The 55,387-nt window shown below is 65.0% G+C and carries 55 protein-coding genes and 1 pseudogene (1 of these 56 cut by a window edge); 34 read left to right on the top strand and 22 right to left on the bottom strand.

The genetic code is table 11. The features are described 5' to 3' along the window. From AC07VS_RS15850 to AC07VS_RS15825, 6 genes and pseudogenes are all read left to right on the top strand, one after another. Positions 1-514, top strand: a pseudogene (locus tag AC07VS_RS15850) (MCP four helix bundle domain-containing protein); its annotated part reaches 206 nt to the left of the window's first position; the annotation flags it as partial. Positions 515-707: 193 nt separating this feature from the next. After that, positions 708-1,544, top strand: coding sequence for a methyl-accepting chemotaxis protein (locus AC07VS_RS15845; protein ID WP_494751431.1), 837 nt, complete (start codon positions 708-710; stop codon positions 1,542-1,544). A gap of 65 nt (positions 1,545-1,609) precedes the next feature. After that, the gene (locus AC07VS_RS15840) at positions 1,610-2,647 is read left to right on the top strand and encodes a LacI family DNA-binding transcriptional regulator (protein WP_494751430.1); all 1,038 of its coding nucleotides are present in this window, start codon (positions 1,610-1,612) and stop codon (positions 2,645-2,647) included. A 142-nt stretch (positions 2,648-2,789) separates the two neighbouring features. Further along, entirely contained in the window at positions 2,790-4,124 is a 1,335-nt protein-coding gene (gene gudD / locus AC07VS_RS15835) for a glucarate dehydratase (protein ID WP_494657594.1), read from the top strand. Between the two features lie 122 nt (positions 4,125-4,246). Further along, positions 4,247-4,696 (top strand): CHRD domain-containing protein, encoded by a 450-nt coding sequence (locus AC07VS_RS15830; RefSeq protein WP_492345713.1) that lies wholly within the window; start codon positions 4,247-4,249, stop codon positions 4,694-4,696. A gap of 80 nt (positions 4,697-4,776) precedes the next feature. Next, positions 4,777-5,190 (top strand): phage holin family protein, encoded by a 414-nt coding sequence (locus tag AC07VS_RS15825; protein WP_492345712.1) that lies wholly within the window; start codon positions 4,777-4,779, stop codon positions 5,188-5,190. A 21-nt stretch (positions 5,191-5,211) separates the two neighbouring features. Here AC07VS_RS15825 and AC07VS_RS15820 read toward each other — a convergent pair whose 3' ends face one another. Together AC07VS_RS15820 and AC07VS_RS15815 are read right to left on the bottom strand one after the other, a co-directional pair. Continuing rightward, a complete protein-coding gene (locus AC07VS_RS15820; RefSeq protein ID WP_494657593.1) occupies positions 5,212-6,606 on the bottom strand; it encodes a DUF1501 domain-containing protein in 1,395 nt (464 codons plus the stop codon). 12 nt (positions 6,607-6,618) lie between these two features. Continuing rightward, positions 6,619-8,376, bottom strand: a complete 1,758-nt coding sequence (locus AC07VS_RS15815; protein ID WP_494751429.1) for a DUF1800 domain-containing protein — start codon at positions 8,374-8,376, stop codon at positions 6,619-6,621. A 266-nt stretch (positions 8,377-8,642) separates the two neighbouring features. Here AC07VS_RS15815 and AC07VS_RS15810 point away from each other — a divergent pair, with 266 nt between their 5' ends. The 5 genes from AC07VS_RS15810 (at position 8,643) to AC07VS_RS15790 (ending at position 13,665) form a co-directional block, all read left to right on the top strand. Beyond that, on the top strand, positions 8,643-9,593 hold the full coding sequence (locus AC07VS_RS15810) for a delta(1)-pyrroline-2-carboxylate reductase family protein (RefSeq protein WP_494751428.1): 951 nt from the start codon (positions 8,643-8,645) through the stop codon (positions 9,591-9,593). A gap of 214 nt (positions 9,594-9,807) precedes the next feature. Further along, a complete protein-coding gene (locus AC07VS_RS15805) occupies positions 9,808-10,155 on the top strand; it encodes a RidA family protein (protein ID WP_492345708.1) in 348 nt (115 codons plus the stop codon). Between the two features lie 166 nt (positions 10,156-10,321). Then, positions 10,322-11,257, top strand: a complete 936-nt coding sequence (locus tag AC07VS_RS15800) for a LysR family transcriptional regulator (RefSeq protein ID WP_492345707.1) — start codon at positions 10,322-10,324, stop codon at positions 11,255-11,257. Between the two features lie 114 nt (positions 11,258-11,371). After that, on the top strand, positions 11,372-12,547 hold the full coding sequence (locus AC07VS_RS15795; protein WP_494751427.1) for a porin: 1,176 nt from the start codon (positions 11,372-11,374) through the stop codon (positions 12,545-12,547). 116 nt (positions 12,548-12,663) lie between these two features. After that, positions 12,664-13,665, top strand: coding sequence for a Bug family tripartite tricarboxylate transporter substrate binding protein (locus AC07VS_RS15790; RefSeq protein WP_494751426.1), 1,002 nt, complete (start codon positions 12,664-12,666; stop codon positions 13,663-13,665). A 70-nt stretch (positions 13,666-13,735) separates the two neighbouring features. On the opposite strand, the gene AC07VS_RS15785 is transcribed toward AC07VS_RS15790, so the two are convergent. From AC07VS_RS15785 to AC07VS_RS15775, 3 genes are all read right to left on the bottom strand, one after another. Beyond that, positions 13,736-14,257, bottom strand: coding sequence for an RNA polymerase sigma factor (locus AC07VS_RS15785; RefSeq protein WP_492345704.1), 522 nt, complete (start codon positions 14,255-14,257; stop codon positions 13,736-13,738). Positions 14,258-14,259: 2 nt separating this feature from the next. Beyond that, positions 14,260-14,466, bottom strand: a complete 207-nt coding sequence (locus tag AC07VS_RS15780) for a YgaP family membrane protein (RefSeq protein ID WP_492345703.1) — start codon at positions 14,464-14,466, stop codon at positions 14,260-14,262. Positions 14,467-14,660: 194 nt separating this feature from the next. After that, positions 14,661-15,764, bottom strand: a complete 1,104-nt coding sequence (locus AC07VS_RS15775) for a site-specific integrase (protein ID WP_494657587.1) — start codon at positions 15,762-15,764, stop codon at positions 14,661-14,663. 108 nt (positions 15,765-15,872) lie between these two features. Between AC07VS_RS15775 and AC07VS_RS15770 the strand changes: the two genes are divergently transcribed. From AC07VS_RS15770 to AC07VS_RS15745, 6 genes are all read left to right on the top strand, one after another. Beyond that, positions 15,873-16,892 (top strand): DNA-binding protein, encoded by a 1,020-nt coding sequence (locus tag AC07VS_RS15770; RefSeq protein ID WP_494751425.1) that lies wholly within the window; start codon positions 15,873-15,875, stop codon positions 16,890-16,892. Positions 16,893-16,989: 97 nt separating this feature from the next. Then, on the top strand, positions 16,990-18,354 hold the full coding sequence (gene yjjJ, locus AC07VS_RS15765; protein ID WP_494751424.1) for a type II toxin-antitoxin system HipA family toxin YjjJ: 1,365 nt from the start codon (positions 16,990-16,992) through the stop codon (positions 18,352-18,354). 99 nt (positions 18,355-18,453) lie between these two features. Then, positions 18,454-19,359 (top strand): helix-turn-helix domain-containing protein, encoded by a 906-nt coding sequence (locus AC07VS_RS15760; protein WP_494657584.1) that lies wholly within the window; start codon positions 18,454-18,456, stop codon positions 19,357-19,359. Positions 19,360-19,515: 156 nt separating this feature from the next. Beyond that, positions 19,516-20,514, top strand: a complete 999-nt coding sequence (locus AC07VS_RS15755) for a Bug family tripartite tricarboxylate transporter substrate binding protein (RefSeq protein ID WP_494751423.1) — start codon at positions 19,516-19,518, stop codon at positions 20,512-20,514. Positions 20,515-20,533: 19 nt separating this feature from the next. After that, positions 20,534-21,313, top strand: a complete 780-nt coding sequence (locus AC07VS_RS15750) for an SDR family NAD(P)-dependent oxidoreductase (RefSeq protein ID WP_494751422.1) — start codon at positions 20,534-20,536, stop codon at positions 21,311-21,313. Positions 21,314-21,353: 40 nt separating this feature from the next. Beyond that, positions 21,354-22,421: a fumarylacetoacetate hydrolase family protein gene (locus AC07VS_RS15745; protein ID WP_494751421.1), complete on the top strand. Its 1,068-nt coding sequence runs from the start codon at positions 21,354-21,356 to the stop codon at positions 22,419-22,421. Here AC07VS_RS15745 and AC07VS_RS15740 read toward each other — a convergent pair. Beyond that, positions 22,411-22,665 carry a hypothetical protein gene (locus AC07VS_RS15740; protein WP_494751420.1) on the bottom strand — a complete coding sequence of 85 codons (255 nt, stop codon included), beginning with the start codon at positions 22,663-22,665 and terminating at the stop codon, positions 22,411-22,413. The two genes, AC07VS_RS15745 and AC07VS_RS15740, sit on opposite strands and share 11 nt — an antisense overlap. A 126-nt stretch (positions 22,666-22,791) precedes the next feature. Continuing rightward, positions 22,792-23,166 (bottom strand): methyl-accepting chemotaxis protein, encoded by a 375-nt coding sequence (locus AC07VS_RS15735; RefSeq protein ID WP_494751419.1) that lies wholly within the window; start codon positions 23,164-23,166, stop codon positions 22,792-22,794. A 240-nt stretch (positions 23,167-23,406) separates the two neighbouring features. Here AC07VS_RS15735 and AC07VS_RS15730 point away from each other — a divergent pair, with 240 nt between their 5' ends. Continuing rightward, the gene (locus tag AC07VS_RS15730; protein ID WP_494751418.1) at positions 23,407-24,495 is read left to right on the top strand and encodes a radical SAM/SPASM domain-containing protein; all 1,089 of its coding nucleotides are present in this window, start codon (positions 23,407-23,409) and stop codon (positions 24,493-24,495) included. Between the two features lie 248 nt (positions 24,496-24,743). Beyond that, positions 24,744-25,067, top strand: a complete 324-nt coding sequence (locus AC07VS_RS15725) for a hypothetical protein (RefSeq protein ID WP_494751417.1) — start codon at positions 24,744-24,746, stop codon at positions 25,065-25,067. 533 nt (positions 25,068-25,600) lie between these two features. Here AC07VS_RS15725 and xseB read toward each other — a convergent pair. Continuing rightward, entirely contained in the window at positions 25,601-25,870 is a 270-nt protein-coding gene (xseB, locus tag AC07VS_RS15720; RefSeq protein WP_492345691.1) for an exodeoxyribonuclease VII small subunit, read from the bottom strand. Further along, positions 25,867-27,618 (bottom strand): exodeoxyribonuclease VII large subunit, encoded by a 1,752-nt coding sequence (gene xseA / locus AC07VS_RS15715; protein WP_494751416.1) that lies wholly within the window; start codon positions 27,616-27,618, stop codon positions 25,867-25,869. Before xseA ends, xseB begins: the two co-directional genes overlap by 4 nt. A gap of 167 nt (positions 27,619-27,785) precedes the next feature. Between xseA and AC07VS_RS15710 the strand changes: the two genes are divergently transcribed. The 5 genes from AC07VS_RS15710 (at position 27,786) to AC07VS_RS15690 (ending at position 31,257) form a co-directional block, all read left to right on the top strand. Then, on the top strand, positions 27,786-28,178 hold the full coding sequence (locus AC07VS_RS15710) for a VOC family protein (protein WP_494751415.1): 393 nt from the start codon (positions 27,786-27,788) through the stop codon (positions 28,176-28,178). Between the two features lie 49 nt (positions 28,179-28,227). Next, positions 28,228-29,205, top strand: a complete 978-nt coding sequence (locus AC07VS_RS15705) for a phospholipase D family protein (RefSeq protein ID WP_494751414.1) — start codon at positions 28,228-28,230, stop codon at positions 29,203-29,205. Positions 29,206-29,483: 278 nt separating this feature from the next. After that, complete coding sequence (locus AC07VS_RS15700) at positions 29,484-30,506, top strand: Bug family tripartite tricarboxylate transporter substrate binding protein (protein WP_494751413.1); 1,023 nt, start codon at positions 29,484-29,486, stop codon at positions 30,504-30,506. A gap of 80 nt (positions 30,507-30,586) precedes the next feature. Further along, a complete protein-coding gene (locus tag AC07VS_RS15695; RefSeq protein WP_492345685.1) occupies positions 30,587-30,949 on the top strand; it encodes an H-NS histone family protein in 363 nt (120 codons plus the stop codon). 110 nt (positions 30,950-31,059) lie between these two features. Then, positions 31,060-31,257 (top strand): hypothetical protein, encoded by a 198-nt coding sequence (locus AC07VS_RS15690; protein WP_494751412.1) that lies wholly within the window; start codon positions 31,060-31,062, stop codon positions 31,255-31,257. Here the strand turns inward: AC07VS_RS15690 and AC07VS_RS15685 are convergent. From AC07VS_RS15685 to AC07VS_RS15665, 5 genes are all read right to left on the bottom strand, one after another. Continuing rightward, entirely contained in the window at positions 31,248-32,864 is a 1,617-nt protein-coding gene (locus AC07VS_RS15685) for a sensor domain-containing phosphodiesterase (RefSeq protein ID WP_494751411.1), read from the bottom strand. The genes AC07VS_RS15690 and AC07VS_RS15685 overlap by 10 nt on opposite strands. A gap of 170 nt (positions 32,865-33,034) precedes the next feature. Continuing rightward, positions 33,035-33,811 carry a DeoR/GlpR family DNA-binding transcription regulator gene (locus AC07VS_RS15680; protein WP_492345682.1) on the bottom strand — a complete coding sequence of 259 codons (777 nt, stop codon included), beginning with the start codon at positions 33,809-33,811 and terminating at the stop codon, positions 33,035-33,037. Between the two features lie 65 nt (positions 33,812-33,876). Then, positions 33,877-36,072, bottom strand: a complete 2,196-nt coding sequence (locus AC07VS_RS15675) for a phosphocholine-specific phospholipase C (RefSeq protein WP_494751410.1) — start codon at positions 36,070-36,072, stop codon at positions 33,877-33,879. A 55-nt stretch (positions 36,073-36,127) separates the two neighbouring features. After that, positions 36,128-36,328 carry a hypothetical protein gene (locus AC07VS_RS15670; RefSeq protein WP_492345680.1) on the bottom strand — a complete coding sequence of 67 codons (201 nt, stop codon included), beginning with the start codon at positions 36,326-36,328 and terminating at the stop codon, positions 36,128-36,130. Positions 36,329-36,866: 538 nt separating this feature from the next. Further along, on the bottom strand, positions 36,867-37,847 hold the full coding sequence (locus AC07VS_RS15665) for a tripartite tricarboxylate transporter substrate-binding protein (RefSeq protein ID WP_494751409.1): 981 nt from the start codon (positions 37,845-37,847) through the stop codon (positions 36,867-36,869). Between the two features lie 136 nt (positions 37,848-37,983). Between AC07VS_RS15665 and AC07VS_RS15660 the strand changes: the two genes are divergently transcribed. The 4 genes from AC07VS_RS15660 to fahA all read left to right on the top strand — a co-directional run bounded on the left by AC07VS_RS15660 (position 37,984) and on the right by fahA (position 42,199). Beyond that, positions 37,984-38,697, top strand: a complete 714-nt coding sequence (locus AC07VS_RS15660; protein ID WP_494751408.1) for a TetR/AcrR family transcriptional regulator — start codon at positions 37,984-37,986, stop codon at positions 38,695-38,697. Positions 38,698-38,714: 17 nt separating this feature from the next. Further along, positions 38,715-39,530 (top strand): cyclase family protein, encoded by an 816-nt coding sequence (locus AC07VS_RS15655; RefSeq protein ID WP_494751407.1) that lies wholly within the window; start codon positions 38,715-38,717, stop codon positions 39,528-39,530. A gap of 123 nt (positions 39,531-39,653) precedes the next feature. Continuing rightward, positions 39,654-40,814 carry a porin gene (locus AC07VS_RS15650; RefSeq protein ID WP_494751406.1) on the top strand — a complete coding sequence of 387 codons (1,161 nt, stop codon included), beginning with the start codon at positions 39,654-39,656 and terminating at the stop codon, positions 40,812-40,814. 38 nt (positions 40,815-40,852) lie between these two features. Further along, the gene (gene fahA, locus AC07VS_RS15645) at positions 40,853-42,199 is read left to right on the top strand and encodes a fumarylacetoacetase (RefSeq protein ID WP_494751405.1); all 1,347 of its coding nucleotides are present in this window, start codon (positions 40,853-40,855) and stop codon (positions 42,197-42,199) included. Here fahA and AC07VS_RS15640 read toward each other — a convergent pair. The 8 genes from AC07VS_RS15640 to AC07VS_RS15605 form a co-directional block, all read right to left on the bottom strand. Then, a complete protein-coding gene (locus AC07VS_RS15640) occupies positions 42,186-43,322 on the bottom strand; it encodes a zinc-binding dehydrogenase (protein ID WP_492345674.1) in 1,137 nt (378 codons plus the stop codon). The genes fahA and AC07VS_RS15640 overlap by 14 nt on opposite strands. Positions 43,323-43,394: 72 nt before the next feature. Continuing rightward, positions 43,395-43,967, bottom strand: coding sequence for an aspartate carbamoyltransferase (locus AC07VS_RS15635; protein ID WP_494751404.1), 573 nt, complete (start codon positions 43,965-43,967; stop codon positions 43,395-43,397). Positions 43,968-44,057: 90 nt separating this feature from the next. Next, positions 44,058-45,509 carry an aldehyde dehydrogenase family protein gene (locus tag AC07VS_RS15630; protein WP_494751403.1) on the bottom strand — a complete coding sequence of 484 codons (1,452 nt, stop codon included), beginning with the start codon at positions 45,507-45,509 and terminating at the stop codon, positions 44,058-44,060. A 173-nt stretch (positions 45,510-45,682) separates the two neighbouring features. Further along, on the bottom strand, positions 45,683-46,705 hold the full coding sequence (locus tag AC07VS_RS15625; protein ID WP_494751402.1) for a Bug family tripartite tricarboxylate transporter substrate binding protein: 1,023 nt from the start codon (positions 46,703-46,705) through the stop codon (positions 45,683-45,685). Positions 46,706-46,719: 14 nt separating this feature from the next. Next, a complete protein-coding gene (locus AC07VS_RS15620; RefSeq protein ID WP_494751401.1) occupies positions 46,720-47,169 on the bottom strand; it encodes a nuclear transport factor 2 family protein in 450 nt (149 codons plus the stop codon). A gap of 47 nt (positions 47,170-47,216) precedes the next feature. Further along, a complete protein-coding gene (gene kdgD / locus AC07VS_RS15615; RefSeq protein ID WP_494751400.1) occupies positions 47,217-48,134 on the bottom strand; it encodes a 5-dehydro-4-deoxyglucarate dehydratase in 918 nt (305 codons plus the stop codon). A gap of 65 nt (positions 48,135-48,199) precedes the next feature. Next, a complete protein-coding gene (locus AC07VS_RS15610; protein ID WP_492345668.1) occupies positions 48,200-49,174 on the bottom strand; it encodes a Bug family tripartite tricarboxylate transporter substrate binding protein in 975 nt (324 codons plus the stop codon). 163 nt (positions 49,175-49,337) lie between these two features. Then, positions 49,338-50,156, bottom strand: a complete 819-nt coding sequence (locus AC07VS_RS15605) for a FadR/GntR family transcriptional regulator (RefSeq protein WP_492345667.1) — start codon at positions 50,154-50,156, stop codon at positions 49,338-49,340. Positions 50,157-50,229: 73 nt separating this feature from the next. Between AC07VS_RS15605 and AC07VS_RS15600 the strand changes: the two genes are divergently transcribed. The 6 genes from AC07VS_RS15600 to AC07VS_RS15575 all read left to right on the top strand — a co-directional run. After that, positions 50,230-51,063: an NAD-dependent epimerase/dehydratase family protein gene (locus tag AC07VS_RS15600; protein WP_494751399.1), complete on the top strand. Its 834-nt coding sequence runs from the start codon at positions 50,230-50,232 to the stop codon at positions 51,061-51,063. Beyond that, positions 51,060-51,956, top strand: a complete 897-nt coding sequence (locus tag AC07VS_RS15595; RefSeq protein WP_494751398.1) for an SMP-30/gluconolactonase/LRE family protein — start codon at positions 51,060-51,062, stop codon at positions 51,954-51,956. The genes AC07VS_RS15600 and AC07VS_RS15595 overlap by 4 nt, the downstream gene beginning before the upstream one ends. A 63-nt stretch (positions 51,957-52,019) precedes the next feature. Next, entirely contained in the window at positions 52,020-52,991 is a 972-nt protein-coding gene (locus AC07VS_RS15590) for a TRAP transporter substrate-binding protein (RefSeq protein ID WP_492345664.1), read from the top strand. Between the two features lie 92 nt (positions 52,992-53,083). Continuing rightward, complete coding sequence (locus AC07VS_RS15585) at positions 53,084-53,572, top strand: TRAP transporter small permease (protein ID WP_492345663.1); 489 nt, start codon at positions 53,084-53,086, stop codon at positions 53,570-53,572. Between the two features lie 5 nt (positions 53,573-53,577). Beyond that, the gene (locus AC07VS_RS15580) at positions 53,578-54,864 is read left to right on the top strand and encodes a TRAP transporter large permease (protein WP_494751397.1); all 1,287 of its coding nucleotides are present in this window, start codon (positions 53,578-53,580) and stop codon (positions 54,862-54,864) included. 22 nt (positions 54,865-54,886) lie between these two features. Beyond that, positions 54,887-55,387 (top strand): UxaA family hydrolase (locus tag AC07VS_RS15575; protein ID WP_494751396.1); only part of this gene is annotated, 501 nt, incomplete at its 3' end.

Raw genomic sequence — 55,387 nt, 5'->3', positions numbered from 1 at the left:
GGTGGCGGCCGTGCTGTCCACGGACGAGCAAAGCTCGCAACGTCTCACCAATGACGGCAAGACCCTGGTCGAACGCAACACCAAGATGCTCAAGACCATGGCGGACCTCATCACCCGATCCGACGAGAAGACGGCACTCGACAACCTGAGCAACGAGCGCAAGCCCGTGCTGGCGGCCCTGGGCAAGGCCAACGAACTCAAGAAAGCAGGCGACCTGGCAGGCGCCCGGGATGCCGCTGAAAAAGAACTGGTGCCCCTGACCACGGCCTATCTGCAACACCAACGTGAGTTCGTGCAGATGCTGGAGAAAAACCGCGATGCCACCGTCCAGGACGCCCAGGACGCTCGCCGTCAAAATGCCATCACCAACACGGTCACCGGCCTGATCGTTGCTTTCGGTGTGCTGGTCATTGCCGCACAACTGGTTCGCTCGATCGCGCAGCCGCTGGCTCAAGCCGTGGACCTGGCCCAGAGCATTGCCAAGGGCGACCTCACCCACGACACCCGCACCGAACGCCAGGACGAATTCGGCGTGCTGCTCAATGCGATGTCGGGCATGTCCACCCAGTTGCGCTCGGTGGTGGGCGAGGTACGCACCGGCGTCGACGCGCTGACCGTCGCCTCGGTGGAGATTGCCAAACGGCAACCAGGACCTGTCTTCACGCACCGAGCAGACCGCCAGCAACCTGCAACAAACGGCAGCCAGCATGGAGCAGCTGACCAGCACCGTGAACCAGTCGGCCGACACGGCCCGCCAGGCCAACCAGTTGGCTGGCACGGCAGCCCACGCGGCCTCCCGGGGTGGCGAGGTGGTTGCCCAGGTGGTGAGCAGCATGCAGCAGATCACCGACAGCTCACGCAAGATCAGCGACATCATCGGTGTGATCGATGGCATTGCCTTCCAAACCAACATCCTGGCTTTGAATGCAGCGGTGGAAGCCGCACGCGCCGGGGAACAAGGCCGCGGCTTTGCCGTGGTGGCAGGTGAGGTGCGCAGCCTCGCCGGCCGCAGCGCCGAAGCCGCCAAAGAAATCAAGACGCTGATCAACGCCTCGGTCGAAAACGTCGAGTCCGGCTCACAGCAGGTTGCCGACGCCGGCTCTGCCATGGCCGAGATCGTCAGCAGCGTGCGCCGTGTCACTGATCTGATCGGCGAAATCACGGCGTCGTCCGACGAGCAGCGCTCGGGCATCTCGCAAGTGAACGCGGCCGTCGGCCAACTCGACCAGATGACCCAGCAAAACGCCGCTCTGGTGGAAGAAAGTGCAGCCGCAGCGGCCTCATTGCGCGATCAGGCCCAGCGCCTGACCGAGGTGGTGGCCGTGTTCAATCTGGGCCAGGGCCATGCCCCAGCCGCCCGTCCAATGGCCCAGGCACCCCGCGCCGCTGCCGCGCCAGCTTCTGCGGCGTTGCGCAGTGCACCGCGCCCCAGCATCGGCGCCAGCAAATCACCAGCCCCCGCCAGCCCGCGCGCCGCTTTGCCCTCGGCCACCGCCAGTGCGGCCCCCAAAGCCGGCAGTGAGGACGACTGGACCTCGTTCTGAGCGAGTGGCCAGGCGCTCGGCGTCCAAGGCCCTCCTGTCCATCAGGGCTGACTAGAATCCGGGCGATGAGCTTCGCCCCCAGCCCCTCCAAGCGCCCCCGCCGTGGCAGTGGCGCCGTCACCTTGCACGAGGTGGCCCTGCGGGCCGGCGTGGCGCCCATCACTGCATCGCGCGCCCTCAATTCGCCCGACAAAGTGTCGCCCGACGTGCGCGTGCGGGTCAGTGAAGCGGTTCAGGCCCTGGGCTATGTGCCCAATCGCCTCGCTGGCGGCCTCGCCTCCACCCGCAGTCGCCTGGTGGCCGCACTGGTGCCCACCATGGCCGGGCCCGTGTTTCTGCAAACCATCCAGTCACTGACCCTGGCATTGGCCGAACAGGGTTACCAACTGATGCTCGGGCAAACCGGCTATGCCGATCCCAGCACAGGCGAAGACCGGATGCTCGAAGCCCTGATTGGACGCCGCCCGGACGGCATGGTGCTGACCGGCACGCTGCACTCGCCCCAGGCGCGGCAGCGCCTGCAGGCCGCCGGCATCCCGGTGGTGGAGACCTGGGACCTGAGCGACCACCCCATCGACATGTTGGTGGGCTTCTCGCACGAGGGGGTAGGGCGGTCGGTGGCCGGGTTCTTTCATGCCAAGGGCTTCCGGCGTTGGGCCATGGTGGCAGGCGATGACCCCCGTTCACAACGGCGCCAAGAAGCCTTTGTTCAAACCGCCAGGGCCTGTGGCCAACCCTCCGTTGCGGTGGTGACGGTGGCCGCGCCCACCACCCTCAAAAGCGGTCGACTGGCCTTGCGCCAACTGCTTCAGGATCAGCCGTCCGTGGATGCCGTGTTCTGCAGTTCCGATCTGCTGGCCCTGGGCGTCCTGACCGAAGCCCAGGCCCAAAGCCGGGCCGTGCCAGCGCAACTGGCTGTGATGGGCTTTGGCGACCTGGATTTCGCGGCCGATGTCGAGCCCGCGCTCAGCACCGTACAGATCGACGGTGCCGCCATGGGGCGTCAGGCCGCCCGCTTCATCATCGAGCGGGCCGAAGGCCGCGATGTCGCCCACACGGTGGTCGACATTGGCTTCAACATCATTGAACGAGGCAGCACCTGAGGGCAACGCCTTCACCTGTCTGCCCCTTGTCAAGCGCAAATGGTAGCGTTATCATTCATTCAAATGGTAGCGCTACCAACGCTCTATCAAAACCTTTATCAGGCAAATTGATGCCCTTTTTGCCTTTTGCACAGGCTCCGACATGACCCTTCACTCCACCCCCACCATCACCGAACTCCGCGTCATCCCCGTGGCAGGGCGCGACAGCATGCTGTTGAATCTGAGCGGCGCGCACGGCCCATTCTTCACCCGCAACCTGCTGATCTTGACCGACAGCGCCGGCCGCACCGGCGTGGGCGAGGTACCTGGGGGCGAAAAAATCCGCCAAACCCTGGAAGACGCCCGCGAACTGGTCGTGGGCCAGGCGTTGGGCTCACAGCAACGCGTGCTGCAGGAGGTCCAGCAGCGCTTCGCCGACCGAGACAGCGGGGGCCGCGGCCTGCAGACCTTCGACCTGCGCACCACCATCCATGCCGTCACCGCCATCGAATCGGCGTTGCTGGACCTGCTGGGCCAACACCTGGGTGTGCCGGTGGCGGCCCTGCTGGGTGAAGGCCAACAACGCCAGGAAGTCGAGATGCTGGGCTATCTGTTCTATGTGGGTGACCGCCGCCAGACCGATCTGCCCTACCAGAGCGAGCCAGGCGCACCCGATGCCTGGTCGCGCCTGCGTCACGAAAAAGCCCTGAACCCTGAAGCCATCGTTCGACTGGCTGAGGCCGCACGCGAGCGCTACGGCTTCAATGACTTCAAGCTCAAGGGTGGCGTGCTGCGGGCCGATGAAGAGGTGGAGGCCGTGCGCGCCCTGCACGAACGCTTCCCCGAAGCACGGGTCACCCTGGACCCGAACGGGGGCTGGCTGCTGAAAGATGCGATCCGCCTCATGCGCGACATGCGGGGGGTCGTGGCCTACGCCGAAGACCCCTGCGGTGCTGAGGAAGGTTTCTCGGGCCGCGAGGTGATGGCCGAGTTCCGCCGCGCCACTGGCCTGCCGACCGCCACCAACATGATCGCCACCGATTGGCGCCAACTGAGCCACGCCCTGGCCCTTCAATCAGTCGACATCCCGCTGGCCGACCCCCACTTCTGGACCATGGCGGGCAGCGTGCGGGTGGCCCAGACCTGCCGCGACTGGGGCTTGACCTGGGGTTCACACTCCAACAACCACTTCGATGTGTCGCTGGCCATGTTCACCCACGTGGGTGCCGCCGCCCCCGGCAAGGTCACCGCCATCGACACCCATTGGATCTGGCAGGACGGCCAACGCCTTACCCGCGACCCCTTGCAGATCGTGGACGGCAAGGTGCAGGTCCCACAAAAGCCGGGCCTGGGCGTCGAGCTGGACATGGCCGAGGTCGAGAAGGCCCATCAGCTGTATCTGCAGCACGGCCTGGGCTCACGCGATGACGCCGTGGCCATGCAGTACCTGATCCCGGGCTGGCAATTCAACCCCAAGCGTCCGGCACTGGACCGCTGAGGCAACAAGGCGGCAAACCCCATGCCACATGGCAAGGGGCAGTCGTGCTAGATTGCAACGGGCTGTTGCAGACCCACCCACTTCTGGTGGATCCAACGGCCCTACCCCACAGGAGACCCACCATGCGTACTCGCCATCTGCTGAAAAGCGCCGCCTTGACCGTCGGACTGACCCTGGCCCTCGGAGGGTGCAGCGCACTCTCCATGGGCAACAGCAACACCGTGGTATTGGTGGGCAACCTCAGCGGCGCCAGCGAGGTGCCCCCGGTCAACACCGCAGGCTCCGGCACCGTAGAGGCCCGCTTTGACAAAACCACCCAGGTGCTGAGCTGGAAGGTCAGCTTCACGGGTCTCAGTGGACCCGCCACAGCGGCTCACTTCCATGGACCGGCCGCCCCCGGCAGCAATGCAGGCGTGGTCATCCCCTTCAGCGGCAGCACCAGCCCCATCGAAGGCAGCGCCACCCTGACCCCAGCGCAAGCCGCCGACCTGCTGGCAGGCAAGTGGTATGCCAACGTTCACACTGCGGCCAACAAGGGGGGCGAGGTGCGCGCCCAGATCAGCGTTCGCTGAAGCAACGCGCAGGCTGAAGTCGGCGGTGGCAGGGTCGGGCCTGCGTATGATGGTCACTCGTCCTGACCCGGAACCTTGCCATGCTCGACTCGCTGCCCAGTTTCTTCATCCAATGGGCCATCACTTCGCTCTCGCTCTGGGTGGCCAGCCATGTGTTCAAAGGCCTGCGCTTTGCCGACACCGGTTCGCTGGTCGTGGCTGCGCTGCTGCTGGGCTTTGCCAATGCCGTGGTGCGGCCAATGCTGTTCGTGCTCACCCTGCCGCTCACGGTGCTCACTCTGGGCATCTTTGTGCTGGTGCTCAACGCCTTGATGCTGATGCTGGTCTCTGCGCTGGTGAAGGGTTTTCAGCTCTCAGGCTTCTGGACGGCGTTCTTTGCCAGCATGTTCATCGGCGTGCTGAGCTTTTTGCTGAGCATGGTGCTGGCCGGCGGCGACTGGTCGTGGCAGGCGCCCGTGCCCATGCCGGCACCGGGCTCCGGCCAATGGCTTTGAGCAGGTTCGGCCAAAGCGGGTTCAAGCGCCCATGAACCCGAGATTGGGTGTGCTGAAGTTCGAGAGATTCGGCATCACGCTGGCCAGGTCCGTGGCCGACACACCGAACCAGGTGGCCAGCGTCGCGCCGTATTGATCGACCGACAAGCCGGGCAGCAGACGCCCCTGGCCAACATCGTCCGGCCCGCCATTGGCCACCACCGGCGGGGTACCCACAAATGAGCGCCCGTTCACGGCATCGCCCACCACCCAATGCATGCTGCCCCAGCCATGGTCGCTGCCATCGTTGTTGCCCACCAGGGTTCGGCCGAAATCTGAAGCCGTGAAAGCCGTCACCTGCCGGGAAACGCCCAGCTCCACCGTCGCCTGGTGGAACGCTCCGAGCGCGTCGCCCAGGGTCTTCATCAAGCCCGGGTGCTGGGTGACCAGGCCATCGTGGGTGTCAAAGCCGCCAAGAGAGACAAAAAAGACCTGCCGCCTGGCGCCCAGGCTGGAGCGCGCCGCCACCATGCGCGCCACCAGCTTGAGCTGATCGGCCAGGCTGTTGCCCGTGGGAAAGGGGGTGCTCAAGGTGACGCCCGCCAAAGCAGAGCTCAGTTGGCTGTTGGCCGCAATCGAGCGCGATGCCACACGGGCGTATTCGTTTTCAAACAGGTGAACCCGGTTCGCCGTCATGAGTTGCTGCAGCGTGCGTGAGCAGGTGGCCGACCCAAACAAGGGCGACTGCACGCCGTTCACGGCCACCGAACCACTGCTGGACACCTGGTACTGCACCGCACTGTGGCCGGACAGGTAGACCGCATTGCCCCCCACGCCGATGCAGGTGAACGTGGCATTGCCATTGCCCGAAGCAAACAGGTCGCCCAAGCGCCCACCCCAACCCGAGGCCGCCCCTTCGGGTGACGACGACTGCCAGAAAGACTGCTGATCGTTGTGCGAAAACAGCTTGGGCGGCAAAGGCACCGAGCCCGCCTGATATTGGGCTTTGCTGGTGGGCTGGATCAGGCTGCCCACATTGAGCAGCACCGACATCTTCCCGGCGTGGAACAGGGGCACCAGTGGATCCAGGCCAGGTGCCAGCGCATATTCGCGCCCACCAGGCAAGGGAGTGGTCGGGTTCAACACCAAGGGGGTCAGACTGTCCCGGGCAATGGCCAGAGGTGCCCGATACTGCAGCATGGCGTTGTAGCTGGTCGGGTCGTAGGTGACCAGCGTGTTGGCATAGTCGTTGCCGCCATACAGAAACACGCAGACCAGTGCCTTGTAATCGGTGGCCGTGGCGGCAGCGGCCTCGCCCATCGCGGCCAGGCTCATGGCAAATGGTGTGGCACCTGCTGCCACGGACAAGGCGGCGCCACGCTGCAGAAAGGCCCGGCGGGATGCATTGTCCGGCGCCAGCTGAGGGAAGTGGTTCATGGCCATCCTGCCTTATTTCTGCACAATGAATTCGGGGGACGCCAAGACCAAGGTCAGGGCGGCCTGGATACGCCGGAGGGCGTTCGGCTGGTTGCTGGAGGGCAGGGTGGTGACCGCCGCCTGGATCAGATTCAGTGTCTGCGCCGACAGCTGTCCGCCGGCCAGCACCCGGTTGATTTCGGCCAACAGGGCGGCCGCATCGGCAGCCAGTGGCAGCAGGCTGCTGTAATCGGGGGTCAGATCCCCCGCCCCGCTGCCAGTCACCATGCGTTGCATGTAGTTGACGTAACCCGCCACAGACGATTCGTTGGCGATCTGAAACTCAGGCCCCACCAAACCCTGACTGGCCAGTGCCGTGCCAGGGGGCACGTAGCCGGGCCGAAAGAAATTGAACACCGACCCCGAGCGCATCGGGCTCTGGCCCAGGCGGGTGGCCGGATCGGACAAATCCCCCACCGCCCAGGTATCCGTGGCCGAACTGGCCCGATAGGCCCGGGCCCAGGCCAGAAAACGCATCACAGGCTCCCGCAACTTGCCATAGGTAGGCAGGGCCGCCGTGGTGGCACTGCGCGCCTCGGTGTCCAGCAAGATGGCCTTGAGCACGGCCTGCAGGTCGCCGCGCACCCCGGCCCCGTTGTTGGCAAACACCGCGCTGACGCGGGCCACATAGGCCGGGCTGGGGTTGCTGGTGACGAAGCGCTGGATCAGTTGTCGGCTGATGAAGGGTGGCAGGTTCGGGTGCTGGAACAAGGTGTCCAGCGCCTGATTCAGGGCCTCCATCGCAGGCGTGCCCGCGGCAATGGTCTTGCCCAGAAAGGTCTTGCTGCCAGTCTCGTACTGCGAGGCCACCGACACCAGGGGCCGCTGCTGAAATTCGGCGGGGTAGGGGCTGCTCAGGCCCGCCACATCCACGTTCCAACCCGTGAACACCCGGGCCAGACCGCTGACATCGGCCTGGGTGTAGGTCTCGAGGGCCGTTCCGTTGGCGCGTGTTTTCACCGTACCGTCGGCATTGAGCTGCACCAAGCCGATGGTGAACAGTTGCATCAACTCGCGGGCATAGTTCTCGTCGGGCTCGCTGCCAGTCTTGGGGTTGGCCTTGGCGCTGCCGCGAAAGGTCAGGTAGTAAGCCATGGCGGGGCTCAGCGAAATGTCCTGCAACAACTTGCGGTAGTTGCCAAAGGCATTGGCCTCCAGCAAGTCCAGATAGTGGCCCACCGCGTACTGACGCCACGAGGCATTCACCCCCAGCACCGACACCACACAGATCTCGGACAAGGCCAGCACCATTCGCTGCCGCAAGGGATCCCCCGAACTGATCAGCTTGCGCCAGATCGTATTGTCCAGCCCAGCCGTACTGAAGATATTGCTTGCGGCGTTGTAGCCACGTGCGTTCAGCCAATCGCAGTGGCTTTGGCTGCGCGGTAGCGCAAACTGTTTGTTCAACCACGCGCTGTAGCCGGTGCTGGCCACCGCCGACAAGTCTGCCGCGGTATAGCCTGGAGTGGCCTGGGTCAGAAACCGGGCGGCTTCGGCCATTGTCGGTAGAACCTGCGTGGCCAGGGGCGCCACGCCCTCACGCGATCCCAGTGTGGCGTCGGCGCTTTCACCGCCGCCGCCGCAGGCTGCCAGGCTGCCCAGCAAACCCAAGCCGGCCAAGCCCTGAACCCCTTGCACCAGGTCCAGCCCGGCCGGCAGCGAAGGCTCTGGATCCGCCAGATCAGGCCAGCATTCAGAGCCCTTCAGCACATCATGATCGAACACGGACATGACACTCCTTGTGGCATTGTTGATACCCCAGGCGCTCCAGTCCAGCACCTCGGGGATGCAAGCAGCCCACGGGCTGTCAAATCGATTGAGCACCGCTTATCGGCGAAATAATGCCTCACGTTTTGATACAAAGAGGACACATAGCCAGTATTTATGTTTCTTGTTGTATCCAGCACGGGCACTTTCAGCGATTCGAGATCCGCCTCCGAACCCAATTGGCTTTTTTGATAAAACAACGGCCTTCACGCCACAGCACGCCACGCGCCATGCCTGCCCTCCTGCTCAACCCCGACGCGACCGCCCAGGCCCTGCCTTATCCCACCCTGGCCTTGGCCATCGAGGCCGTGCTGCGGGACCCCACGGTGCAGGTTCCTGCCCGCATTGTGCAGCCCCTGCCCTCAGGGGGCTCGCTTTTCGTGATGCCGGCCTGCGATGCCCGACTGGCCATCACCAAGCTCATCACCTTTGTGGCCGACAACTCGGCACGTGGGCTGCCTGCCATCCAGGGGGACATCGTGGTGTTCGACAGTGTCAATGGCCGTCGCATGGCCTTGCTTGATGGGCCCACCGTCACGGCCCGCCGCACCGCGGCCGTGTCGCTGCTGGCCGCACAGAAATTGGCTCCGAACCTGCAGGGCCCCTTGCTGATCGTGGGTGCCGGGGTTCAGGGGCGGGCCCATCTGGAAGCCTTTCACAGCGGCCTGGGCGTGCGCGAGGTGTGGGTCAATTCGCGCAGCAAAGCCAGCGCACACGCCTTGATCGTGCACGCCCAAGCCCTGGGACTGCGGGCCCACCACGCACCGGACGCAGATGCCGCCCTGGCCCACTGCCCCTTGGTGGTCAGCTGCACACCGGCCCAGCAAGTGGCGCTGAGCGCCATGCCGCGCCAGGATGCCTTCGTAGCGGCGGTCGGGGCGTTCACCCCCCAGATGGTTGAATGGCGGGCCGATGTCTGCCGGAACCTGGCGGCCATTGGCACCATGGTGGTCGACACCCGCGATGCCGACCATGAAGCCGGCGACCTGCTGCAGGCGGGCATCGACGTCACTCAACTGCCCACGCTGGCCGATCTGATCCTGAATCGACCAGCCTGGGCGGGCAGGGCAGTGCAGCAGGGTGGCCCGGTCTTCTTCAAGAGTTGCGGCTGGGCCGGGTGGGACCTGGCGGCTGCGCGCTGTGTGATGCAGGCCAGCGGCCCCGTCACCCAAGCCAGTTGATGGCCACCGCCATGGCCTCATCGGGCAGCGCAAGACACAAAGTCTCGCGCCTTTTTCGCGCGCCGATACCGGCAGCGCTTGCGTTTTGCGCTAACCCGCCGTCACCACGCCGTATGCTTGGCAGTCCTGCCAGGCAGGCTCGCAGTGCAGCACGGGACCGAGCCGCCTGGGGGCGCACCCCCACAACACACCCGCATCGCAAGGATTGTTTTTCATGATTCAACGTTTTGACGTCGGCGCTCGCCTGTCCGATATGGCCATCCACAATGGCACCGTGTACCTGGCCGGCCAGATACCCGAAGACGCCAGCCTCGACATCCAGGGCCAGACCGCCCAGGTGCTGGCTGCGGTGGACGCCCTGCTGGAGCGCGCCGGCACCGACAAGAGCCGCATCCTGATGGCCCAGATCTTCTTGCCCGATCTGAACGACTTTGCCGGCATGAACGCTGTCTGGGACGCCTGGGTGCCTGCCGGCAACGCCCCGCCGCGCGCCACCGTGCAGGCCGCATTGGCTGGCCCCGGTTGGCGCATCGAGATGGTGGTCACCGCTGCCTTGCCCTGATTCGGCCCGGGCTTCAGCGCCGGTCTCCGATCTCCCACGGGTCGTGCGCGATCCTGAACAGGCACTTAGGCCCGAAAGTGATCACAAAACACAGTCGGCGATAACCTGGGGTGATTGATAAAGTGATGTGCATCAAAGCGCAACACCCCATCCCAGGAGACATCGCATGAAACTGGTCACGCTCAATGCCCTGGTGGCAGCCATCGAAGAGGGCAGCCTGCGCAGCGCAGCCCGGCGTGCTGGCGTGTCGCAGCCGGCGCTCACCAAAATGATCCGCGAGTTGGAGATCGAACTCGCGACCACACTGCTGACCCGCAGTTCGCGGGGGGTCACACCGACTGCCCAAGGCAAGGTCTTGTACGAACGCGCGGTGAAGGCGCAACGTGAATTGCGCTCGGCGGTCGACGAAATCAACCAGATGGACGGGCGCCTGATCGGCGAGCTGCGCGTGGGTGCCGTGCCTTTGGCGGTGATGCTCCTGGTTCCCGAAACCCTGCGCACCTTCGTGCAGGAGTTCCCCGACATCCGCCTGCGCGTGGCTGAAGAGCTGTATGTCGCCCAATTGCACAAGCTGCGCTCGGGCGAGGTCGACATCACCATCGGTGGCATTCCCGATGACCTGGCCACGGGCGAGTTCTTTGTCGAACCCCTGATCAAGACCACCATGGTGGCCACGGTGCGCAAGGGCAGCCCCTGGCTCAAGGCCAAGGAACTGGCCGACCTGCAAACGGCCCGCTGGGTGTACACCGGCTCCAACAGCGAATCGGGCTACGCCAAACTGTTCTTTGAGCACCACGGCCTGACCGCGCCGAAGATCGGTGCCATCGTCAACTCGACCCTGGCGCTGCTGTCGCTGGTGGCCTCGGGCGACTACGTGGCCCTGATGCCGATCCAGATTGCCCGCCTGCCCATCGTGGCCCAGTTCGTGTCCATCATCGAACTGGCCGAGGTGGGCTACGAGCTCCAGGTCGGTGCCATCCTGCGCAGCGATTCGGTGCCGTCGCCCGTGCTGCGCCACTTCATCGCCCACCTGCACCGGGCAGCCCACCACGTGAATCGAGGCGACACCCCCTTATCCGACCCCCGCTATAACCTCACGTGATCACGATGCCCGTGGCGGCATCTTTGCAGTCTGCTTGACCTTGCGCAAACTCCGGCCCCAGAGAAGTGGGCAACCCGCTTTTCCGGATTCGACAAGGTTCAACAGGAGACAGACTTGAATAAAACCAACGCCCCTCCATCCCGGCCTGCAGGCGAGCAGGCCTCCCTTCGGCAGGTCACCCGCGGCCTCGCGATGGGCACGCTGGCACTGGCCGCCGCGGGCGCACAGGCGCAAAGCAGCAGCGTCAGCATCTACGGCAGCATCGACCAGTACTTCAACCACATGAGCAGTTCCAGCGGTGCGCACGTCAATGCCCTGCAAGACGGCAAGGACCTGCGCAGCCGACTGGGTTTCCGGGGCAACGAAGACCTGGGTGCCGGTCTGCAGGCCCGGTTCCAGCTGGAGCTGGGCCTGAGCACCAACACCGGCGCCACGGCTGATGCCAGCCGCGCCTTCGACCGCCAGAGCTGGGTCGGCTTGTCACAGGAAGGGCTTGGCGAGTTGCGCATCGGTCGGCAAAACTCGGCGCCCTTCACCCGTGGCGACTACACCGACTTCACCGCCCGCACCCTGGGCTCGGTGATCAACAACTTCGGCGTGCCTGCCCGCTTTGACAACGATGTGGCCTACATCTCGCCGCGCTGGGCCGGCGTGCAGGTCGAGGCGCATTTCGCCCAGCAACAGGCCAGCGCATCGGGCACCCAGGTCAGCACCCCCATCGTGCAACTGGCCGCCGATTACCTCAACGGCCCGGTGCGTGTGGGCTACGCCGGCCTGAGCGCCAAGGCGCCGCAGAAATCGGTCATCGATGCGGCGGTGTTCTATCACTATCTGTATGCCAACTACGACTATGGCAAGGGTAAGGTGTATGCGGCGTATGTGCGCTCGAACAACATCGCGTCGAACGCCAACGGCAACGATGCCGGCAGCGTGCTGAGCAACACGGGCGGCGTGGTGACCTGGACCTCAACCTCGGTCAACCGCACCTACGACATCTTTCAGCTCTCGGCCGACTACCGCGTGACCGATGCACTGCGTGTGGGGGCGTTGTGGGGCCGCATCAACGACCAATCCGGTGCCGGACACAACGCCAGTGGCGGCGCCGTGGGTGCGTACTACTCGCTGTCCAAGCGCACCACCTTGTCGGCCTTGTACGAAACCCTGCGCAACAGCAGCGCGGCGGGCTTCCGGCCGGCGGGTTCGGCCGCTCTGGGCACCAACTTCGCCGGCACCGATGTCAACGGCCGCACCATCAACGGCCTGCAACTCGGCGTGCTGCACCGCTTCTGAAGCCCGCACCCGAGCTTCCTCCGGGGACCTGACTCAGCATCAGGCTTGACGGGTGCAGGGCCAGGCTCTGCACCCTTTTTTTCGATGCCAGCCCACGCCTGGCAGCAGGAGACCACATGACCCAACTTCAAGCCGGCGTGCAACGCCGCCAACTCATCGCCGCCGCCGTCGGCGCCAGCACACTGGGCAGCCTCAGCCATTTTGCGCTGGCCCAGGATTTTCCGAACCGGCCCGTGCGCATCATCACGCCGTTCCCGGTGGGCAGCGGCCCTGAAGGCGTGGCTCGACTGGTGGCCGACAAACTCGCGCGCGCCTGGGGCAAGGGGGTGCTGGTCGAGAACAAACCCGGTGGCAACGGCTTTGTCGCCATCGATGCCTTCAAGCGCGGCGCCACCGATGGCCACGACCTGATCCAGCTCGACAACGTGCACCTGAGCGTCTACCCGCACCTGATGAAAAAGCTGCCTTACGACCCAGCCCGCGACTTCGAGCCGCTGGCACCCTTGTTCAAAGCCTATTTCCTCGTGGCCGTGGCCAAGAACAGCCCCTACAAAGACATCAAGGACCTGCTGGCCGACGCCAAAGCCCGCCCCGGCCAGCTCAACTACGGATCCTGGTCGGTCGGCAATCCGGTCCACCTGGGCTCGGCCCGGTTGGCCGCGGCCTTGGGGGTGGAAATGCAGCACCTGATCTTCAAGGAAACCACCCAGCTCTACACCTCCGTGGCCAACGGCGACCTGTCTTTCGCCCTCGGCTCCAGTGGCAGCACGGGCCCCCTGTACCGGGCCGGCAAGCTGCGCTACCTGGCCGTGGTGGCCAGCAAGCGCCTGAGCGCCTTGCCCGACGTGCCCACGCTGGCCGAGGCCGGCGGCCCCAAAGATCTCGAAGTGACGGGCTGGACCACCTTGGCCACGCCGCCCGGCCTGCCCAGGCCCTGGGTCGACCGCCTGCGTGCCGACCTGCAAAAAGCCTTGGCCGAACCCGACATGCTGGAGAAGTTCACCGCCTTCGGCTATGAACCCTTCAACCTGCAGGGTCCGGCCTTCAGCAAGTTCATCGCCGAGGAGTCGCGCGTCATGGCCGACGTGATCCGCAACACGCGCTCCTCGCTGGACTGAGCGGGCGTTGGGCCCGGACCGCGCCCTTCAACACACCAGGCCGAAAGGCCCGCGGGCAGCAGGCCCGCACTCAGGAGCCAAGCAGGTATTCGCGCACCAGCCCCCGGGCCCGATGCAGGCGGCTTTTGACGGCGCCAGTCGGCTCCCCCAGACGTGCTGCGATTTCGGCGATCGTCAACTCCTCAAAATCACGCAGCAACACCACTTCAAGGTAATGCGCCGGCAGTGACTCAAGCGCCTTGGCGAGGTCCAGCCGCAACACGTCGTCACTGCGTGCCGCCAGTTGACGCTCGGTCAGCTCGTCGTCCAGGCTGTCATACCTGAAGACCAGGCGCTCCAACCGGCGGCACTCACGCCGGATCATCACGAACAACCATGAAGAAAAGGCCGCGACCACCTTGAGGCCTTGCACCTTTTGCATGACCGTGAGCAAAGACGCCTGCACCGCGTCATCCACATCGCTGGCCTGGCAGTGCCGGCGGGCGTATCGGCGGGCATCGGCCTGGCACACGGCCAACAAGCGGGCCAAGGCAGCGGGGTCGCCCGTCTGGGCCGCCTGGATAAGCTGAGATTGATCGGCCGGGAACCCCATGTTCAGTGCCCTTTGTGAAGCTTTCTGCCCACCATCGCGCACATGGGGCAAAAGCCTACCAGGCCGGTGAGCGACAGCACGGCGCCCATGGCCCCGGCCCCCATGGCCAAAGGCGAACCCCAGTTCAGAACGGTGAAAACCACCGCCCCCAGCCCCACGGCCACTCGAACAACGCGCTCCCAGGTGGGAACATTCTTGACATACACCATGACGAACTCCGGTAAAGATTGATGTGAGGACCATCCTCCCTGGTGAAGAGGCGCCATCCAGTCAAAACGGTTCGCGTGGGGCTGCCTATTTCTCATTGGGCACCCGCAACCTGCACAGGCATCCGGGGCGCGCTGAGCCACCATTCAACAATACCCAGTCAAAGGTTCACGGGTTCGGCACCGGCTCGCCTCATTCACCGACCGGGTGCATCGGTATCCGGGACGTCTGGCGAACGGATCAGGTTCGCGGCCGCCTGGGCCTGAGCGCCCACGTGCCGGGTATAGCCCATCACGGTGGCCACGCTGCGGTGGCTGGTCATGGCCATGGTCTGGGCCAGCGGGATGCCCTGGGCACCGGCCTCGGTCACAAAGCCTGAGCGCAGTGAATGGGCCGAAAAGTCGCCTTCGATGCCCGCCAGCAGGCAACGTGCCTTCACGATGTCGCGCACGGCGGCGGGCGACAGGGCAGGGCCCAGGTGCCCGCCCTTGAGCACCCGCCGGAAGATCAGTCCCTCGCGGATGCCGGCCTGGGCCAGCCAGGCCTCCAACGCCTGGGCGGCCACCCCCTGGATCGGCTTGTAGTTTTCGGGGCGGTCGATACCGGATTGGTTCGACTTGGAATGGGCCAGTTTGTAGACAAAATCCTGCGCACCCACGCGCTTGAGAAACTTCATGTCGGCGCCCGCCACCTCAGAACGCCGACGCCCGCCACTGGCCCAGGCAAACAGCAGCAGGGCGCGGTCTCGGCAACCTTTGAGCGAGTCGTCACAGGTGTCCAGCAAGGCCTGCAAGGGGTCTTTGGTCAGCGCGTCCTTTTTGTTGGGCAACTCGCCCCGCTTGGCAAAGGCCCGCCGGGTGCGCGACAGCAACTGGCGCACCTGCGGATCTTCACAGGGGTTGCTGGCCCCAGCCAGCTGATGGGTTTTGGACAGCACCGCCGCCCGATGCACGATCCAGTTCAGTGACATCGGGCCTGGCCTGGCCTTGAAGCCAGCGGCCACCAAATCGGCATCGAGGCTCTCAGGCAGTTCGTGGGCCAGACCATCGGCCGTGGTGCGCTGGGCATGGTCCACGATGAATTGCAGTACCGCGCTGGGCGGCACCGGCAGTTCGATCTTCTGGCCATACCGCACCAGAAACCAGGCGGCCCAGTACCGCAGCGCCGACCGGTAACTGCGCAAGGTGTTTTCAGAATCGCCTTCGTGGATCAGTTCGTCCACGGCTTTCTGGCTGTGTGCGCTCAATTCACTGGGCTTGAGGGCCCCCGAGACTTGGCGAAGCATGAGGTTCATGGGCATTCCATCTATTACAAATCACACGTACGCAGTATGATTAAACACTTATATTTGTATTTAATCACGATAAACATCATTTATCGATGGTTATTTTAACATCGGAACCGACCCATGCAAACCCGTTCTTCTCGTGGCGTACAACAGCACCAGGTCGATGGCGCCGCCGACGAACTGCTGGCCCAGGGCCAGCGGCCCACCATCGAAAAAGTGCGCCTGCACCTGGGCCATGGTTCACCTAACACCATTGCCCCCATGCTGGAGATCTGGTTTGCCGGTCTTGGCAAACGGGTGCGCGGATTGGCTGGGTCCCAAGGTTGGGGCGACCAACTGCCCGACTGGCTGTTGCAGGCTGCAGAAACCCTGTGGACCAAGGCACAGGCAGAAGCCTCTGCCCAGGCCGATACCGCCCTGCACGCCGAGCGCGAAGCCCTGAAGCAACGCGAAGCCGACCTCAGCGAGCAGGCCCAGGCCCTGGCCCAACGCGAAGCCGTGATGCAGGCCCGCCTGCAAGCCCAGGAGCAAGCGCTTGGCGAGGCGCGGGCACAGAACAGCACCCTGCAGCAAAGGTTGGAGCAGGCCGAACTGGAGGCCCAAGGCCAGCACCAGCACCTGCTGGGCCTGCAAGAAGACCTGCGCTTGCTGCGCGAACGGCGTCACGCCGATGAAGACCGTCACCAGGCTGAACTGAAAACCCTGAATGACGACCGCCGAAAAACCGAAGAACGTGCCGACAGTGCAGCCACCCGTGCCGGTCTCGAAATCGACCGCGCCCGCCAGGAGGCCAAGACAGAACGTGCCACTCGCCAACGCCTTGAAAAGCTGCTCGAAGAGCAACGTGAAGCCCATCAGGCCGCGCTGGCCCAGGCGCAACAACAGGCATCCGAATTGCAACAAGGCCTGGGGGTGGCCAACGCGCAGCTGAAATTGGCGCAAGACCTGCTGACCCAGCAACAGACCGAACTGCAACAGTTGCGCAAGCAGTGGGCTGCCGCATCGCTCAAGACGGCTGCAGCCAAGGCACCGAACGTTGGCCACCCGGCAACGCCGCCGACCAAAGAAGCCAAACGCCCCGCCCTGCGTTCGGCAGCCCGTCCCGGCGGCGGCGGCGTGCGGGTACGCCGCCGCCCGTGATGGCTGGCCAAAATTGAAATATCAACCCGTATATCCATTCAATTATCTATTCATTCATCTATTCACATGAGCACTCGAATCCAGTAAGCTCCAAGCCGTGAACAGCACCACCAGCCCATTGACCGAGCAGGCACGCCGTTGCCTTCGGCAAGGCGCTCAGACCGCCAGATCGCTCATGCTGGCTCTGCAAGCCAGCCAGCCCACCGTGTCACGCACCCTGAAGGCGCTGGGCAATGAAGTTGTGACCATCGGGGCCGCCCGATCTATTCAATACGCGTTGCGCGACGCCTCGCGCAGTGCACTGCAGGCACCGGTGTACAGCGTCTCTCCGGCGGGGCAGGTCCTCAGCCAGGGCCTGCTGATCCCCGTGCACGCCAACGCCTATGTGATGCAGCCCCCCGATGCTCCGGCCACCTTCAGCGACGGCCTGCCCTGGTGGGTGTTCGACATGCGCCCCCAGGGCTATCTGGGCCGCGCCTACAACCAGCGCCATGGTGCCCAGTTGGGCCTGCCCGAACGCCTGCCGGACTGGGCCGACACCGACATCCTGCGGGCCCTGCTGCTGCAAGGCAGCGACCTGCCTGGCAACTTGCTTCTGGGCAGCGATGCACTGAAGCAATTCATCAACGCCCCAGCCGCGGAAGCCATCCCCCTGGCCACCAAGCCCCTGCAATACGCCAGCCGCGCCGCCGCCGCCGCCCAGGGCGAGCTACCGGGCTCCTCCGCCGGTGGGGAGCAACCCAAGTTCACGGCGTATGCCGAGCTTGCTGCGCCAGACGGCGCAACGGCGTCCGCGCACGTCATCGTCAAGTTCAGTGCCCCGGTGCCGGGCGCCGTCAGCCAGCGTTGGCGCGACCTGCTGTGGGCCGAACACCTGGCGCTGCAGGTACTGCGCGAGCACGGCATACCCGCCGCGGCCTGCGCTGTACTGGACCATGGCGAACAACGCTTTCTGGAGGTGCAACGCTTTGACCGGGTTGGCGCCCGGGGCCGCCACGCCCTGTACTCTCTGGCAGCCCTGGATGCCGAATTTGCTGGCCGCCCAGGCCGCTGGCCCGACATGACCCGAGCCCTGGCCCGTGAACGGGTGGTTGAGGCCGCGGCGGTGCAGGGGGCCGAGTTGCTCTGGGCCTTCGGCACGCTGATCGGCAACACCGACATGCACGCCGGCAACCTCTCCTTCATGTCCGATACCGGCCGCCCCTACACCCTGGCACCGGCCTACGACATGACCCCCATGGCCTTCGCCCCCACCACCGGAGGCGACCTGCCGCAACGGCCCTTGAACCTGCACATTGCCGATCAGGTCAGCGCCCGTGCCTGGCAACAGGCCCTGCCGCTGGCTGAGTCCTTTGTGCAAGGTCTGGCACGGGCCCCACTGAGCGCCTCGTTTGCCCCCTGCTTGGCAGCCCTGCAAGCCCACGTCGCCCTGGCCCGCACGCGCATCGCGCACCTCGCGTGAGCGCGTGGCGCCCAGCGACAGGAGCGGAACCACCTGCAGGCACACGCCCAACAACTCGCCAATAATGCGGGTTCCAAGAACAAAGCGCCGAGACAAGACATGCCCCTGCACACGTTCGACAAACGCCGCTGGTCCGAGGCCCAGCAGACCTACCTGGAAGAGCCCCTGGCAGCGGTGCCCGACGAGCAGATCCGCCAATCCAGCCGCGGCCGGCCCTGGCATGGGCTGTCGGTGTGGCATCAGGTGGCCGACGCCTCGGACCTCTACATCCCGCCGGCTGGCAAGCACTGCATCATTGTGCGCAACGGTCCACCCACCCGACTGCTGCAGCAACACGGTAGCCTGAATTCCGACGCCGAATGGCGTACCGGCGAAGTGCTGCTCCTGCCGGCCGACACGCCCAGCTACTGGCAATCCGAGCTGCCCCGCGACAACCTGCACCTGGACCTGTCTCCCCAATGGCTGGAGCGGGTTCATGGCGCACCATTGGGCCCTGGCGCCTTGCGCAGCTGCTTTGGCGTGCAAGATCGCCTGCTGGCCGACATCACCCGCACACTGATCACCTCGCTGGCCGACAATTCCTCGCTGCAGCCGCGCTTTGCCGAAGGCATGGCCATGAGCGTGGCCGTGCACCTGCTCGAACACTACCGAACCCCCACCAGCCAGGCACCCCGCCCCAGCAGCCTCACACGGCGCCAGCTGCAGACCGTGGCCGAATTGGTGCACAGCCACCTGCACCGCGCCGTGACCCTGCAGGAGATGGCCGACGCCTGCCAGCTCAGCCCCTATCACTTCAGCCGCTGCTTCAAGTTCAGCACCGGCCTCACGCCTCATCGCTACGTCCTGCAATGCAAGATGGAGCGCGCCCTGGATCGCCTGCGTCACAGCCGCAAGACCATTGCCGACATCGCGACCGAGCTGGGCTTTGCCACCGCTTCACATTTCAGCAAGCGCTTTGCGAACCATTGGGGCCAGACCCCAAGTGCCTTGCGCAAAGCCCACTGACCCGCCCAGCCCGGCCCGGCCCCACACCGCAAGAAAGCGACAACACCCGCAATTTCACGCCAGCCCCCGGCAGCACACTGAGCGTCAAACTCCGCCCGGCCAAGCCTCACGGCTCCGGCTAGGGCCGTGTACCGCCGCCACACCATGGGGACAACCGTGAACAGCAAACGCAACTTCCTTCTCTCGGCCATCGCTTCAGCGCTGGCCCCCAGCGCCTGGTCACAGGCCAACACCAGCCACAACAGCACCACCACCTGGGTGCCCAGCCGTGCCGTCACCTGGGTGGTGCCCTACCCGGCTGGTGGCTTCGGCGACGCCCTGTCGCGCGTCCTGGCGCAGCAACTCACGCTCAGCCTCAAGCAGCCGGTCATCGTCGAGAACAAGCCGGGTGCAGGCGGGCAGATCGCAGCGGCCTACGTCAAGCAGTTGCCCGCAGACGGCCACACCCTGTTCTATGGCGACATCGGCCCCTTCGCCATGAACGCCGCCCTCTACCCACGGCTGAACTACGACGTCCAGAAAGACTTCATTCCCCTGACCCGCCTGCTCACCTCGGCCCTGGTGCTGGTGGTGCCCGCCAACAGCCCGATCAAGTCGCTGGCCGACCTTCAGTTGGCCGCCAAGGCCGACAAGCCGCTGCATTACGGGTCTTTTGGCATCGGTAGCCAGCCCCACATCTGGATGGAGATGTACCGTCGCGAGACCGGCGGCAATCTGGAGCACGTGGCTTACAAAGGCGCCGCCCCGGCCCTGCAGGACCTGATGGGCGGCCACATCGACCTGATGCTGGACGTCGCCGCCAACAGCCTGCCGTATGTGCGCGAGGGCAAGCTGCGCGCTCTGGCAGTGGTGGGCAGCGACAAGCGCCTGCGCCAACTGCCCCAGGTCCCTACCTTGGCCGAACTGGGCCTGGGCAAGCTCAATGCCCCGGGCTGGACAGGTGTGGTGGTGCGCCAGGGCACGCCAGCCGCCGTGGTGGCGCAACTTCATGCGGCCGTCGTCAAGGCCGTCCAATCCCCCGAGGTGATGGAGCGCTTTGGCGACTTCGCCGTCACACCGGCCCCCATGAGCCCCACCGAGTACGCCCGCTTCATCCAGTCCGAAACCGAACGCTGGGGCCAGGTCATCCAGGCCGTGGGCGTGACGCTGGACTGAGCCCGTGCCAACACCTTCCATGACAGGCATCGACTTGTTTGACCTCAGCCAGCGCACCGTCCTGATCACCGGCGCCACCGGCGGACTGGGCCTGGCCCTGGCCTGGGCCATGGCCCGCCAGCGGGCCCGGGTTCTGGTGAGCGACCGCGACGCCACGGCCTGCGGCGACCTCTGCCAGGCCCTCGTCGCGGCCGGCCACAGCGCCGCCGCCCTGCCCTGCGACCTGTCCGATCCGGCCCAGGTGCAGGCATTGATCCACGCCGCCCCCAAGCCCTTCGGTGCGCCCCAGGTGCTGGTGGCCAATGCCGGCTTGCAAGGGCCGGCCGGCCCACTGCACCAAGTCAGCGATGCCGACTGGGCCCAGGTGATGGCCGTCAACCTGAAAAGCGTGCACCAGTTGTGCGCCGGCCTGCTGCCCGGCATGGCCGCCACCGGCCAGGGCAGCATCGTGCTGATGTCCAGCATTGCCGGTCTGCGTGGCAACGCCCACATCGGCCTGTATGGCCTGAGCAAGGCCGCCCTGGCCCAGATGGCACGCAACCTGGCCGTCGAATGGGGCTCCCAGGGGGTGCGAGTGAATGCCATTTCACCGGGTCTGATCCGCACCCCGCTGGCCACCGGGTTGCTGGCCAACGACGACTTCATGTGCCGTCGCCTGGCCCAGACCCCCTTGCGCCGCGTGGGCGAGCCCCACGACGTGGCCGGCCTGGCCGTGCTGCTGGCCAGCGCCGCTGGCGCCTTCATCACCGGCCAGAACCTGGTGGTCGATGGCGGCACCACCATCTCTGACGGCCACTGAAGCAGCCCACATCCCTCACCGCCTCGACCCGGAGCCCTTGATGAAATTCGCCACCCTCGCCCACCCCGAAGGCCACCTCGACGGCCGCCTGATCCTGGTCTCGCGCCCGCTGCAACAGGGCGTCGACGCCAGCGACATCGCCCCCAGCCTGCTGCACGCCGTGCAGCACTGGGCCCGGGTGGCACCTGCGCTGCAGCAACGCTACGACGCCCTGAACGCCGGCCAACTGCCCGGCGCCTTCAGCTTGGACACAGCCAGCCTCCAGGCCCCGCTGCCGCGCAGCCCGCAATGGTGCGACGCATCGGCCTTCCTGAACCATGGCCGCCTCATGGAACGCGCCTTCAACACCGCGCCCATCCCCGATTTCGACACCCTCCCCGTGATGTACCAGGGCGCCAGCGACGATTTTCTGGGCCCCCAGGCCGACGTGCCACTGCCCAGCGAGGCCGATGGCATCGACTTCGAAGGCGAGTTTGGCGTGGTGCTTGACGAGGTGCCCATGGCCACCCCGCCCGAACAGGCCCTGGCCCATGTGCGCCTGCTGGTGCAGATCAACGATTGGAGCCTGCGCGCCTTGGGCCCGCGCGAAATGCGCAGCGGTTTCGGCTTTCTGCAGGCCAAGCCCTCCAGCAGCTTCGCCCCCGTGGCCATCACGCCCGATGAACTGGGCGAGCACTGGCGCGACGGGCGCGTGCAGTTGCCGCTGCAGGTGCACTGGAACGGCCAATGGTTCGGCCACCCGCACGGCGGCGAGATGAACTTCGGTTTCCACCAGTTGATCGCCCATGCGGCCCGCACACGCCGCCTGAGCGCAGGCACGATCATCGGCTCGGGCACCGTCTCCAACAGTGCGCGCGAGGTCGGCTCCAGTTGCATCGCCGAACGCCGAGTCATCGAGATGCTGGACCACGGCGGCCCGCGCACCGCCTTCATGCAGTTTGGCGACCGCGTGCGCATGGAGGCGCGCTGGCCCGGGATTCAGGGCGATGGTCAGCCAGGGCCGTTCGGGGTGATTGAGCAGCGGGTGGTGGCCAGCGCAGGCGTGAAAGAGCGGGCCGAGCGCAAAACCTCCTGCTCCAGTGAAAGAAGCGCACTGCTCAAAACCTGAAGGAGTTCACCGCCTGAGCCAATTCATCGGATTGCAAACGCAAGCTTTCTGCAGCAGCGGCCGATCGCTCTGTCAATGCCGCATTCTGCGGGGTCCACTGATCCAGTTCCTTGACCGACGCCGAGACAGCCGCGATGCCCTTCGACTGCTCCTGGGCCGATTCGCCGATCTCGTGGATCAGGTCCACCGCCCGCTGCACCTCTTTGACGATGTTGCCCACCTGCTGCCCCGCCTCGGTCACCAAGCCGGCCCCAGCCCCAACGGTCTCTGCGCTGTTCACGGTCAGTGACTTGATCTCTTTCGCGGCCTCGGCCGAGCGCTAAGCCAGGGTGCGAACCTCGGTCGCTACCACAGCGAAACCTCGCCCCTGTCAACCCGCTCTGTCGGCTCCCATTGCGGCAATCAGGGCCAGGATATTGGTCTGGAAGGCGATGCTATCAATCACCCCGACGATGTCGCCGATCCTGGCCCTGCTGCGCGGGATTTCGGCCGTGGTGTCTGTCACCCACTGCCTCACCTCGGCGCCACCAGTGGCCGACTTGCTGACCGCCGTGGCCAGCCCGATCGCAAGGCGTGCGGTCTCGGTATTGTGATCAACCAGCCGACTCATCTGCGCCATGGCCAAGGCCGTGCACTGCAGATTGCCCGCCTGATGCTCCGTGCGGCTGGAAAGGTCGGTGTTGCCGCTGGCGATCTCCTGTGCAAGCTGGTGCTCGACCGGCTCGGAAATCCAACTCTGGCTCAAAGCTGGGCGGCCATCCGGCTGATGTGTGCAACAGCGCGCCCCCGCACGGGCGGAAGGCCCTCCCCGCCTCACAGGATCTCAGGCCACCTATGGGTGAGTTACGGCTGTGGCGGGTCTGGCGGGCTGTCCTCGTTGAAAGCCCCTGATTTGGTATAGAGCTCAACCTGAGGCCTGCCGGAACTGGACGATTTGGTGGTGTAGCATCGATAAACTTCTATCGAAATTCAAGGACTCGAAGCGATGTCGGCAATCGGACAGATATTGAAACTTGCTACGGCTGCTGGCACGCTTCGAGCAGGCAAAGTTGTTCTTGGCTTGGCCAGAATGCACTGGCGGTATTTTGTGCTCGGCCGTGGTCGCGGGCTGGCAAAAGCCTTGCCTCTGAGTACACCGATGAAAATACATGTCGACCCTGCCAGTGGATGCAATTTCAAATGCTTTTTTTGCCCACAAGCAGAACCAGAATCATTGAAGGCAGCAGGCGTTGAATCTGGGGTGATGAAGCTGGACCTATTTAAAAAACTGATTAACGATCTGCAGGAATTCCCGCAGGGGGTTGATGAATTAGTTTTGGGCAATTATGGCGAACCACTGCTGAACAAGAAAATATCCGAAATGATCGATTACGCGGTCAATTCGAAGCGCGTGCGAGAAGTTTCGCTGATTACAAACGCAGCCTTACTCAATGAAGAGCGAGGCGAGAAGATTGCTGCCACAGGCTTGAACAAAATTCGAATTTCCATCGAAGCTTTATCAGACAAAGGTTATCTAGAAACCACCGATGTCGCGATTTCATTTAAAGACATCATCTCAAACATCACGAAATTCCGTTCTGCGGTGAAGCGCCACGGCAATAAAACATTTATTTACGTGAAGATCATCGACATTGGAATGTCCGATCAGGATAAACATGAGTTTTTTCGAATCTTCACGCCGATTGCGGATTCCGTGGCCATTGAAAACCTGATGCCTGTCACAGAAAAATCCGTTCAATTCATTGGTATGACACCCAAAGGCATGACGGGCGTCAGCCTGTCTGAGGGCAGGTCGGTATGCCCGTCACCTTTCTACTCGCTCTCCATCCACATGAATGGAGACGTAGGCGTTTGCTGCTCGGACTGGCATCACAAAACAAACGTAGGCTCTATCAAAGAGATGAGCGTGCAAGAAATTTGGAATGGACCCAATTTAAAAAAATTCCGCTTGGCGCAGTTGGCTCATTCCTGGCGGAGTTTAGACGCCTGTGCCGGGTGTGTCATGGTGAATCACTATCCCGTTTACGAGGATCTTGATCAGCATCGCGCTGTCTTGCAGAAAAAATACCAATGACGAGGTTGACCTCTATCCTTCTTGTTTTTTAAGGGGGCAGCCAACAAAGCCGGTAGATTTACCGTGAATATGGATGCTATCCGATCTCGGCGGTCTGTCGCGTATCAATGCCCATGATCGCAGGGCGCGCTTTTCGAACCAGTCGTCTTGAGCGTGGTGAAGCTGCGCCTCTTGTCGGCATCAAGAGTCGAGTTGCTGGACAGTGTCCGGCTGCACCGAGCTCTCCATCGCAACCTACCGCAGCGACCTTGGCTTTGCAACTTGCGGGCCCAGTGGTGGGCACCACCGCTCAGACCCGGCGCGAGCCGCTGGATAATGAGCGTGAACTGAAAGATCTGGTGCTGCCCAAGGTGGCGCTGAGCTTCATGTCGGCCAGCATGAACCAGGGGTTGACACAGTACCCACTGAACCTGCGCGTGCCCGGCATTGCCAACCAGATCACTGGCAGCCGCGGGCGTTTTAAGTCCGTGCTGCAAAAGGCGAGAGACGAGGGCTGGACAGTGCCCCAACGGGGCATGTGTTACGCCCAGAGCCTGGGCTTTCCCCCCGGGGGGGCACTGCCAGCAAGGTGACTGACGAGCTCCAGCTTTGGAACGCCGAAGGTGGTGGGGACGGCTTTGTGGTGCTGCCGACCAGCATGTCCCTGGGAGCCGATGATTTATTGGCGTAGGTGGAACCCCGGCTGCAGGACCAGGCAACTTTCGGCACGCGCTACCCGGGCCGAACGCTGCGCGACACCCTGGGCCTGGCCGTGCCACCCAACTCGTTTGCCATGAAGCAGATCTGATCGCCACGTTCAACCAGGGCACGTCACATGTGTCTTGGGCCAGAAGCATTGGCGGCATCTGGGGTCTGACGCAAGGCACCAAGCACCACGGTGCGGCAAACCCACGAGGGTGATCCAGTCCGAACACACGGCGCTCGTGGGGTATCAACAAGCCATCTTGGTTTCCCAAAAATCCTGAAACTAATTCATGGATGAGCACCTTTTGCGAAAGCCAGCGCGGAAGGTCAACTCAAGCTGCAGGCCACCCCCTCTTGCTCGAGCAGAAAAACGTTCACCCGGAGGCTCAAGCGCCGGCGCGATTCGCCCCCAGCCTCAGAATCAGAACGGCACGTCGTCGTCGGTGGCCAGGCTCGTTGCCGGGGCCGCCGAGGGCACCTGGCCTCGCTCGGCGGCGTCGCGCTGGGGTTCGCCCAACTCTTTTTCGAGCGCTTTCTCGACCGCATCGATGCGGGCCTGGCATATCTTGAATGCGCTCACTGACTCTTCCACGATCTGAAGAAGGTCGTCGATGTTGGGTTCGCGCTGTTCGCGCAGAGTCTGGGCGTGGCGTTGCAGAACGCCATAGGATTCCTTGAAGCTGTGTTTCATGGCTTGAGCAGGGTTGCGGCGCGCTGGCCGTCGTGAAATTGAAGCGTCACCTCGGCCGCAGTGGTCGAGGCGCTGGTGATGGGTTCGCCCGAGTCGGTCCGCACCAGGGCAAAGCCCCGGCCCAGGGTCTTGCCGGGGCCTTGGCCGGCGATCTCGCGCATCAGGCTTTCGCTGCCCTGGCGTGCCTGGGCCACGGCCTGGCGCGCCAGCGCGCCGATATCGCCCAGGCTGCGGCTGAGGTGGTCCTGCTGTTGGCGCAGGTCGGCCCTGGCCTGGCTGCGGATGGCCTCCAGGTCGCTGCTCACCTGCAGGCGGGCCGTGCGCAGCATCTGGCGCGCCTCGGCGCGGATCTCTCCGATCAGCGCTGGTGTCTCGCGCTGGGCCGACTGCAGTTGGGCCCGCGCCAGTTGCTGCACCTCGCCCAGGCGGCTTTGGGCCGAATCGGTGGCCTGGCGCACGGTGACCACCGCGTGCAACCGAACATCCGTCATGGCCTGGCCAGCGCCGGCCTTGGCCAGCGCCACCTGGCCCAGCGCCCCCGCATGCACCTGGGCCCTCAGCTGCGTCGCTTGCAGGCGGGCCTGCTCCACGCTGCGGCGCGCCTGGCTGGCAATGCCGTCGAACAGGGCGCGAGCCTGGTGAGCCCGTTCGCGAATCACCTGCTCGATGCCGGCAATCACCTTCGAGGGGGTGTCAAACCGCTGGTGGGCCACCTCATCGAGCACGGTGTTGTCGCGCTCGTGGCCAATGCCGGTGAACACCGGCACCGGCAGTTCGCACAGGGTGCGCGCCAGTGCGTAGTCGTTCAACCACGCCATGTCATTGACGGCCCCACCGCCCCGGATCAACACCACGGCATCGGGCAGCCAGGGGTGATTGGCGCGGATCTGCTCCAACGCAGCAAGCAACTCCAGCCGTATCTCGGCTGGTGCCCCCTCGCCCTGAAAGCGGCTGTACACGTAGACGAAGCGGCACAGGCCATGGCGCTCCAGCCGGCTGGCCTCGGCCTGGAAGTCGCCCAGACCCGCGCCGCCTTCGGGCGCCACCACCAACACATGATTGAAGTCCCAGGGCGGAGGCAGTTCGCGGTTCAGCGCGAACAGGCCCTCGCGGCGCAAGCGCTCGCGGATCTCGCGTTTGCTGGCCTCCAGATCACCCAGGGTGTAGTTGGGGTCGATCTCGTCGACTTCCAAAGAAAACCCATACTGCGCCTTGAACACGGGCCGGGCGCGCACCAGCAGCTTGAGCCCTGCCGCCAGCTCCACCCCCGTGGCCTGCTGAAAAGCCGGCAGGATGCGCTGGGCGACACTGGACCAGATCACGGCATGGGCCTTGGCCACCGTGTTGCCGCTCAGGTCACGCTCCGAGACTTCGAGGTAGACATGGTTGCGCGCCCGCACATCGACCACCTCGACCGTGGTCCACACACCTTCGCGAAAGGCATCGGACACCGCCACGGCCACGCCGCCCAGCAGACGCGACAACGAAATTCCCTTGGCATCGGCCGGGGCCAGGGCACCGGCACTGCCGCTAAAGGGCTCGGTCAATGCCGTGCCGGCGGCACGGGCTACCGCCCCCGCGCTGGCCACCGGCTCCAGCGCCAGCCCCTGGGGTAGCCAGCGCGCAAAAGGCCCCAGGTCCAGCCCGGCCGGCACCCGCCATTGCCGCCGCGCCGGGTCCCAGCGGGCACCCAGGGCCTTGACTTGGTCCTTGTCGGCGTAAGTGGTGACGAGGTAGGTGTCGCTCATGGCCGCAATGGTACGGCCTCCCGGCCATGCTTCAGGGCTGAAAGGTGGGCGGTCTGCACGATCAAGGATGATTCCCACCACCGCCGCCGTTTGGCCCGGGCCATGGGCTGATAGGATCATTTGCCTGGGCCTGGCGCCCGCGCATCCCCTAGAGAAACTGGAACACCATGAAGCTCGGATACACCATCGTCTATGTGCCCGATGTCAAAGCCTCGCTGCAGTTTTTTGCGGCCGCGTTCGGCTTTGAAGTGAAATTTCTGCACGAATCTGGCACCTACGGTGAATTGAACACCGGCGAAACCACCTTGGCCTTCGCGGACCATGCGCTTGGGCACGGCAATTTCCCGGGCGGCCATGTGGCAGCCTCTGAATCCAAGATTCCGTTGGGGATGGAACTGGGTCTGGTCACCCCGGATGTCGCAGGGGCACATTCCCGGGCACTTCAAGCAGGTGCCACCGAGTTGGCCACGCCCAGCCAGAAGCCCTGGGGCCAGTTGGTGTCCTATGTTCGGTCCCCGGACGGAACCCTGATTGAGCTGTGCTCACCCATGGGGGTTTAAGGGCTGAAAGGGGCGGAGGCCTACGCGCCGACTCTAGGGGAAGGCGCCCGTGCCGGATCAGGTCGATTCGTCGATTGCAGCGCAATACCAATACAACACTCAACCATCAGCACCAATGCAGTTCTTACGCAACGGAAACGAGATTCAAACAAAGGTCAATGAACTGCTCTCGCAAAATGCAAATGGGCCAGTCCTGATGGCCGTCGCCTACTGGGGCAAAGGCTCAGAAATACTTTGCAATCAACCCCATCGCATCATCTGCGACCTAGACTCCGGCGCATGCAACCCCTCGGTGATTCGCAAAATTTGGGAGGCATCACCTCACGCCATCCGTACGCGGCCGGATTTTCATGCAAAGGTCGTGATCGGAAGCACCGGCGCAGTGGTTTCTTCAGCCAACATGTCCATCAATGGACTTGGCTTGCACGAGGGCGTCAACGCCGGAAACCATGAGGCCGGCTACTTTATCGGGGAGAGCAACCAGCAACACAAAGAAATCATCAGTTGGTTCGAGACCCATTGGAATTTGGCCCAGGAGATCAGCGAAACAGCCCTGGCTGGGGCACTGAAAAAATGGATTGGCAGACAGGCCCAACCCGAGCCTTGCCCGGATCTGCCGAAACTCGATATAGACGGGCTTTTGCAACAGAATTTCCAAGGCGACAGTGTGTTGCGATCGGTCGTCGAGGCCCTTCACCAAGAGTGCAGCAAGGTGGTGTCTGATGTGACTCCGCAATTCGCCGGCAAGATAGCGTCCGCAGCGGTCCATCTCATGCTAAACGCTACTAAGCAAGGCCAGACCTACAGGCGCAGCACGGATGCCAGTGGTTCTACCCAGTCATATGCCACCGATGCCTGGATTGCTGAGCATGTGAGAAAAATGGACAAGGCCAACGGCGAACGGCAAGTGTCAATTCTGCTCAAGGCCTTCGCTAATGGGCGCATCGCATTCACTAACCCCAAAGAGTCAGATGGTGTCCAAGCTGCAGCAAAGCAGGCCCTCGGCAAGCTACCTTGGAAAGCCTAGAAAAAGCACGGCTTCAATCACAAAGAGTCGGAACTAGGAATTGGATGCAAGAAACACTCGGTGCATGGCGATGGGCCCAGCATTGATTGAGACCCAGAAGATAAAGCATCCATCCCTCATGGCATAGCTACCGCAGCGTCATGCCAATTCGTTCTAGCTGATATGACGTCAGCTCACTGGCCTGGGCCTACCCGAGTGTCGACAATCCAGAACGCGCGAACAGCGCTCAAACCGACCGTTTAAGCGTCTGTATCTTCCTCCGACAACCGAGACAATCCATGCAACATGCTCCTCGCCCCCCCCTGTCACTGACCCGTCGCCTGGCCGCTCTGGCCCTCGGCCTGGGTGCTGCCGGTGCCCTGCTGCCAGCCCAGGCCCAGAGCAGCGCCCCGGCGGTACAGTTCCCGACCAAGCCGGTGCGCATCATCACGCCCTTCCCGGTGGGGGGCGGCCCGGATGGCGTGGCACGGTTGGTGGCAGACAAGTTGTCGCGCATGTGGGGCCAGCCGGTGGTGGTGGAAAACCGCCCAGGCGGCAACGGCTTCATCGCGATCGATGCGTTCAAGCGGGGCGCCAACGACGGGCACGACCTGATCCAGCTCGACAACGTGCACATCGCGGCCTACCCGCACCTGTTCAAGAAGCTGCCCTACGACGTGGCCAAGGATTTCGACATCATCCTGCCGCTGTTCAAGACTTACTTCTTCGTGAACGTGGCCACCAACAGCCCCTACAAGGACATGGGTGCCCTGATTGCCGATGCACGGGCCCACCCTGGCAAGCTCAATTACGGTTCGTGGTCGGTGGGCAACCCGGTGCACCTGGGTTCGGCTCTGCTGGAAAGCATGACCAAGACGGACATGGTGCACGTGATCTACAAGGAAACCACGCAGCTGTACACCGGGGTGGCCAATGGCGAGCTGACCTTTGCCCTGGGCACCAGCGCCACCGCCGGCCCTCTGCAACGCGCCGGCAAGCTGCGCTTCCTGGCCGTGGCTGCGCCCAAGCGCCTGGCCAACTTCCCGGATGTGCCCACGGTGGCCGAATCCGGCGGGCCGGCGGGCTACGAGGTGACGGGCTGGAACGCCATCGCCGCACCCAAGGGCGTGTCGCCCGCCGTGGCTGAAAAGATCAAGCGTGACGTAGAGAAAGCCCTGGCAGAAGCCGACGTGAAAGAAAAATTCGCCTCGTTCGGCTATGAGCCCTTCCCCACCACCCGTGATCAGTTCAAGCAGTTCATGGATGGCGAATCGAGCCGCTTTGCCGACGTGATCAAAAAGGCTGGCGCCTCGCTGGATTGATCCAACCCTGCAGGGCAATGCCGCCGGGCCGATGGCCCAGGCGGCGAACCCGTTTCACAAGTCCCTAAAATAGCGGGCTTATGTTCAATGAAATCCGATCCCTCGATCAGCAAATCGCGCAGCTTCAGGCGCGACGCGATGAATTGTTCCGCTCCAAGAGGAAAGAGGCCGTCGAATTGGCCCGAACCCTGGTGCAACAGTTTCAACTCACCCCGTCTCAGGTGGCGCTCAGTTCACTGAGTCGAACCCATGCGCCGAACAAGCTCAAGCGCCCGGCCACCTTCTACGATCCAGGCCGAGGTCTGTCGTGGGATGGCACCCTGAGCGGCAAGGGCCGCAAACCCAACTGGATCAAGGCCGCCATGGAAGACGGCACCATCGAGCACTTCCGCATCCAGGTGCAAAGTGCCAACGCCAACAGCAACGCGGCCACCGGCACCTGATCCCCAGGCCTGCGGAAAATTGCTGGCAGGTAAAGCAGCTTCAGCCCAATTGTCTGCATGTCGATACAAACGATGACAAAGCGCTTTTTCAACCCTGACCCAGGATCATCATGTCCAGCATTTCTTCCGTAGGTTCCAGCAACCCCTACCAAGCCCAGACCCCGGTGACCAAAACCGGCGGCGTGGATGCGGATGGCGACAACGACGGCACCCGTGCCGGCGCGGCGCCAGCCCCCGCCAGCAACCCCCAGCCGCAGCCCCCCAAGCCCACCGAGACGATGGGCAACTCGGTCAACACCTACGCCTGATCGGTGCGGGCCGGCAGGCCCCAGTGGGACATCTTCTGCTCCAGTTCGGCCACGCGCTCCTCCAGCCTGCGTTCGCTGGAGATGTCCATGATGATGCCGTACCAGCGCAACACCCGGCCTTGCTCGTCCAGGTGGGGATAAGCTTGGCTGCGTACCCAGCGCCAGCTGTTGTCTGGCCACAGAATGCGAAACTCGGTCTTGAACGGGGCCCGGCTGGGCAGGTGTGCCAGCCACTCTTCGTGCACGCGGTTGCGATCTTGCGGATCCATGCGGTCGCGCCAGCGCTGGTAGCGCTCCTGCGCTGAATTGAGCGGGGTCCATTCGAAAGCCGGCCCCATGTAGTCGATCACACCGTCAGTGCCGGCAGCCCAGGCAATGTTGGGCCCGAGTTCGATCGAGCGCCTGAAGTGCTCCTCGCTCTGCTGCAGAACGCGCTCGGCCGTGACCCGCGCCGTGATGTCGATCACCACCAGTGAAATACCCAGCCACTCGCCCAGTTCATTGCAAACGCGCTGATGGGCCACCAGGAAAGTTGCGCCTGTGCCGCTGTGGCTGTACTCAGAGGGGGCCAGATCAGCCCCGGCACGCACCTGTTGCAGCGCGTCCAGCAAGCCCGATGCCCCCGGCTGGCTCAACACCCGTGTCACCGGCTGCCCTCGCAATTCGACCTGCCCCAGGCCCAGGTATTGGATGACCTTGGGGTTGGCACTGATGACCCGCATTTCGGTGTCCAGAAAGCAAAGCCCCACGGGTGCATCCTGGTACAAGGTTTCGAGCTGGTGCAGGCGCTGGAAAGGAGAGGCGTCCAGCGGCGAGTCATGGCCGTTGTTGTGGCACCCGTCTCGCGCCAGCTGCGCCTGGGCCTGGGCATGGGGTGCCGGGCGGCCCAGAAGGTAGCCCTGGCCGAGAACGCAACCCAGCTGCTCAAGCAGCTTGGCTTGGCGTTCGGTCTCAATGCCTTCCGCGATCACGTGCACCCCCAGGCTCTGCCCCAGGCCCAGCACCGCCGTGACGATCTTCAGACTGCCTGAATCGGACTCAAGCGCCCGCACAAAGCTGGCATCGATCTTGATCTCGTCAAACGGCAGCGATTGCAGCCGGGTCAGACTGGAGTGGCCGGTGCCAAAGTCGTCCAGCGACAAGGTGGCGCCCATCTGCTTGATGGCGTCGACACTGCGGCGGGCCACCTGGTTGTCGTGGAACAAGGCGTTTTCGGTGATTTCAACCTGCACGCGCTGGATCGGAAAGCCTGTCCGGCTCACCGCTGCCAGCACCTCAGCGGCCAGTTCAGGCCGCAAAAACTGGCTGGGCGCCAGGTTGAAAGCCAGATAAAAATCGCCCGGCCAATCGCGGGCCCGCGCGCAGGCTTCGCTGATCAGGTGCAGGCTGAGTTCGTGCAGCAGGCCCAGGCCATCGGCGAGCGGAATGAACACCCCGGGGGGCACGGCCCCCAACACCGGCGAGGTCCAGCGCGCCAACACCTCGAAGCCCGCAATCCGGCGGCTGCGCAGGTGCACCAGGGGTTGAAAAGCGGGCCAGATCTCGCCCGCCTGCAGGGCGCCCGACAGGCAGGCTCGGGTTTGATCGATGCTCGCGAGGGTCGTCATGGCTGTTGATCACACAGGGAGGGAATAAGTGCGGCCCAAAGCACCGCCGGCAGTGGCGACCACTACCGGCAGTCAGTGTACGGGGGAATCCCCTTCGGAGAGATGGGATTTCACCCAGCCCCGTCGGGTGAACCCGTTGGATCGGGCCCGCGGCCCCCGGCACAGGCCACTCAGGCGAGGGTGATCGCGCAGCCCGCCTGCTGCAGGGCCAGCAAGGCCGGGTGGCGAGCGGCACGCCGGTTGGTGATCAATCCGTGGACCTGATCTGGCGTGCAGAACGACAGGCGCGATTGCACGCCGATTTTGCTGTCGTCAGCCAACAGCACGCTGCGGTGCGCCTGGCGCACCATGGCGCGGGCCAGTTCGGCCTCGGCCGGCTCGAAGCTGCTGGCGCCCAGCGTGGCGTCGATGCCGACGGGTGACAGCATGGCCCAGTCGGGGCGCCAGCGCATCAGCTCGGCCACTGTGCTGTCGCCATAGGTCGCGGCCAGGCTAGGCCGGGGACGCCCCCCCAGCAGATGCACCTGGTGCCGCGGCGCACCGTCGTATCCGGGAGCCGCGAGCTTGAGGGCAACATCGAACGAGTTGGTGATGATGGTCAGCCCCTGCAGCGAAGCCAGTTCTTCGGCCAGCATCGACACCGTGCTGCCCGCGTCGATGAACACCGACTGGCCGGGCTGCAGCAGGCGGGCCGCGGCCTGCACCACGGCGCGCTTTTGCAGGGTGTTGGTCTGCAGGCGCTGCTGCAGCGGCGGCTCGGACTCAGGTCCACCAAGCTTCACGCCACCATGCACGCGTCGCAGTTGGCCCGTGGTCTCCAGCACCAACACATCGCGCCGCACGGTCTCGCGCGAGACCCCCAGGTCCTTGGCGATGCGCTCGGTGCTCACATGGCCGCTGCCGGCCAGCAAGGCGAGGATGCGGTGGTGACGTTTTTCTTGAAACATGGGCTCGATCATGCCGCAGACCGCCCCCCCGGGGGGCCGGCCGCGGCCAGGGCTTCATCCGATGCTCAGAACTTGATGACGAGCTGATCGGACACCGCGCTGCCATACATGGCCGGGTCGCTGATCAGATGCTCGCCTGTTTCGAGCCGGCCGGCAAAGCGACGCGAGTAGCCCGCCAAAGCCGGCACGCTGACGCTGAAGTCGTACCAGTTGCCGCTGGCCTTGAGTGCCCATGCCATCACTGCTTCGCCGCCGGGGCTCACGCTGGCGCTCTGGGCCGTGGCGTCGAAATAGGCATTGGCCTTCACACTGAACGTGCAGGCGGCGCTGCCGGTGTTGTGCAGCTTGAGCAACAGGTCCCCATTGGCCACGTCGTAGCAGACCTGGATCTCGGGGTTGGGCTGGGCGCTGGCATTCAGGGTCTTGGCATTGCCGCTGAAGTGCCGGTGAAAGCCCGCTGGCCCCAGCACCCACAGATCGTACAGGCCGTTGTCAGCCGCTACCGACCACACGCCGCTGAGCTGCTTGCCGGCTTCGACGGTATAACGGCGCGGGACCGCATCCAGGTGCAGGCGGTCATAGACATGGAACACCGCGGCCGCCTTGCCGGTGTTGGCCAGGATCAGGCTGACCTGCTGGCTGCTGGGCGCACACACTGCGCTCACGTGCAGTTCGTAAGGCAGTGCGCGCGAGGGCCGGGTGCCTTTGGCCTGCACCGGCATGGCCGGTGCATTCGGCGGCAGCGGCGTGGTGCGGCCCGGCAGGGCCCGCGCCCGGTCGGCCAGCGCCTGGGTGGCAGGCAGGCTCTTGTAGAACGCCGTGTTGTCCGGGTCGGCAAAGTTGAAAGCGCTGGTCAGGTCGCCGCACACGGCGCGGCGCCAGGGCGAGATATTGCTCTCGATCACACCAAAACGCTGCTCGATGAATTGCAACACCGAGGTGTGGTCGAACACCTGCGAATTGACCCAGCCCCCCTTGCTCCAGGGCGAAATCACGTACATGGGCACGCGCGGCCCCAGGCCATAGGGGCGGTGCAGCAAGGCCTGCTCGGCGGCCGAGTTGTGGTACGTCACCAGATGCTCGTGGTACTCGGCCGTGGCATCGGCCGTGCTGGCACCCGCAAACTGCGCCTTGGAGGCATCGGCGTTGTAGCTGACATACGACGGCGGTGCCGGTGGGGGCGCATGGTCGAAGAAGCCGTCGTTCTCGTCGAAGTTCAGGATCAGCACGGTCTTGCTCCAGACATCGGGGTTGGAGGTCAACGCGTCCAGCACTTTGGCCGTGTAGTCGGCGCCTTGTGCCGGGCTGGAGGGCCCCGGGTGCTCCGACCCCTCGGCAGTGGCCACGATGAAGCTCACCTGCGGCAGCTTGCCGGCCAGCACGTCCTCCTTGAGCTTGTCGAGGTCGCGCGTGCTCACACCGCGCTGGCGCAACGCCTCGGAGTAACCGGGTCGCTGGTAATAAGCATCGCGAAAGCTGTGAAAGCCGGCCAGGCAGTTGTCGGTGAAGTTGTCCTCCATGTTCTCGTACACCTGCCAGCTCACGCCAGCGGCCTGCAGGCGCTCGGGGTACGTGGTCCAGGTGTAGCCACCGTCGTTACCGGGGTTGGCGTCGAACCAGTCGTAGTCGTTGTAGGTGGCAGGGCCATTGCCCTTGGCCAGGCCATCGTTGGTGCCGGTCCAGGCAAACAAGCGATTGGTGTTGGTGCCGGTCTGCGAGCTGCAATGGTAGGCATCGCAGATCGTGAAGGCATTGGCCAGCGCGTACTGGAAGGGCATGTCCTCTTGGGTGAAATAGCCCATCGAATGGTTGGCCTTGTACTTGGTCCAGTAGCTCATGCGCCCCTGGTCCCAGGCCCCCTGGGCATCACTCCAGGAGTGCGGCGTACCCTGCACGCGCATGACCTCGAAGTTCTGCACCGTGTTGAGTCGGAAGGGCGCGATCACGGCCGGTGTCACGCCTGCCGTGGCATTGGGCTGCGACCACACCGTCTTGCCCTGCACGCCATTGGCCGTGGGCACGGGCACGGCAAACGGATCTGCAAAGCCGCGCACGCCATTGAGGCTGCCGAAATAGTGGTCAAAGGAGCGGTTCTCCTGCATCAGCAGCACGATGTGCTCGACGTCCTTGAGGGTACCGGTCTGGTTGTTGGCCGGAATGGCCAGGGCCTTCTGGATGGCAGGCGGGAACAGGCTCAGCGCCAGGGTGGAGCCGGTGGTCAGGCCGGCGGAGCGCAGGAAATGGCGACGATTGAATGTCATGACAGCTCAGTGTTTCAGTGGTGGGTGGCAGAGAGGCCCGGGCGGCAGAACCAGCTCAGGGCGCGCAGTGCAGGACTCGGGTGTTGCCGGCGGATCCGCAGTTGTTGTTGCCACCCCCACCGCAGCCGACCAGGGTTGCGCTCAGGGCCAGGCCCAGGGCGAGCCCGCGCCACAGCGGCTTCGAAGGTTTGTCCAGGCGCTGGGGCGCGGGGCTTTGGGGCGCAGCGGTGCAGCGCTGCAAATCGGTGTTCGTCATCGTGAATATCCCGGAGACAGGTGGGTTGAACGGGGCTTGGGCCAGCCTGGGCCGCCAAGTCGTTGGTTAACGCACTGTCAATCCTATGTGTACAAAGTTGCGTTTGTGTGACTTTGTGGATTTATGTGGCTCACGTGCCATGGCGTTCAACCAGCCCTGGGCAGGAGCCGATGCCTGGTGGCGGCCCGATCGCGGCAAACCACGAAGGGCATCGATGACGATTCAAGAGAGCACGAGCGCCAGGGTGAATAGGCCGCTGGGCGCATGGGCAGTTGGGCAGGCCTCAACAGCCTTCGAGGCAGGACTGCGGGCGCCTGGGCCGGCCGCCGCTGACCAGCCTGGCCTTCTGAGTGAGCGTGGGCCAAGCGCCACGCGTCGCACCAAGTAAAACGCAAGGGCAAGAGGCTCAAAGCACCGCGCCCGCGCCTGGCCATGGACGCGGGTGGCGAAAACCAATCTCCGATTGTTGCAAGCCCCTTGGGGCTCAAGCAGAACCAAGGGGTGCCCCTGCCCCCTGGCGCCGCTCAACGCGGCGGGCTCACGACTCGGCGCTGAAGCCCGTCTGCTGGATCAATTGCCGCCATTGCTGCGCATCGGTCCGCAGCATCTGTTGCAACGCCTCCGGGCTTGATCCCTTGATCTCCAGGCCATAGGAGCGCCCGGCCTCCACCACATCGGGCAAGGCCAGAGCCTGCCCGATGGCCTCCGAGGCGCGCCGCTGCACGTCGGCACGGGACTTGCCGGGCAAGAAAAAGCCATACCACTCACGGACATTGAGCGGATAACCCTGTTCGCGCAGCGTGGGCACCTGGGGCAGGAACACCGATCGGGCGGGTGCCGCCACGGCCAGCACCCGCAACTTGCCCACCTTCTGGTATTGCAGGTAATCACCGATCGGGCCCCAGAACGCGCTGATCTGCCCACCCAGCAGATCCTGCACGCCGGGCACGGTGCCTCGGTAAGCGATGTGGCGCAGGTCCACGTGGGCCAACTGGTTCAGCAGGATACCCACCAGATGGGGCATCGAACCTGCGCCGGGGCTGCCGAAATTGGCCCCTTCCGGGTGCGTGGCCACCCAGGCCAGCAAGTCTTTCAAGGTGGTGACAGACTCGGGCACCCCAGGGCCCACAGCCAGGCCGTGGTCCATGTGCGCAGCCAGCGAGACCGGGCTGACGTCGTCCAGCGTGTAGCGCAGCCGCGGGTAGGTGTAAGGGTAGATCGAGAGCATGGACGAGGGCGTGATCAGCAAGCTGCTCCCGTCGGCCGGGCTGTCCTTGAGGGCCATCACGCCGATCTGGCCCGCCGCACCAGGCCGGTTGTCCACCAGCACGGCACCCGCATAAGGGCCGCGCAGTTTGTCGGCCACCCGGCGGGCAATCACATCCAGCGTGCCGCCCGGGGGAAAGCCCGAAATGATCTTGGCCACCGGCAGGTTGGCTTCGGCGGCTGCGCTGGCACCCACCCGGGCGCCGGTCGCCAGGCTGGTGCCGATGAGGTTGAAGTGGCGTCTGGTCAGCATGTTGTGTCTCCTTCGGGTTGGGTTTGTTTGTACGCTTGTGCAATAATTATACGAACGTACAAATTGCATTCCAAGCACTTCAACCTAATGGTTTGTACGAGTGTTCAATATTTTTATACGAACGTACAAACAAGCCATGACGACGAAGAAAACCACCACCCCAATCCCGGCACCCACCCGTACCAAATCGCGCCGTGCCGCCTCTGGCGGCGACGCCGGCGGGGCACCCAATCGGCAGCAGAACATCCTGCAGGCCGCCGAGCGTCTGTTTGCTGCGCGCGGCTTTCATGGCGTGTCGATCCGTGACATCGCCGACGAAGCAGGCGTCCCCCTGGCCCTGGTGGGCTACTACTACGGGCCCAAACTCTCGCTGTACCACGCCATCTTCCGCGAGCGGGCCGGCTACATCGGTGAGCGCCTGCAGGCCCTCGCCGAGGCCTGTCAAAGCGAGCCTGCCGCAGCCCGGCTGGACGCCATCGTGGCTGCTTTTGTGTTGCCTACCCTGCGAGTGGCCGCCCAAACCGAAGGGCGCCACTTCCTGCGCATGCTGGCACGCGGCATGAGCGACCACCTCGAAGAAGACGAGCCCATCATCCGTGAGCTGTTCGACCCCCTGGCCCATGCCTTCATCGATGCCCTGGCCCAAGCCCTGCCACAGGCCACACGAAGCCAGGCCGCCTGGTGCTACCAGTTTGCCCTGGGCGCGCTGCTGCACCACGTGACGGACCAGCGCATCGAGCGCCTGTCGCGGGGCGAGAACCAGCCCGGCGACCACGAACACGCCGGCCCATTGCTGGTGCGCTTCATCGCCAATGGCATGCGCGGCGCCTGTGCCGCCCCCACCCACTGAACAGGAGTTTTGCCACCATGCCCCGCCACCTCATCGACATCTCGATGCCCCTGGACAACGACATCCCCACCGATCCGCCCGGGCTGGAACCCCGCATCCGCTACATCGACCACCACAGCAGCGTGCCCGATCTGGCCCGCTTCTTCCCGGGCCTGCAACCGGGGCAACTGCCCGACGGCGAGGCCTGGGCCGTCGAGGAGGTTCAGCTCAACACCCACAACGGCACGCATCTGGATGCGCCCTGGCACTTTGCCTCGACCATGGATGGCGGCCAGCGCGCCATCACCATCGATGAAGTCGACCTTCAATGGTGCTTTCAACCTGGGGTGAAGCTCGACTTCAGGCACCTGCCCGACGGCCATGTGGTGCAGGCTGCCGAGGTCGAGGCCGAACTGGCCCGCATCGGCCACATGCTCAGTCCGCTGGAGATCGTCGTGGTCAACACCCGGGCCAGCGCCGCTTACGGCTCGCCGCACTACACCCGATCGGGCTGCGGCATGGGCCGTGAAGCCACGCTGTACCTGCTGGAGCGCGGCGTGCGCCTGACCGGCACCGACGCCTGGAGCTGGGACGCGCCCTTCGCGCACACGGCCCAGCGCTACGCCGAAGACCAGGACGCATCGCGCATCTGGGAAGGCCACAAGGTGGGGCGCGACATCGGCTACTGCCACCTCGAAAAACTGCACAACCTGGAGGCCCTGCCGCCCCACGGCTTTCACATCAGCTGCTTTCCGGTCAAGGTCAAAGGCGCGTCAGCGGGCTGGACCCGCGCCGTGGCCATCCTGGACCGACCCGACACCATCGCTCCCGGCCTTGAGCCTGCCTTGATCTGACCCGCGGGGCCTTGGCCCCGCTGGATCAGAGCCCCCCGTTCCCGCCACACCGGACCAGCCCGCCAGGGCCGGCCCGAGGGCACGCCTGCGCCCTGCGCATTCATCCAACCAGAAGGAGACAACATGATCCATGCAACCCACCTGAACACACCCCGCCAGTCTTGGAACCCGGGCTGGGCTGCGCTGGCCGCGCTGAGCCTGAGCGCCCAGGCCCATGCGCAACCCGCTCCGCAGCCCGGCGTGCAGTTGTTCGGGCTGATCGATGCGGCGGCCGGCCGCTTCACCAGCGCCACCGGTGTCAACGCACAGGAGCGCGCCACCAGCAAGGTCACCAGCGGCGGCCTCTCGACCAGTTTCTGGGGCATCCGCGGCCAGGAGGATCTGGGCGGCGGCACCTCGGCTTTGTTTGAGCTGTCGTCGTTCATGCGCAATGAGTCAGGCGCTGCCGGACGCAGCGATGCCTTGCCGGCCCCGGTGAACGTATCGGCCGACCCGTATTTCTCGCGCGCGTCCTGGGTCGGCCTGAGCCACCCTGACTGGGGCCGTGTGCGCGTGGGCAACATCACCAGCCTGCTGTTCCTGAACTCGATCAGCAGCAATGCCCTGGGCGACAGCACCACTTTCTCGCCCCTGAATCTGCTGACCTTCATCGGTTCGCCGCTGTCGGGTGGCACGGGCTGGGCCAACTCGGTGATGTATGACAGCCCGGTTCGCGCCGGCCTGACGGGCTCGGTGGCCTATGCCGCCTCGCAGAGCCTGGGCGGCCCTAACACCGCGGCGCGCCTGGCCTACAGCGCAGGTGCCTTCAGTACCTCGCTGGCCTGGCAAAGCGTGAACCGCAACCCACAGACCTTTGCCGACGGCACCTCGGCCAACGACACCCGAGCCTGGCAGTGGGCGGCCAGCTACGACTTCAACCCGCTCAAGCTGTACGGCCACCTGGGCCAGATCCAGAACCGGGGCACGGCCAGTGCGCCCCAGTCGGTGCATTACCGGGTGTGGGATGTGAGCCTGGGCCTGCCGATGGGCGCCGGCCAGTGGCTGGCGGCCTACGGCGTGCGCAACACCGGCGATGCGGTGGCCCCCGTGCCGGCCACGGTGGCGGGCGGCAATGTCTCGCGCAAGCTGCTCACCGTGGGTTATGACCACTTCCTGTCGCGCCGCACCGAGGTCTACCTGCTGCTGTCGCGGGACCAGACCGAGACCCGCACCCTGCCGGTGCCACCCGCGGTGATCCAGGCCAGCGGCACCAGCTTTGCCGTGGGCATCCGCCACCGATTCTGAAGGCTGTCCCTGTCCCCCCCCTCTGAGAAGGCGCCCCCATGCTGTTGAATGAAACCCACGACCCAGGCCTGCAAAGCTGGGTCGCCTCGGCCCACAAGGTCGACACCGACTTTCCGATCCAGAACCTGCCCTATGGCATATTCCGCCGCCAGCAGAGCACCGAGGCTTGGCGGGGTGGCGTGGCCATTGGCGACGCCATCCTGGATCTGGCTGCCCTGGTGGCCCTGCCGTCCCATGAGCGCCGCCTGGGCGAAGGCACGGCCCAGGTACTTCATGCGGCCAGCCAACCCAGCCTGAACGCCTTCATGGCACTGGGCCCGACGGCCTGGCCGGCGCTGCGCCTGGCCTTGTCACGGGCGCTGCGGGTCGGTGCCCCGCAAGCCTCGGCCTGGCGCGCCTGCCTGGTGCCCCAGGCCGAGGCCGAATACAGGCTGCCCGTCGAGGTCGGCAACTACACCGACTTTTTCACCTCCTCACACCATGCACTGAACGCGGGGCGGGTGTTTCAACCAGGGCGAGAACTGCTGCCTCAGTTCAAATGGCTGCCGATCGGCTACCACGGCAGGGCCTCCACGGTGGCCATCAGCGGCACCCCTTTGCAGCGGCCCGCCGGCCAGATCCTGCTGCCTGAGCACACCCGGCCGATCTACGCCCCCACCCGCCAGCTCGACTTCGAGCTGGAACTGGGGGTGCTGGTCGGCACCGGCAATGCTCTGGGCCAGACCCTGGCGCTGGACCAGGCCGAGCAACAACTGTTCGGTCTTTGCCTGCTCAACGACTGGTCCGCACGCGATATCCAGGCCTGGGAGGCCGTGCCGCTGGGGCCCTTCATGGCCAAGAACTTTCTGAGCACGGTCTCGCCCTGGGTGGTCACGTTCGAGGCCCTGGCCCCCTTCAGGGCGCCGCTGCCACGCACAGGCGACGACCCGCCTGCCCTGCCCAACCTCGACCACCCCTTGCAGGCCCTGCAAGGCGCCATCGACATCGCGCTGGAAGCGCTGCTGCAACCCGCTGGGCAAGCTTCGCTGCGGCGCCTGTGTCTGACCAATTACCGGCACGCCTACTGGTCAGCGGCACAGATGTTGACCCAGCACAGCAGCAATGGCTGCCGCCTGCAGGCTGGCGATCTGCTGGGCACCGGCACGCTGTCGGGACCGGAACCTGACCAGGCGGCCTGCCTGCTGGAATTGACAAAGGGCGGGCGCCAGGCCCTGACGCTGCCCGGGCCCACGGAACGCCACTGGTTGGAAGACGGTGACACCGTGGTGTTGCGGGGTTGGTGCCAGCGTGAAGGGGCCGCCCGCATCGGCTTTGGCGAATGTCGGGGCCAGGTCGTGCCCCACGCCGCAGGCGGCGACACCTGGGCGCCGCTCAATTCGGCTTGATCAGAAACTTCTCGCCGGTGGCACGCTGGGCGTAGCGGCGTACCTGCTCAGGCGCCAGGGCTTCGGTCAGGCTCAGCTCGCCCGCATAGTGGCTGCGGAAGGTGCTGCGCAGTTCACGCGCCACGCGTTGCTTCAGGGCCTCGGCACCGGCCGCGCCGATCTTGTTGAGGAACGGAAACAGCAACCAGCCGCCCATGCCCCAGGCCATGCCGAAATTGCGCCGGAAGGTGGTGGGCGAGGTGTCCAGCCCGCCATACAGGTACACCTGTTTGTGCACCGGTGAGCCATAGCGGCTGTATTCGCTCGCGTTGCGGCTCAGCGCCGCCTCCATGGCCGACAGGATCTGGCCAGCCAGGGTACCGCCGCCGGTGGCATCAAAGGCCAGCGTGGCGCCAGTCTGTACCAAGGCCTCGGTCAGGTCGTGGGGGAAGGTGTCGGCACTGCTGTCGCACACCTGCAGCGCGCCCTGCCCGCGCAGCAAGGCCGCCTGGGCCGGCGAGCGCACGATGTTGACCAGGCCGATACCGTCTTGCAGGCAGATCCGGTTGAGCATCTGGCCCAGGTTGGAGGCCGCGGCCGTGTGGACCAGGGCGGTGTGGCCTTCGCGCCGCATGGTCTCGACCATGCCCAGCGCGGTGAGCGGGTTGACGAAACACGAGGCCCCCTCGGCCGCCGTGGCGTCATCGGGCAGCAGCAGGCATTGGCTCAAAGGCACGCAACGGTACTGGGCGTACATGGCGCCCCCGATGGCCGCCACCTTTTTACCCAGCAGCGCCTGGGCCGCTGCAGAGCGGCCGGCAGCAACCACCGTGCCCGAGCCTTCGTTGCCAACCGGCAGCGATTGGCCTACCCGAGCGGCCATGGCCGGCATGGCAGCAGCAGGCACCTGAGCCTGGAGCACCGGGCGTTCGGGGGTCCCCAAGGCTTGCACGGTGCCAAGGTCGGCGGCCCCGAGCAACAGCCCCTGGTCAGAGGGGTTGAGGGGGGTGGCCTCAATGCGGATCAGCACCTCGTGCTCGCTGGGCACCGGCAGTGGTTCATCCACCAGTGAAATCTCCAACCTGCCGCTGGCATCGATCAGCGAGCGCAGTTGCAGGGCGGTGGCAGGCAAGGGGTGTTTCATCGGTGTCTCCGGAGGGATGTTGGTGGTTCAGAGTTGGGGGCCTGTCGGCGAGAGCACGTCTCAGGGCACGTCTCAGGGCACTTCTTTGACGGCATCGTGGCCATGCATGCCAGGGTGGTGGTGCATGCCGTGGTGCAGGGCATGCCCTTCCATTGCATCGTCGCCATGATCGTCCAGTTGAGCCTGGAACCACCGGTGCAGCGCATCAACCAGCGCCGGATCGTGGCTGCTGTAATGGAGCGCTGCGCCATCTGGCACATCGTGGTAGGTGATCTGCAGGTGTCCGTGGGGGGCATTGCGCAGGCTGGCCAGGCCGGGCATGTCGGCCCCGTGCAACTGGGCCGGGGAGGAGAAATCGCGCGCCAGGAACTGCTCACGCAAAGCGGCCAGGTGCAATCGGATGAGGGCCATTTGAACCCGGTCGCCGCTCTGGCGCACCAGCACCTGCTGCTCACCGCCCATGGGGGTGGCGGTGAAAACGTGGCGGGTGGCCGCCAGGTCGAAAGGCATCACCTGCGGGCCGCGCTGGGCCACCTCGGCCTGGCGGCTGCCTAGGGTGGCTGCCACCGCCATGCCGGAGGCACCCGCCACCCAGGCCCCCAGCAAACAACAAACCACCCGCCGGAACCCGCAAGATGTGCGCATGGATTTCTCCAAAGTTGACTGGCGCCCATCCTAAACGCACCGGGGTGGCTGGTCAGGGGACGGCGCCAGCGCGCGCAACGTGTTGCGGACTCAGGCCAGGGTGTAGGCCGTCTTGACCGTGGTGTAGAACTCCTGCGCGTAGCGGCCCTGCTCGCGCGGGCCATAGCTGCTGCCCTTGCGGCCGCCAAAGGGCACGTGGTAATCCACCCCGGCGGTGGGCAGGTTGACCATCACCATGCCGGCCTGCGCATGGCGCTTGAAGTGGGTGGCGTGCTTCAGGCTTTGCGTGGCAATGCCGGCCGAAAGGCCGAACTCGGTGTCGTTGGCCACCGCCAGCGCTTCTTCGTAGTTCTTCACGCGGATCACGCTGGCCACCGGGCCGAACACTTCCTCGCGGTTGATGCGCTGCTCGGGCGTGCTGTCGGTGATCAGGGCCGGAGTCATGAAGAAACCCTCGGCGCCGCTGCCGGTGTGGCAGGCCACGCGCTGGCCGCCGGCCTGCACGGTGGCGCCCTGCGAGCGGGCGATCTCGACATAGCTCAGGTCTTGCTCCAGCTGCGCCTGCGAGACCACCGGGCCGATGTCGGTGCCGGCCGTCAGGGCGTCACCGATCTTCAGGCCGGCCAGGCGGGCCTTCACGCATTCAACAAATGCGTCATGGATGCCTTCGGTGACGATCAGGCGGCTACTGGCGGTGCAGCGCTGGCCGGTCGAGAAGAAGGCGCTCTGCACGCTCAGCTCAATGGCCTGCTGCAGGTTGGCGTCGTCCAGGATGACCTGCGGGTTCTTGCCGCCCATTTCGAGCTGCACTTTCTTGTGACCTTGCACGCAGGCCTCGGCAATGCGCCGGCCCACGCCCACCGAGCCGGTGAAGCTGACGGCGGCAATGCCGAGGTGCTTGACCAGCGCATCGCCGATCACGCTGCCACGCCCCATCACCAGGTTGAACACCCCTGCCGGAATGCCGCTGCGGCTGATGATCTCGGCCAGCGCCCAGGCACTGCCCGGCACCAGGTCGGCCGGCTTGAGCACCACGCAGTTGCCAAAGGCCAGGGCCGGTGCGATCTTCCAGGCCGGGATGGCGATGGGGAAGTTCCAGGGCGTGATCAGGCCCACCACGCCGATGGGCTCGCGGGTCACCTCCACGCCGATGCCGGGGCGCACCGAGGGGATGGCCTCGCCCGCCAGGCGCAGGCATTCGCCGGCGAAAAACTTGAAGATCTGGCCGGCGCGGGTGGCTTCGCCAATGCCTTCGGCGCGGGTCTTGCCCTCTTCGCGCGACAGCAGCGTGCCCAGTTCTTCACGGCGCGCCAGGATCTCGCTGCCGATCTTGTCCAGCGCGTCGCTGCGCGCCTGGATGCCCCCCGTGGACCAGGCCGGGAAGGCTGCCTCGGCGGCACGCACCGCCAGGTCCAGCTGAGCCGCATCGCCCTGGGCGTATTCGCCGATCACATCGGCCAGGTTGCTGGGGTTGAGGTTGGGCGCCAGGGTGTTGCCGGCCAGCCATTCGCCGTTGATGAAGTTCAGGTGCGGAGTGCTCATGGTGTGTGGAACTGAGGTTTGAGAAAAAGGAACGACGGCCGGAGCCGTCAGGGGTCATTGGCCACATGGCCTGAAACTTCGAGATCAACCCGCCGCCCGGCCGCCCGAAGGCGGGTTGAGGCCCCCTCGGGGGGCAGGAAGCGACACGCAGTGCGCGACCGTGGGGGTAAACATTAATCAGCGGTGATCTTTCGGTCTTCGATCACTTTTTTCCAGCGGGCAAATTCCTTGGCCTGGCTGGCGGCAAACTGCTCGGGCGTGTTGGCCACGATCTCCAGACCGATCTCATTGAGCCGGGTCTTGATCTGTGGGTCTTTCAGGGCGGCCTGCAAAGCCTCGACCAGGCGCTTCTTGACATCGGCGGGCAGGCCCTTGGGGGCGGCCACGCCCTGCCACGAGAGCACATCGGCGTCTTTCACACCGCTCTCGCTGAGGGTGGGCACATCGGGCAGCACCGCAGCGCGCTTGTCGTCAGCCACCGCCAGCACACGCAGCTTGCCGGCCTTGATGTGCTGAATCACGTTGTTCACGTTCTGGAACGAGGCGTCCACATTGCCGCCCAGCAGGTCGCTGATGGCCGGGCCGCCGCCCTTGTAGGGCACGTGCAGGCCGCTGGTGCCGGTCTGCTGCCAGAACAGCACGGCGCTCAGATGGTCCGACGAGCCATTGCCCGACGAGGCAAAGGTCACGCTGTCAGGCTTTTTGCGCTGGGCCGCGATCACGTCGGCCACGCTCTTGAAGGGCGACTGGGGCGGCACCACCAGCACGTTGGGCGACTGGGCGGCCACGGTCAGGTAGTCAAAGTCTTTGGTGGCGTCATAACCAATGCCCTTGATCAAGTGCGGCACGATCACAAACGGCCCCAGGGACGACACCAGCACGGTGTAGCCATCGGCCGGCGCGCGCTTCACAAAGGTGGCGCCAATGCTGCCGGTGGCACCGGCCTTGTTGTCGACGATCACCGGCTGCCCGAGCTTTTCGCCCATCTTGGTGGCCAGCAGACGGGCCACCATGTCGGTGGTGCCCCCGGGAGGAAAGGGCACCACCAGGGTGATGGTCTTTTCAGGGTAGGCGGCCCAGGCGCTCGACACCGGTGCCAGGCCAGCAGCCACGCTCAGCCCCAGGGCCAGGCCGATGGCACAGCCCTTGGCCAGCAGGCCCCGGCGGCGGGAAGGGTTTGAATTCAGAATCGTCATTTGTTTGTCTCCAGTCATGCAGGGGTACGGACAGCCTGACGGGCCAGCAGGCGCCATTGGCCATCGCGCAGATGCCACACGAGCAGCACCTGCCGGTCGACCTGCCCGGGCTTGCCCTGGTCCAGCGTGTGGCCGGTGAGGCGATGCCTCACCACGGCCACGTCGCCGACCACGCGCACGTGCTGTGCGCTCAACTCGATGCTCACGAAATCCGACTTGGCGCTCAGCAGATCGCCCACAAAGCTGGCCTTGGTATCGACCCGGCCACCCGAGTGGCCGTAGCTCAATTCGTCGGCCACCAGGGCTTCGAGGGGGCCCCGTTCGGGGGCGACCATGGTCATCCGAAGCCGTTCGACCGCGGCGACCACAGCCTCCTCGGCAGACCCGCCCTGGGCCTGGGCCGCAGGCGCCCAGACCAGAAAGGCCGCCAGCGTGCAGGCCACCAGATTCAGACGTCGTTGCATGTTGTTGTCTCCTTGCCACTCACCGCCCCGGTGGGGCGGCATGGGAATCAAAGGGCTTGTGAGCCCAGCTTCTTGATCAGGGCGTCCAGCGCTTCCATCTCGGAGGCCTTCAGATCGGTCAGCGGGGTACGCACCGGCCCGGCGTCGTGACCCACCAGCTTGGCGCCCGCCTTGACGATGCTCACGGCATAACCTTGGCCGCGGTTGCGGATCTCCAGGTAAGGCAGGAAGAAGTCCTTCAGCAGGCGGTTCTGCGTGGCGTGGTCGTCGGTGCGCACGGCTTCATAGAAGTCCATCGCCGTCTTGGGGATGAAGTTGAACACCGCCGACGAGTACACCGGGGTGCCCAGTGCCTTGTAGGCTGCGGCATACACCTCGGCCGTGGGCAAGCCCCCCAGGTAGGCAAAGCGGTCGCCCATGGTCTGGTAGATGGACATCATCAGCTCGATGTCGCCAACGCCGTCCTTGAAGCCCACCAGGTTGGGGCAACGGTCGGCCAGGATCTGCAGCGAAGCCGGGGTCAGCTTGGCCTGGCCACGGTTGTAGACGATGACGCCGAACTTCACGCTCTTGCACACGGCTTCGACGTGGGCGATCAGGCCTTCCTGACCGGCTTCGGTCAGGTAATGGGGCAGCAGCAGCACGCCGTGGGCACCGGCCTTCTCGGCGGCCTGCGCACATTGGATGGCAAAGCGGGTGGGGCCACCGGCACCGGCGATGATGGGCACCACACCGCGGCAGGTGTCCACCGCCGTCTGGATGATGCCGGGGTATTCGTCGGCCGTCAGCGAAAAGAACTCACCCGTGCCGCCTGCAGCGAACAACGCGCTGGCGCCGTAAGGGGCCAGCCATTCCAGGCGCTCGATGTAGCCTTTCTGGTTGAAATTGCCTTCGGCATCAAAGTCGGTCAGCGGGAAGGACAACAGGCCCGAGCCCATGATGGTTTTGAGTTCTTGAGGGGTCATTTGAGTGCTCCAGAGAAAAATGGGAGGTGGGTAAAGAAAAACGTGAAGTGAAGGGAGCAGGACGCTCAGTCCAGCCGGATCCGGGCCGCCTGGACCACCTGTGCCCAGCGCTTGCGCTCGTTGTTGAAGAATTGCTCTTCTTCGGCCGGGGCCATGGTCACCACCTCGGCGCCCTGCCCGGCCAGCCGCGAGCGGATGTCGGGCGAGCGGATGATGCGGATCAGCTCCTGGTTCAGCCGGTTGACGATGGCATCAGGCGTGCCCCTGGCCACGCGCACCCCCTGCCAGGTGCCCGACTCAAAACCCGTCAGGCCCTGTTCGGCCAGGGTCGGCACCTGGCCCACCAGGGGCATGCGGGTGGCCTTGGACAGACCCAGCAGCTTGAGCTTGCCGGCCTGCACCTGCGGGTAGGTGGCCAACATGCCGTTCATCAGCACCTGGGTCTGGCCCGCCACCGTGTCCGACACGGCCTGCACGCCGCCCTTGTAGGGCACGTATTCCCAGCGCGCACCACTGGCACGTTGCACCGCCACACCGGCGAGGTGGGCGGCACTGCCGGTGGCCGTGACGGCGAAGTTGAGATCGTTCTTCTTCGAATACGCCACCAACTCGGCCAGGTTGTTCACCGGCACCGACGGGTGCACCACCAGCAGATGGGGCGAATAGGCCAGCATGGTCACCCCGCGCAGGTCCTTTGACGGGTCGAAGCTCAGTCGGGTGTACACCGACGGGCTGATGGCCAGGGCCCCCACATCACACAACAGCAGGGTGTAGCCGTCAGGCGCGGCATGGGCCACCAGATCGGCGCCCAGATTGCCGTTGGCGCCGGGCTTGTTGTCAATGATCACGGGCTGCCCGAGCGCCTCGGACAGGGGCTGGCTCAGGGCCCGGGCAATGATGTCGGACGAGCCCCCCGGCGGGTAAGGCACCACGATGCGTATCGGGCGGGCGGGCCAGCTCTGGGCGCCCACCCAGGCGGGGCTGGCCAGCAAGGCTGCGGGTGCGGCGGCGGCCAGCAAACGGCGTCGGGACAAGGTCATGCGGTCTCCTGCGTGAAGACCAGGCACCCCGGCTGCAGCCGTGTTTCAGCGAAGCAGGATGACTGATCTGATGTTGTTGTCAGTCATCGTACAACCAAATTTTTGAAATGTCTAGAAAAAGACAACTAAAGATGACCACCCCCTGCGCCAGGGGGTGGGTGGATCAACGGGCCAAGTCGTCTGCCGACTGGCCGGCCTGAGCCAGGGCCTGAGCCCGACGCAAGCGTTCGCGGCTGTTGGTCAGATGAATGCGCATGGCCGCACGGGCCGATTCCGGGTCTTGCCGGGCGATCGCGTCGTACACCTCTTCGTGCTCGCGGTTCACCTTTTGCAGGTACTGGGCGCGCAACTCGGGGGCCATGCGCATGGCTGACGAGATGCGCGTGCGCGGGATGATGGTGGTGCCCAGGTGGGCCATGATGTCGCCGAAATAGCGGTTGCCGGTGGCCCGGGCGATCTCCTGGTGAAAGCGGAAATCGGGTGACACGGTGTCACCCGCCACCTCGACGTGCGAGGCAAAGTCGTCCAGCGCCTGGCGCATGGCCAGCAGGTTCTGCTCCGAGCGGCGCAGCGCGGCCAGGCCGGCAGACTCGGTCTCCAGGCTGATGCGCAGTTCCAGCACCGCCAGCACGTCCACCGAGGCGGCGATGTCAGACGGGTCGATGCGGAACATGCCGGGAGCCTGGGCCTCCAGCACAAAGGTGCCGATGCCGTGATGGGTCTCCACCAGGCCGGCGGCCTGCAGCCGCGACAGCGCTTCGCGCACCACCGTGCGGCTGACGCCAAAGGCCCGCATGATTTCAGACTCAGTGGGCAGCTTGTCCCCGGCCCGCAGCACCTGACTCTGGATGCGACCGCTGAAGTCTTCGACCAGCTCATGGGCCAGACCGCGAGGTCGCCGACGCACTGGCGACACTGCCGCAGGGGCCTCCGAGGCATTAACCGTTGGCGCGGTGGAATTGGCCGTTGACAACTTTGACATGGCGTGATGATAATCCAGCCCCAGGTTGTACGACAACCGATGACATACATCATTTCCAGCTCTACACAACGCCATGAACGAGAGACAACTGCCGCAACGCCTGCTGCTGACCGGAGCCGCCGGCGGCCTGGGCCGCGTCCTGCGCGAAAGCCTCAAGCCCTTCACCCGCCAGTTGCGACTGTCGGACATTGCCCACCTGGCGCCGGCCACCTCCAGCCAGGAGGAAATCCAGCTGTGTGACCTGGCCGACAAGGCCGCGGTCGATGGTTTGGTGCAGGGCTGCGATGCCATCGTGCACCTGGGCGGCATTTCGGTGGAGCGCCCTTTCGAGGAAATCCTGGAAGCCAACATCCGCGGCGTGTTCAACCTGTACGAGGCCGCGCGCCGCCATGGTGTGCAGCGCGTGGTGTTTGCCAGCTCCAACCACGTGATCGGCTTCTACCCACAGACCCAACGACTGGACACCTCAGTGCCGCATCGCCCTGACGGCTATTACGGCCTGTCCAAGGCCTTCGGCGAGGATCTGGCCCATTTCTACTTCGATCGTTACGGCATCGAAACCGTCAGCATCCGCATCGGCTCCTCGTTCACCGAGCCGCGCGACCGCCGCATGCTGAGCACCTGGCTGAGCTACCGCGACCTGACCGAACTGGTGCGCCGCAGCCTGGTCGCGCCCCAGGTGGGCCACACGGTGGTGTATGGCGCCTCGGACAACCCCGGCGGCTGGTGGGACAACGCCGGCGCCCGCCACTTGGGCTTTGTGCCGCAAGACAGCTCGGAAGTCTTCCGCGCCAAAGTCGAGCAGCAGCCCCCTGTGCCACCCGATGCGCCGGCCGCCTTGTACCAGGGCGGCAATTTCTGCGCCGCCGGCCCCTTCGAAACCCTGCCCCCGGTAGGCGCCGCATGAGCTCCACCGCCGAACTGGTACTGGACGCGCGCTGCGGCACGGGTGAGAGCCCGCTCTGGAGCCCGGCCGAGCAGGCGCTGTACTGGGTGGACATTCCGGCGGCACGCCTGTACCGCTGGGATGCCGCCAGCGGACAGAGCCGCCACTGGCAGACCCCCGAGATGCTGGCCTGCGTGGCTCAGACGGCCGATGGCCAGGGCTTCATCGCCGGGATGGAGACCGGAATCTTCCGCTTGAACCCAGCAGACGATGGCGACGAAATGAGGCCCGAACCCCTGGCTGCCGTGCAACACGCGCGCCGCGGCATGCGCTTCAATGACGGCCGATGCGACCGGCAAGGCCGCTTCTGGGCCGGCACCATGGTGATGGACATGGGCGCCAACCTGCCCTTGGGGCAGCTGTACCGCTACGACCGCCCGCGCGGACTGCAGGCGGTGCTGCGTGGGCTGACCGTGCCCAATGGCCTGGGTTTCAGCCCCGACGGCCGCACGATGTACCTGTCGGATTCGCACCCCACGGTGCAGGCCATCTGGGCCTTCGATTACGACACCGACACCGGCACCCCCCACAACCGGCGCCTGTTCGTGGACATGCGCGAACAGCCAGGTCGCCCCGACGGTGCGGCCGTGGATGCCGACGGCTGCTACTGGATCTGCGGCAACGATGCAGGCCTGGTGCACCGCTTCACGCCAGATGGCCGACTGGATCGATCACTGGCCATGCCCGTCAAAAAGCCCGCCATGTGTGCCTTTGGCGGGACGGCACTCGACACCCTGTATGTCACCAGCATCCGCCCCGATGGCATCGACCTGAGCGATCAGCCCCTGGCTGGTGGCGTGTTCGCCCTGAACCCCGGCGTCAAGGGCCTGCCAGAGCCGCATTACCAGGAATGAAGCCCAACCCCTGATTTTTTCGCTTCCCGAAGTTAGACAAACCCGATCCTCAAGGAGACAAAGATGAAATTCAAACACCACCTGATGATGCTGGCCGCCAGCCTGGCCCTGGGCCCTCTGGCCGCCCAGGCCACCGAATTCCGCTCGGCGGACATCCACCCCGATGGATATCCCACCGTCGAGGCGGTCAAGTTCCTGGGCGAGCGCCTCAAGCAACTCACCCAGGGCAAGGACAGCGTCAAGATCTACAACAACAGCTCGCTGGGCAATGAGAAAGACACCATCGAGCAGACCAAGATCGGTGCCCTGGCCATGGTGCGCGTCAACATCGCGCCCATGAACAACATCTGCCCGGCCACCCAGGTGCCGACCATGCCCTTTCTGTTCCGCAGCAAAGAGCACCTGCGCGCCGTGCTGGACGGCCCGATCGGTGAAGAGATACTGAAGTCGTGCGAGCCCCAGGGCTTCATCGGCCTGGCCTACTACGACAGCGGTGCACGCAACCTCTACACCGCCCGCAAGCCGGTGCGCACCCTGGCCGACGCCAAGGGCCTGAAGATCCGCGTGCAGCAATCCGACCTGTGGGTGGCGCTGCTGGAGGCCATGGGTGCCAACGCCACCCCCATGCCCTTTGGCGAGGTCTACACCGCCCTCAAGACCGGCCTGGTCGATGGCGCCGAGAACAACTACCCCTCGTTCGAAAGCTCGCGTCACTTCGAGGTGGCCAAGTACTTCTCGTTGACCGAGCACTCGATGGCGCCTGAAATGCTGCTGTTCTCCAAGCGCGTGTGGGACAAGCTCACGCCCGAGGAACAGACCGCCCTGCGCCAGGCCGCCAAGGAATCGGTGCCCTACATGCGCAAGCTCTGGGACGAGCGTGAAGCCAAGTCGCTGGCCGCCGTCAAGGCCGGAGGTGCCGAGATCATCACGGTCGACAAAACACCGTTCCAGAACGCCATGAAACCGGTGTACGACAAATTCATCACCGACCCGAAGTTGAAAGACCTGGTCCGCCGCGTCCAGGAAACCAAGTAAGCACCGCGTCGGCGGCCCCCCTGAGTGATCCCTGGCCCAACCGTGCGGGCCGGGGTGGCTGCCTGCACCCTTTTTTCTGAAGAGTCGACATCATGTATTCCAAACTTTGCCGCTGGCTGGCTCGCAGCTGCATGTGGCTGGGCATCGCCGGCATCGTGGCCCTGATCGCTGCAGTGAGCTGGCAGGTCTTTGGCCGCTACGTCCTGAACAACACGCCCACCTGGGCGGAAAGCCTGGCCCTGCTGCTCGTGCTGTACGTGACCATGCTGGGCACCGCGGTGGGGGTTCACGACGCAGGTCACATAGGGCTCGAATCGCTGTTGGTACTGGCGCCCGAGAAGGTGCGCAACAAGATCGAGATCCTGATCCACCTGCTGGTGGGTCTGTTTGGCGGCGCCATGGCCTGGGGCTGTGCCGAACTGGCCGCTTCGGTCTGGAGCTACCGCCTGCCCACCCTGTGGATTTCCGAAGGCTGGAAGTACGTTCCTGCCACCCTTTCTGGTGTCTTGATCGTGATGTTCTCGATCGAGCACATCATCGCGCTGGCCCAGGGCCGCGAAGTCGAACCCTGCTGGAGCTGATCACCATGGCCTTGACAATTCTCTGCGTCAGCTTCGCGCTGTTCCTGCTGATGGGGGTGCCGGTAGCGTTCTCCATCGGTCTGTCCGCCCTGTCCACCTTGCTGTATGAAGGCCTGCCATTGGCGGTGGGCTTTCAGCAGATGACCTCGGGCATGAGCATCTTCTCGTTCCTGGCCATCCCGTTCTTCATCTTCGCCGGCGAACTGATGATGTACGGCGGCATCGCCGATCGCATCGTGGACCTGGCCCGCAACCTGGTCGGCCATGTGCGTGGCGGCCTGGGCATGTCCAACGTGGTGGCCTGCACCCTGTTTGGCGGCGTGTCAGGCTCGCCCGTGGCCGATGTGTCGGCGATGGGTGCGGTCATGATTCCGATGATGAAGAAGGAGGGCTACCACGCCGACTACGCTGTCAACGTGACCACCCATGCAGCCTTGGTGGGTGCCCTGATGCCCACCAGCCACAACCTGATCATCTACTCGCTCGCTGCGGGCGGCAAGGTCTCGATTGCCGCGTTGATCCTGGCCGCCCTGTTGCCCGCCGCGATCCTGACCGGGTGCAACCTGGCCGCAGCCTATCTGGTGGCCATTCACCGCGGCTACCCGGCTGGCGCATTCCCGGGCTGGGCCATCGTGGCACGCTCGCTGGCAGCCTCGCTGCCGGGGCTGATGATCGTGGTGCTGATCCTGGGCGGTATTCTGTCGGGCATCTTCACGGCCACCGAATCCGCGGCGGTGGCCGTGCTCTACGCCCTGGCGCTCACGGTGTTCGTGTACCGCTCGATCAAGCGCGAGCACTTCATCAAGGCCGCAGCCAAGGCCGTAAAGACCACCGGTGTGGTGTTGCTGCTGATCGGCATTTCCAGCACCTTTGGCTACCTGATCAGTCTTTACGGCGTCGCTGAGCTCACCGGACAGATGCTGTCCCAGATGACCACCACCCCCTGGGTGATCTTCCTGATGGTCAATGTGCTGCTGTTCCTGCTGGGCACCTTCCTGGACATGGCCGCCACCATCTTGCTGTGCACCCCGATCTTTCTGCCGATCTGCCAGCAATATGGCATGAGCTCTGTGCAGTTCGGGATCATGCTGCTGATCAATTGCGCACTCGGTCTGAACACCCCCCCGGTGGGCACCACCCAGTTCGTGGGCTGCGCCATCGGCGGCGTGTCGGTGGGCACGGTGATGCGTACCATCTGGCCGTTCTATGGCGCCCTGATCTTTGCCCTGCTGCTGGTCACTTACGTGCCCTCGTTCTCGATGTGGCTGCCCAGCATCTTCATGACCAAGTGAAGCCGAACTGAAAGCCCCAGCCATGAGCTCACAGACGCAAGCCAGCGCGGCAGCCGTGCCACCGCGCACCATCCAGGTCCACCCGGCCGACAACGTGGCCATCGTCGTCAATGACGGCGGCCTGCCCGCGGGCAGCGTGCTGCCCGGCGGGCTGACCCTGGTCGAGGCCGTGCCGCAAGGGCACAAGGTGGCCCTGGCCGATCTGGCCGAGGGCGAGGTGATCCGCCGCTACAACGTGGTGATCGGCTATGCCGCCCGCGCCCTGCCCCGTGGCAGCTGGGTGAACGAGCGCGTGATGCGCATGCCCACGCCGCCCGGCCTGGAAGACCTGCCGGTGGGCACGCTGGCCGTGCCTGCGCCCGCCGCCACCCAGCAGCACACCTTCGAGGGCTACCGCAATGCCGATGGCTCGGTGGGCACGCGCAACATCCTGGCCGTGACCCAGACCGTGCAGTGCGTGGCCGGCGTCACCGACTTTGCCGTGCAGCGCATCAAGGCCGAGCTGCTGCCGCGCTACCCCCAC

The organism is Curvibacter sp. GW821-FHT01G03 (genome assembly GCF_059422285.1).
This window is presented reverse-complemented; position numbering and strand designations above follow the sequence as displayed.

What these genes read in the sequence shown, in the direction of transcription:
- AC07VS_RS15700 (WP_494751413.1), top strand. Translation starts at nt 29,484, where the DNA reads ATGCAACATGCTCCTCGCCCCCCCCTGTCACTGACCCGTCGCCTGGCC.
- AC07VS_RS15845 (WP_494751431.1), top strand. Translation starts at nt 708, where the DNA reads ATGGAGCAGCTGACCAGCACCGTGAACCAGTCGGCCGACACGGCCCGC.
- AC07VS_RS15620 (WP_494751401.1), bottom strand. Translation starts at nt 47,169, where the DNA reads ATGCAACGACGTCTGAATCTGGTGGCCTGCACGCTGGCGGCCTTTCTG.
- AC07VS_RS15805 (WP_492345708.1), top strand. Translation starts at nt 9,808, where the DNA reads ATGATTCAACGTTTTGACGTCGGCGCTCGCCTGTCCGATATGGCCATC.
- AC07VS_RS15760 (WP_494657584.1), top strand. Translation starts at nt 18,454, where the DNA reads ATGCCCCTGCACACGTTCGACAAACGCCGCTGGTCCGAGGCCCAGCAG.
- AC07VS_RS15650 (WP_494751406.1), top strand. Translation starts at nt 39,654, where the DNA reads ATGATCCATGCAACCCACCTGAACACACCCCGCCAGTCTTGGAACCCG.
- AC07VS_RS15770 (WP_494751425.1), top strand. Translation starts at nt 15,873, where the DNA reads ATGCAAACCCGTTCTTCTCGTGGCGTACAACAGCACCAGGTCGATGGC.
- AC07VS_RS15730 (WP_494751418.1), top strand. Translation starts at nt 23,407, where the DNA reads ATGTCGGCAATCGGACAGATATTGAAACTTGCTACGGCTGCTGGCACG.
- AC07VS_RS15745 (WP_494751421.1), top strand. Translation starts at nt 21,354, where the DNA reads ATGAAATTCGCCACCCTCGCCCACCCCGAAGGCCACCTCGACGGCCGC.
- AC07VS_RS15660 (WP_494751408.1), top strand. Translation starts at nt 37,984, where the DNA reads ATGACGACGAAGAAAACCACCACCCCAATCCCGGCACCCACCCGTACC.
- AC07VS_RS15665 (WP_494751409.1), bottom strand. Translation starts at nt 37,847, where the DNA reads ATGCTGACCAGACGCCACTTCAACCTCATCGGCACCAGCCTGGCGACC.
- AC07VS_RS15815 (WP_494751429.1), bottom strand. Translation starts at nt 8,376, where the DNA reads ATGTCCGTGTTCGATCATGATGTGCTGAAGGGCTCTGAATGCTGGCCT.
- AC07VS_RS15775 (WP_494657587.1), bottom strand. Translation starts at nt 15,764, where the DNA reads ATGCCCATGAACCTCATGCTTCGCCAAGTCTCGGGGGCCCTCAAGCCC.
- AC07VS_RS15625 (WP_494751402.1), bottom strand. Translation starts at nt 46,705, where the DNA reads ATGACGATTCTGAATTCAAACCCTTCCCGCCGCCGGGGCCTGCTGGCC.
- AC07VS_RS15810 (WP_494751428.1), top strand. Translation starts at nt 8,643, where the DNA reads ATGCCTGCCCTCCTGCTCAACCCCGACGCGACCGCCCAGGCCCTGCCT.
- AC07VS_RS15655 (WP_494751407.1), top strand. Translation starts at nt 38,715, where the DNA reads ATGCCCCGCCACCTCATCGACATCTCGATGCCCCTGGACAACGACATC.
- AC07VS_RS15785 (WP_492345704.1), bottom strand. Translation starts at nt 14,257, where the DNA reads ATGGGGTTCCCGGCCGATCAATCTCAGCTTATCCAGGCGGCCCAGACG.
- AC07VS_RS15825 (WP_492345712.1), top strand. Translation starts at nt 4,777, where the DNA reads ATGCTCGACTCGCTGCCCAGTTTCTTCATCCAATGGGCCATCACTTCG.
- AC07VS_RS15710 (WP_494751415.1), top strand. Translation starts at nt 27,786, where the DNA reads ATGAAGCTCGGATACACCATCGTCTATGTGCCCGATGTCAAAGCCTCG.
- AC07VS_RS15600 (WP_494751399.1), top strand. Translation starts at nt 50,230, where the DNA reads ATGAACGAGAGACAACTGCCGCAACGCCTGCTGCTGACCGGAGCCGCC.
- AC07VS_RS15790 (WP_494751426.1), top strand. Translation starts at nt 12,664, where the DNA reads ATGACCCAACTTCAAGCCGGCGTGCAACGCCGCCAACTCATCGCCGCC.
- fahA (WP_494751405.1), top strand. Translation starts at nt 40,853, where the DNA reads ATGCTGTTGAATGAAACCCACGACCCAGGCCTGCAAAGCTGGGTCGCC.
- AC07VS_RS15680 (WP_492345682.1), bottom strand. Translation starts at nt 33,811, where the DNA reads ATGTTTCAAGAAAAACGTCACCACCGCATCCTCGCCTTGCTGGCCGGC.
- AC07VS_RS15585 (WP_492345663.1), top strand. Translation starts at nt 53,084, where the DNA reads ATGTATTCCAAACTTTGCCGCTGGCTGGCTCGCAGCTGCATGTGGCTG.
- AC07VS_RS15695 (WP_492345685.1), top strand. Translation starts at nt 30,587, where the DNA reads ATGTTCAATGAAATCCGATCCCTCGATCAGCAAATCGCGCAGCTTCAG.
- AC07VS_RS15800 (WP_492345707.1), top strand. Translation starts at nt 10,322, where the DNA reads ATGAAACTGGTCACGCTCAATGCCCTGGTGGCAGCCATCGAAGAGGGC.
- AC07VS_RS15840 (WP_494751430.1), top strand. Translation starts at nt 1,610, where the DNA reads ATGAGCTTCGCCCCCAGCCCCTCCAAGCGCCCCCGCCGTGGCAGTGGC.
- AC07VS_RS15780 (WP_492345703.1), bottom strand. Translation starts at nt 14,466, where the DNA reads ATGGTGTATGTCAAGAATGTTCCCACCTGGGAGCGCGTTGTTCGAGTG.
- AC07VS_RS15670 (WP_492345680.1), bottom strand. Translation starts at nt 36,328, where the DNA reads ATGACGAACACCGATTTGCAGCGCTGCACCGCTGCGCCCCAAAGCCCC.
- AC07VS_RS15595 (WP_494751398.1), top strand. Translation starts at nt 51,060, where the DNA reads ATGAGCTCCACCGCCGAACTGGTACTGGACGCGCGCTGCGGCACGGGT.
- AC07VS_RS15820 (WP_494657593.1), bottom strand. Translation starts at nt 6,606, where the DNA reads ATGAACCACTTCCCTCAGCTGGCGCCGGACAATGCATCCCGCCGGGCC.
- AC07VS_RS15690 (WP_494751412.1), top strand. Translation starts at nt 31,060, where the DNA reads ATGTCCAGCATTTCTTCCGTAGGTTCCAGCAACCCCTACCAAGCCCAG.
- AC07VS_RS15830 (WP_492345713.1), top strand. Translation starts at nt 4,247, where the DNA reads ATGCGTACTCGCCATCTGCTGAAAAGCGCCGCCTTGACCGTCGGACTG.
- AC07VS_RS15580 (WP_494751397.1), top strand. Translation starts at nt 53,578, where the DNA reads ATGGCCTTGACAATTCTCTGCGTCAGCTTCGCGCTGTTCCTGCTGATG.
- AC07VS_RS15590 (WP_492345664.1), top strand. Translation starts at nt 52,020, where the DNA reads ATGAAATTCAAACACCACCTGATGATGCTGGCCGCCAGCCTGGCCCTG.
- kdgD (WP_494751400.1), bottom strand. Translation starts at nt 48,134, where the DNA reads ATGACCCCTCAAGAACTCAAAACCATCATGGGCTCGGGCCTGTTGTCC.
- AC07VS_RS15605 (WP_492345667.1), bottom strand. Translation starts at nt 50,156, where the DNA reads ATGTCAAAGTTGTCAACGGCCAATTCCACCGCGCCAACGGTTAATGCC.
- AC07VS_RS15640 (WP_492345674.1), bottom strand. Translation starts at nt 43,322, where the DNA reads ATGAAACACCCCTTGCCTGCCACCGCCCTGCAACTGCGCTCGCTGATC.
- AC07VS_RS15685 (WP_494751411.1), bottom strand. Translation starts at nt 32,864, where the DNA reads ATGACGACCCTCGCGAGCATCGATCAAACCCGAGCCTGCCTGTCGGGC.
- AC07VS_RS15675 (WP_494751410.1), bottom strand. Translation starts at nt 36,072, where the DNA reads ATGACATTCAATCGTCGCCATTTCCTGCGCTCCGCCGGCCTGACCACC.
- AC07VS_RS15610 (WP_492345668.1), bottom strand. Translation starts at nt 49,174, where the DNA reads ATGACCTTGTCCCGACGCCGTTTGCTGGCCGCCGCCGCACCCGCAGCC.
- AC07VS_RS15635 (WP_494751404.1), bottom strand. Translation starts at nt 43,967, where the DNA reads ATGCGCACATCTTGCGGGTTCCGGCGGGTGGTTTGTTGTTTGCTGGGG.
- xseA (WP_494751416.1), bottom strand. Translation starts at nt 27,618, where the DNA reads ATGAGCGACACCTACCTCGTCACCACTTACGCCGACAAGGACCAAGTC.
- gudD (WP_494657594.1), top strand. Translation starts at nt 2,790, where the DNA reads ATGACCCTTCACTCCACCCCCACCATCACCGAACTCCGCGTCATCCCC.
- AC07VS_RS15750 (WP_494751422.1), top strand. Translation starts at nt 20,534, where the DNA reads ATGACAGGCATCGACTTGTTTGACCTCAGCCAGCGCACCGTCCTGATC.
- AC07VS_RS15630 (WP_494751403.1), bottom strand. Translation starts at nt 45,509, where the DNA reads ATGAGCACTCCGCACCTGAACTTCATCAACGGCGAATGGCTGGCCGGC.
- xseB (WP_492345691.1), bottom strand. Translation starts at nt 25,870, where the DNA reads ATGAAACACAGCTTCAAGGAATCCTATGGCGTTCTGCAACGCCACGCC.